We start from the raw sequence: 45,338 nt of genomic DNA on the forward strand, positions 1-45,338 counted from the left end.
GGGAACCCTACGGTTGCTTTACCCGCAGCCTCGACCCGTATGACCGTGGCAGCATACCCGGCATACATATATTCATTGGCATTGTCTTCGCAGCCGGGTATCATCTGGCTGCGCAGATCAATATTGGTTGTCCAGGATACCGGAACAACCCGATTCATTGCCTCCACCTTGACCGGATATACCGTTCCCTCGGTGAGCGGCAAAATATCCCGTGGCTTCAGGTTCTCCCATGGTTCTATCCCGGCCTTCCCAATAACAGACGCATACGGCCATTCCGAATCCGCATAATCGGACCGGAGCCATTCATCGTCCCAAGCCCCCGCATCGATCCGTTCTGTGAAGGCATGCTGGCAGGACATCCTGGAAGCTCTGCTGTCTTGCCCCAGGCAGCGCGCGGTCCTCCACGAGCCGTCGGATACAATGCGCTCGGAAGCTCCATCTCCGCTCGCGGATAGGTCCAATTGGACAAGCAAGCCTCCTCTTCCGCGGATATAGTAGAAGGTGGATACGCCAAAATGCTGTACCAGGACGGATAAGGTGTTAAGCTGATCCGGCTTCAGCAGGTGGGCGATGTCATAGGTATCGTATGACTGCTCGGAGGGCCAGCTTCGCATCGGCCCCCGGCCGACCTTCACGCCGTTCACATACAGCACATAACGGGAATCTGCCGTTATCGCCAAATTCCCTGAATCCCATGCATCCGGCGGGGTATAAAATGTTTTACGGAAACAGCGCCATTCATTGCGGGGACTGACTTCCGTTCCTCCCCAAATCCACTGGGCATCTCCTGCGAACCAATCATTCATGCAGCCTTCTCTCCTTTTCTTATGCTTCTCATCTACAGGCGGTCCCTGTACTCTTGGGGGGTGACAAGCATTTCTTTCTTGAACACTTTGGTGAAATAGTGAGCGGATTCAAATCCGACAAGCACCGCTACCTCATGTATTTTCATTCTCGGGTTGGCCAGAAGCTCCTTGGCCTTTGTCAGACGCATAGCCTTAAGGTAATCGGAAATGCGCACGCCTGTAATCTGCTTGTAAAGACGGGACAAATAGGTGGGATGCAGGTATACGTGAGAGGCCAGCGCTTCGAGCGACAGGTCCTCCGACAGATGATTTTCAATATATTGATTGACGGCCATTAACACCTTTTGGGTGCGGTTCTTCTGATCGTCCGTTCTTTGCTTGAACAAAATGTCGGACAATTCTTTGTAATAAGCGTCCGCTTCCTCCCAGGAACGGAAAGAGCCGCCCTGGAGCAGGAGCCTTATATCCATAGCTTCGGATACGGGACCAAGAAGGCCCCAATGGTTGATGTAAGCCAGATACATCGCAGCCAAGGCGTATTGGATTTCCACGACAAATGAATAATGAGCGGGTGATGTCTGCAGGATCCGGGCGGTTTCAGAAATATCCTTGTATACCTCTGTGAATTTATCCTTCTGGCCGCTGAGCAGCCCGGTTTCCAAATGTCTGATCGAGCTGAGCTTGAGCGCGATATCCTGCCTGGACATGCCTTGCAGCATGGCAGCGGAAGGCTCTTGCGGTTTCAGATCGGTCAGCAGCATCTCCTGGCCATGGCCTAATCCTTGCTGAAACAATCGTTCCAGCTTCAGATTCTGTGCCGCCGTCGCAGTCCAGGAGCAAAAATGGCTGCTGATTGCGAGCGACACGGGCAGCTGCAGATGAGTCCTGCAGGTCTCCTGAATATCGGACATCATCCCCTGAACGAAGGCCAGACATTTATCGCAGTCCTCTCTGCCCGGCTTCCGGCCGTCCGCGATTGGCTGTATCAGCAGGATCAGGTGGGAGGGCTTCATCGAGAACGAAATGGATGCGAGCGTGCTCAAATATTCACTGGCGACATTTTGAATGGCATACATGAACAAGGGCTGGTCCGATTGACTGATATGATCAGGCCAACGGTCCACTCTGCCAATAACCAGCAGGACGTCTTCCTCGGCGGCGAGTGGAATCTGCATGTCGTTGAAGCGGTCCTGACTGATTGACTTGGCGGACAGCTCGCCCTGCAGCAGACTGGTCAGATATTCTTTCTGGATTAATGAATTGGCAGCTTGCAGCTGCTGCCGGGCTCTGTCAAGAAGCTGCCCGGATACCAGTTCTTCCTGAAGGAGCTTAATCGCTTTGCTGACGGCCGCCAGGATAGGCTCATCGCCTTCAATCTTGAGAATATAATCCAATCCCCCATCCCGCATGGCAGACTGCACATATTCAAAATCACTGTATCCGGTCAGAAAAATAACGTGGCAGCGGGGCCACAGCTTGATGATCTCCTTCTGCATCTCAATGCCGCTCATCCCGGGCATATGAATATCGGTTACGACAATATCCATCTTGGTTGTGCCCAATATCCGCAATGCTTCCATTGAAGAGTACGCGCGGTAAACGCCAAGCTCCCCTTGCTTCCAATCCTGAAATTGCTCGTATAGCCCGTTAACGATTCTCGGTTCGTCGTCGACAACCAGCAGGTTGTACATGAGGTATGGACCATCTCCCTTCCATATGGGTTTATTATAAACGCTAACTTCCTCATGGAAATGGCTTTCCGGCAAGAAGTTGACCAATGACATACGATGTCAAAATATTACCGTAGTTGGTGAACCTCCCCGTTTACTATAATGTGAGTGGGAAGCAGCGGCCAACCGTTTTCAAATTTTATGAGGAGGAATACATGTGACACGGAAACAAATGACAGCGTCCTTATTGGTCCTGATGACAATCCTCACGGCTTGTTCGAGCAATTCCGGGACGACAGCGCAAACGGAACCAGGCAAGACCAATGAATCTTCGGGTGCAGTTCCAGGTATGTCTGCCAAATACGATCCCCCAGTTACAGTCACGACTGCACGGGCCCAAGCCGATATCACCGAATTTGCGGAAGGCGACTCGATGGACAGCAACATCTGGACCAAGTATCTGCTGGATACATACGGCTTCGAGCTCAAGAATACCTGGGTTACGGATTCCGCCGGTTACAAGGATAAATTGAACGTAACCATCGCTTCAGGCGATCTGCCGGATTTCTTCAAGGTTGACGCGACTCAATTCAAGCAGTTGGCCGATGCCGGATCTCTTGCGGATTTGACGGAGGTCTATGATCAATACGCCTCTGATCTGCTCAAGAGCCGCTTGAATGAAGATGGCGGGATTACGCTTAAAGCCGCTACCATCGACGGTAAACTAATGGCGCTTCCCTATGTAACGGCCACGATGGATGGAGCAGGCATGATCTGGATCCGCAAGGATTGGCTCGACAATGTGGGACTGCCCGCTCCAAAAACGATGGACGACGTACTGGCGATATCCCAAGCATTTACGAAAAACGACCCGGATAAGAACGGGAAGGACGACACCGTGGGTCTGGGCCTCACGAAAGACATTTTCACCGGATTCGGCGGTCTCAACTACTTCCTGAACAGCTTCCATTCCTACGGCAAAATGTGGATCGAAGACCCCAAGGACAAGAGCAAGCTGGTATACGGCGCTATTCAACCGGAAGCCAAGCAGGCGCTCGGCAAGCTGCAGGAAATGTATAAAGCCGGTGAAATCGACAAAGAGTTCTCCGTCAAGACGACGACGCAGCTGACTGACGATATCGTAGCGGGAAAAGTGGGAATGACTTACGGAATCATGGCAAATCCGATCAACTATTTGAGCAAATCGGTAGCCAAGGATCCGAATGCCAAGTGGGAAATGTATCAGCTGGCTTCCGTGGATGACCAGCCTGTCAAATCCCAGATCAGCTCGGGAATCGGAACTTTCTGGGTAGCCAGCAAGAAAAGCAAGTATCCGGATGCGCTGGTGAAGACGATGGATGCGTTCGTGCAGAAGCTGTTCAGCGATAAAGCCGAATTTAAATACATGTACGATGGTCCCAATCTGGAATTCCACACGTTCAAATATATGGATGTCCAGGCATGGGGCGCGAGAAAGAATCTGGATGCCTACCTGGCGGTCAACTCGGCCTTGCAGTCCAATGACACCAGCAAGCTGAATCCGGAGCAAAAAGGCTACTATGATCAAGTGAAAGCGTACCAGGGCGGCGATGCGTCGCAGTGGGGAACATATAAGGTGTTTGGACCTGAAGGGTCCCTCAGTCTCCTCGAAAAAATTGTGAAGGACGATCTGATGTATCCGGATCAATACTTCAGCACCCCTACCGATCTTATGGTTCAGCGTCAAAGCACGCTTTCGGACCTGCTTGACGAGACGTATATGGGAATTATATTAGGGGATCCCGTCGATGCATTCGATGCCATGATACCGAAGTGGAATCAGCTCGGCGGAGAAGAAATGACGAAGCAGGTCAATGACTGGAAAGCCACACAATAATTAAAGAACGTACAATCGTTTCGGAGGGGCGTCGGTTCCCCTCCGATGCTTATTTCAGAAGGATTGGCAAATTGGCAAGCGAGGAAGATGAACTATGAAAACAACAATCGCAAAGCCGGGAACCGGCTTGAATAAGGCCGCTTTGGGAAGGCGATCCCGTTACAGCCGCTGGCCCCTGCACATGATGATGATTCCCGGCATCATACTGGTGCTTATTTATCATTACGCGCCCATGTTCGGGCTGGTCATTGCGTTTCAGAACTTCAAGCCTGCATTCGGCATCTTCCGCTCGGAATGGGTCGGATGGGACAATTTTGAGTATATGCTGCAGCTGCCGAACATGGCCCAGGTGATCTGGAATACATTATATATCGCATCCATGAAAGTCATAACCGGCTTAACGGTCCCCATCGTTATCGCAATCCTGCTCAATGAAATCCGGATAGCCGCCATCAAGCGGAGTATCCAGACGCTGATCTATTTGCCGCATTTTCTTTCCTGGATTATTCTGGGCGGGATCCTGATTGATGTCCTTTCTCCCTCCAAGGGAATCGTCAATCAGCTGCTCCAATGGTTCGGGATCGAGCCCATCTTTTTTCTCGGGGATGCGAGGCATTTCCCATATGTACTCATAACAACGGATCTGTGGAAGGACTTCGGATTTTCGACCATTGTATATTTGGCAGCGCTAACAGGCATTAATCCAAGCCTGTATGAAGCTGCTGTTATAGACGGCGCAAGCCGCTTGAGACAAGCCTGGCATGTGTCTTTGCCCGGCATGACACCCATTATCGTACTGCTCGCCACGCTCAGTCTGGGACAAATCCTCAATGCGGGCTTTGACCAGGTCTTCAACCTGTACAGCCCGACCGTGTACGATACAGGCGATATTCTGGATACATTTGTTTATCGGCTGGGTTTGCAGCAAGCGCAGTACTCGCTGGCGACAGCGGTAGGATTATTCAAATCCGCGGTATCCTTTATATTGATTTCAGTTTCCTATTTTCTGGCTTACCGGATAGCCAATTATAGAATTTTCTAGATGTTTAAACGATTTCAGAGGGGAGAGCAAGAATTGGTACAAGACCGCTCGTGGTTTGGACGCTTCTTTGACATCATGAACCATACGTTTCTTATCGGACTATCTCTGCTGTGCGTTTTTCCGCTTCTGCATGTACTGGCTATTTCATTCAGCAGCAGCCTGTCAGTGGGGGAAGTTTTCCTATGGCCCGTTGACTTCACGACAGACGCTTATAAATATGTCCTGGATAAACCGGATTTTCTGAAATCTGTGCTTGTAACGATAAAACGGGTATTGCTGGGTGTCCCCTTCAATATGCTCATGGTGATTCTGCTCGCCTATCCGCTGTCCAAGGACAGCAGGGCTTTTCCTATGCGGACCTTGTATGCCTGGTTTCTGGTCTTTACGATTTTGTTCAATGGAGGGCTTATCCCGAATTATCTTGCCGTTCGATATACCGGCCTGCTCGATTCGGTCTGGGCATTGGTGCTGCCAAGCGCAGTACCTGTATTCAACGTCCTTCTGCTGCTCAACTTTTTCCGTAATTTGCCGAAGGAGCTGGAGGAGGCTGCCTTGATAGATGGAGCGGGACACTTTGCTACGCTCATCCGGGTTTATTTGCCCCTATCGCTGCCCGCGCTTGCCACAATAACGTTATTCAGCACGGTGAATCACTGGAACGCCTGGTTCGACGGAATGATTTATATGAACTCGCCTTTACACTTTCCGCTCCAGACCTACCTGCGTACCATCGTTATCGAGTTGGACTTTACATCGCTTGGCTCGGAAGATGTTCTGAACCTGATGAACAGCGTGTCGGAGCGCACGACAAGAGCTGCCCAAATATTCCTCGGCGCGCTCCCGATCCTGCTCGTATATCCGTTTCTGCAGCGCTTTTTCATCAAGGGCATTGTGCTGGGAAGCGTGAAGGAATAACAACGGCTGCTCCGATGCTTGCATTCTTTGAAATCGGAGCAGACCGCCAGGATGGCAAGCTCCGTCTCAAACGCATCATTAACCATTGGAGGTCTCGCATGTCCTGCTGTCCCTAGCAGGACATTTTTCCTGTTTTGTCGAAAAGGTCCTACTACACAAGGAGGTCGAGACTTAAAATGCGTTGGCGGGTCAAGCTTTCGAGTATTTATCCCAAGCTGCTGCTGTCTTTTCTTGTCGTGATAACACCGATTTATGTCTTGAGCCTGAAGATGAATGAGTATGGGGAGCGGAATGTCAGGCAGGAAATCGAAAATTCGATTCAATCGAGGGTCTCCTTCTACATTCATTTGCTGGACAGCGAATTCACCCGTATTATCAGCATGCAGGAGGAATATGTGAACGACAGGAATCTGCGGACGCTCAGCATCGCTGATCCGATTATTAGCGACAAGGAACGCCGCGAGGCCATTATATCCATCAACAATCAGCTTAACCGGATGATCAACACAAGCCCGTATATTCTGAACGCAGCCGCCTTTTTGCCAAATACACATAGATGGATCACGGATTCAACCCAATACAGCGATCTTCCGGAGGACGAATATACCGCGCTGAAATCGATTAACAACCGCTATGAGAATCCTTTTATCCATTGGCAGAACCGTCTATTCATCAGCTTCCCTTATTCGAATCTGGCGCTGATCAACGGGCAGGAGCCCCAATTTCTGATCGGGGTTGAAATCAATCAGGAGCGGTTGAAGGAGGTACTCAACCGTTTCGAAATAGGCGGCAAAGGAGGGTCCATGCTTATCGATCCCGGGGGAGAGTGGGCCGTAACCAGCGACAATGCGCCCATTCCATGGTTCGATATCAAGCCGATTATGGCCGGCTTTCCGAAGGATAGCCCCTCTTATGTGAAAGAGACCACCATCGGCGGGGAAAAGTACTGGTTCATCGTGGAACGCTCCGCATCCCACGGAGTTACGCTGCTGTCCTATATGCCCGAGTCTGCCATATTGGGCTCGCTCAGCGAGTATCGCAACTGGTATTGGGCGCTATCGGCCATTTCCATCATCGTAATCGTATTATTCGCTTATTGGATTTTCCGGCAAATTCATCAACCCATGAGGCGATTATTGCGGGCATTTCAACGGGTGGAGAACGGGAATTGGGGGACGATACTGACACATCGCAGATCAGACGAATTTGGCTATCTGTACAGTCAATTCAACTCCATGGTGGCCAATATGACGGAAATGATTCAAGAGGTGTACGAGCAAAAGTATCGGGCCAACCTGTCCGAGCTGAGGCAGCTTCAGTCCCAAATCAATCCGCATTTTCTCTATAACTGCTTCTTCAACCTCTACAGGATGGCCAAGAATGAGGAGAACGAGAATATCGCCTTGTTTTCTCATCATTTGGGTCATTATTTTCACTACATAACAAGGACGCAGCAGGATGATGTGCCGCTGGAGGAAGAGATTAAGTTTGCCCAAAACTATATCGCCATTCAGACTTTCCGCTTTGAGGATCGCATTGCTGTGCATCTGGAGGCCGTTCCGGATTCGTACCGCGCATTTCGGGTTCCCAAGCTCATTATCCAGCCCTTGCTGGAAAATGCTTATCAATACGGATTTCGCAATACGATCGCAGATGGAAGATTAGAGGTTTGCTTCAAATATGAGAAGGGATATTTGATCATTCTTGTAGATAACAATGGGGAGCATATACCTGAGCCTCAATTCCAGGAGCTGCTGCTGAAGCTGAAGACGAACAGCCTGAATGTAGAAACCACCGGCCTCGTCAATGTACACCGCAGGCTGAAATTGAAGTATGGCCCTGACAGCGGGCTGCAAATCGTGAATAAACCAGGGCGGTTTCAAGTCCGATTGTCGATTCCGGTGGAAGAAGTGAACAATATCAGCAACCAGGGACATAACCTGGAATCTATTTAACCGTAATAAAATGAGAAGGAGAGGGCGGCCTTATGCTCCAATATGCCATGACCGCGCCTCTAGGCATTTGTTCTTTGCTTGGTATCCTCGAAGCAGCAGGCATAATACGCGGTTAATCCTCCCTTGTTTCTCTAACAATGGTTTCCGCAGCTTTTTCCCAGTGCAGCCGCATAATCTCTCTCATATAGAGATCCTCCAGCTTCTCCTGGTGGAAGCTGATCGTTGTCTTCTGCACAGACGGGGATAACCAATAAATCTGCAGCGACGAGGGCTTGTCCCAATCCTTTCGCTGCCAGCTCATCCGCAGCTTCTCATACGGTTTGACCACGCCAAGCCTGCCGGAGGTTCCGTCCCGGGACTCGAATACGCTTCCGGCCTCCAGCGTCAGGGAGGGGATTTCACCGATCCACAGCTTCAGACCCTCAGGGGAGAGCATATAGGACCAGACCCGTTCTCGGGGAGCCGCAACGGTTTTTCGGACGCCGATATTGAATCCCACTGCGGCCGTCTGCCCGACAGGCTTGCGTCCAAGGCTCTGACCATACATAGCAGCGATGATAGGCGCCCATTTGGCGCTGACCTTGCGTACTTCCTGTAAATAGGCAATCAGCTGATCATAGGAATAAGCCGCGCCGCAATCCTCCTGGAGAAGCTGCGTCCACTTTTCCCAGCTTATGCCGGTTTCGGTTATAATATCTTGCCTGAAAATGCTGCCTGCCATAAAGGTAACCTCCCGTTTTAATAAACTGCTGTGTAGTCATTATATAACACAAAGGCTGACAGCCATGGTCAGCCTTTAATTTTTGATGGAAAAAAATCAGGTTAGGGTTTGTTTAAGGGGAAGGAGAGCGGTAAACATCATATAAAGCAAAGGCTATCTCGGCCAAGCATTCCCGCAGCTCAGGCGGCTCCTGGACCTGTATCCGGCCTCCGTATGACAGCAGCAGGTAAGGCGCTTGCGTATATAAAGTCCATTCATCCAGCTCAAAATCAACATGATGGGCGGATCGTTCGATCAGAGTGTGCGAGACCAGCCAATGCCTGCTCAAATCGTCCAGGGCTTCGGCATTCCCGGTAACATGCACCGATACCCGGTTCGATTCAAGTCCTGAATCCGGAAGCAGGCTTCGGAGCAGAAAATCACGGGCAGAGAACCCTTCCGGACGTTGAAAGATAAAGTCCGTACCGGATACGGCTTTTATACGGTCAACGCGGAAGCTGCGGATTTCTTCGCGAAGATGGCAGAAGCCGATCAAATACCATTTGCTTTTCCAGTGCACGAGACCGTAAGGATCGATCCGGCGTCCTTGCGGTAAGCCTTCAAGGCCGGTCTGGTACGTAATGGATACGGAATGACGGGCGTCCAGGGAGGACTCCAGCTGCTGCAGCATGCGCGACTCACCATCCGGAACAGGCGGTTCAATGATTTCGACATCCGCTTCATGCCGTTCCAGACGCTCTAACTGCTGCGGATTGGTGTACCGCTTTATTTTGCCGACAGCGCGCTCCAGTACATCACCTTGGGGGTAGCCCGCTTCCTGGGCGAACAGAGCGGCATGAACGAGGGCTTTCTGCTCCTGTTCATCGAAGAACAGCGGCGCATCTGTAAAATGGTCCGGGATGTAGTAGCCGCCGGCCCGGCCCTTGTCGGAAAGAATGGGAACGCCGCTGGCGCATAATGCGTCGATATACCGGTAAACGCTGCGGACATGGATTTCCAGCTCATCGGCGAGCGCGAAGGCGCTCATTTTCCTGCGGGTCTTCAGCAGCCATAGAATAGACAGCATATGATCAGCTTTGGACATATGGGGGCACATCCTTTACGGATTAGAATAGGAAGGGGTGTAAATCCTATCCTTTATGGTACCTGTATTTATGTTCAGCAGCAATAAATGCTCCAAGGACCACGAATTCCCGCACAATACAAAGAAAATGCCGTCCGAATTTGTTCGGCGGCACTCTCTTTTAGGAGTCACTTAATTTCTTTCCGTTGGGAAATAAACTTATGTCTCTTCAGCTTCATCCGGCTGCTGTGGTGGCAGCGGCCGTTTCAGACGCCCCGCCCTGCGCAGGGCATCGCGCAGCAGAAACTCGATATGCGCGTTCACGCTGCGGAACTCGTCTGCAGCCCATTTCTCCAGCGCCTGGTGCAGCTCGACGTCGAGACGAAGCGGGAACGCCTTGCGTTCTTTGGCCATGTGGATGATTCAGCCTTCAGGTGTAAAGTGTGCCCGTATTGATGACCGGGGTCGTTCCCCGTTCGGAAACGATGGACACCATCAGATTGTTGATCATTGCCGCACGGCGTTCGTCATCGAGTACGATGCCGCGTTGCTCCAGCTGCTGCAGGGCTGAATCGACCATACCGACGGCGCCGTCAACGATCATTTGCCTGGCCGATACGATAGCTGCCGCCTGCTGGCGCTGCAGCATCGCATTGGCAATCTCGGGAGCATAGGCCAGATGGGAGAGCCGGGTCTCCATAACCTGAACGCCGGCAACCATAAGACGGCTCTGGAGCTCCGCCATCAACCGGGAGGAAACCTCATCCGCATTGCCGCGCAGGGAGAAGGTTCCATCCTCGTCATAAGAGTCGTAAGGATACTGTGCGGCGATATGCCGCACTGCCGTTTCGCTCTGGATTTCGACGAATTTCTCGTAATTGTCGACATCGAACGAAGCCTTCGCCGTATCGGTCACCTTGAAAACCACAACGGCCGCAATTTCTACCGGGTTCCCGGAGTGGTCATTGACCTTCAGCTTCTGGGAGTTGAAATTGCGGACTTTGAGGGACACCCGTGCCTTGTTGGTGAATGGAAATACAAGCCATAATCCGCTGTCTGTGACCGTTCCCTTGTATTTGCCGAAGAAAGTGATGACCTTGGCCTGATTGGGCTGGACGACGCTGAGCGACGTCATGAGCACAAAACCAAGCAGCAGCATCACCACTCCAAGAATGATCAGTCCTAAACCCGGCTCATCCTGCGTTCCGACTGCGATGAACAGAATCACTGCGCCAACGACCAGAACGAGCGATAACAGCAAGGCAAGAAAGCCATTCACGTGCCAAGCTTTGCGTTCCTGCATATTGAATCCTCCCTAATATCAATGTGATATTAATATGATATCACTTTTTTCAATAATTTCAATCTGCTTTAAGCTGCAAACGGGAAACTGCCGCGCATCTTTTTTTAACGGGATTTCCTTTTATTGAGGATTGTCCTTTCTGTGGGGTATAATACAAAGGATATCAGAACATTCAAACATTCAATTATTTATGCTGCCTATAAGAGAAATGGAGTGGATGCGAATGTCCGGATTAACCATCAACAGCAGCAAATCGCAGCCTCAACCCGAGCTGAAGCTGGTAACCAGACAGAAGGTCATCGACAACGGTTTGCAGGTCATGCAGGAAATCGGAACGAATCATATTTGCAAAGTATGTATCGATCACGGCGGTTCCTGCTGCAGCGGCTGCAGACATCTGTCCGACCGGGTGGGCTGCCAGCTTCGAAATACGAGCTGTACGGCCTGGTTGTGCGGATTCCTCAAATATATGCTGTTCAAAACAGATCTGCTGCAGACCTGGAATGATTACTGGGAACAAGTTCCCGGACAGGATTTTCGCGAGGATTTCACACCGGAGGTGTTCTTTATACAGCAGCAGCTGGCACTGCCGAATTTGCAGGAGCTGAGCGAAGCGCTGGCCGCTGATCTGAATGAGCTGGCGGAGCAGCAGGCATCTCCCGATTTCATTCTCACTCTCAGAGATAAACTGGACAAGAATGTGGATCAATTCCTTTATTACAAAAACGTATCCACGAAGAAGCACTTGAAAAGGAACATCGATGTGCTGTCCGGTTCCTTTTTCCGGTTCCATCAAGCGCTGGACAGCTATCTGATGGCAGCGGAAGGCGCAGATAACAGGCTATAACCTCTTGCTGTGCCGCCCAAGGATGGAGAAGGCCGTTTCTTCTTAATGGCCGCTTCAATAGGTATGGTCAAACCGGAAGGCAGACACTTTGAAGAAAAGTGCCTGCCTTCTTTTTTTGGCAAATGCAAGCATTGTCAAAGCCGGAAAAGCCCGGAGCGCAGCGCCAATGCCGCTGTGTGCACATCTGCAATAATTATCCCCCTCGCACTCCGATTTAATAAGCTTGTCAAACTAGTCCGCATAATTGTCCAAGTCCCCTCATAGACATGTACAAGTCAAGCGTAAACGGCCTTGTCCCGTACGAGCCAGTGTGAATCAGCGCTCGCTCTGGTCACGTACAGCTCCGGATACGTTTAAAAAAACTTGTGATGAGGGGTTGATCTCATGCGTCGTCGAATCAGTTTCATCGCAGCCATCTTGCTGTGCGCCACGGCGGTGCTCGCCGGCTGCGGGACTAAGGACGCGAATTCAGTTGTCAAGGATTTGGACCAGACGGTTAACAAAATGGAAAGCTATCACGGAACAGGCACGATGACTCTGCATACCGGACAGCAGCCTCTGGAGTACCAGGTTGACGTCTCTTACCAGAAGCCGCAGTATTACAGAATTGAACTGACCAATGCCAAGAAGGACATTACCCAAATTGTGCTCCGCAACGATGAAGGCGTGTTTGTCCTGACGCCCCGTCTGAACAAGGTGTTCCGGTTCCAGAGCGACTGGCCGGCCAATCAAGGTCAGGTCTACCTGTACCAGACGCTGGTATCCAGTATTTTGCTGGATAATTCCCGTCAATTTGCCGTCGATAAGGACAACTACGTCTTCGATGTCATGGCGAATTATCAGAACGGTTCACTGGCACGCCAGAAAATATGGCTCAATAAATCGGATTATGCGCCAAGCAAGGTGGAAGTGAGCGATACCAATGCCGCCGTCATGGTTGAGGTGGAATTCAACAAATTCGAGTTCGGCTCCAAGCTCGATAAGAGCGTCTTCGATACCCAGCGCAATATGGAGAGCAGCACGAGCAATCAACCGACGACAGCGCAGCCGGATAATGAATCAAATGCTTCGGCAAATGACGAGCCCGTACTCACACCTGAAGCAAACTCACCGCAAAATACGGGCGACAATCAGGCGGAAGAAGCGCCAACGACGGACGATAACGCCAATGCCAATCCGGATGACGCAGAAGACACCGCGACGAATGCAGACAATTCCGGCGTCAATAGTGAAACTTCAACACAGGATGAGAATGCGGATGACGCTCTGGCGCCGGCTGCGGAATCCGGCGGGACTGAAGGTCAAATCTTTACCGCGATGGAGCCTTCCTACCTGCCTGAAGGCGTATCGGAGAAGGATCAGCAGGAGATTGTGTTTGGCGGCAATCCGGGCTTTATGATCCGCTATACGGGCGATTACGACTATACGCTGATTGAAACCCAGCCTCATGACCAGGCTGTCTCCATGATGAAAGGGGATATGGTCGATCTGGGCTTCACACTCGGTCAAATGAGCGGCGACGAGCAGAAAACGCTGACCTGGACCTACAATGGAATCGAATACCGGATCACCAGCGCTACGCTGCCGGATTACGAGATGGTCAAGGTCGCGCAGTCGGTGCAGGGAGAAATCAGTAAATAAAGGAATGGTTCCCCGTTTCATTGACAGCCTCAAGGCTCAACGTATAACATAAGGTTATGGGTTATAAAAGCAAACGCCCGTGCGTAGGGGATACTCCCCATACGAACGGGCGTTTGAGCGTTTAGATGAGGAGAAGGTGGACGTAAGTTGAACGTGTATTACCGCCCCACCAGGGCTGAAATATCTTTGGACGCGCTTGCGCATAATCTGCAGTCCTTTCGCAGTGCGATACCGGAGGGCATGCGGCTGATGGCCTCGGTCAAAGCCAACGCATACGGACATGGCGCCGTAGAAATTGCCAGAGAAGCGGAAGCCTGCGGTGTCGATTATCTGGGCGTCGCTTTTCTGGATGAAGCGATAGAGCTTCGCCAGGCTGGAATTCAAATCCCTGTTCTCGTTCTCGGCTATGTACCGCCGGAAGGGCTTGCTGCGGCCAGGGACCTTAATATTGCCATCACGTTGTTCCGTGAAGATGTTCTGGATGCTGCAGCCGGCCTGCCCGATAACGGCAAACGGCTCACCGTTCATGTGAAAGTGGATACCGGCATGGGCCGTCTGGGCTTGCTTCCGGGAGCGGAGGGGCTGGCTTTCATAGCACGTGCGTTAGGGGAGCCGCGGCTGTTTGTGGAGGGCCTGTTCACCCATTATGCCCGGGCGGATGAAGCGGATAAGGCTTATACGCAGCTGCAGTTTGAACGGTTCGCCGCTTTTGTTCGGGATATGAAGCAGGCCGGACACGAGATACCCCTTATACATGCGGCCAACAGCGCCGCGGGGATGGATACGCCCGAGCTTGGCTGCGGAATGCTGAGACTTGGCATCGGCATGTATGGATTGTATCCCTCTGCTGAAGTGAACCGGAGCCGGATTGCTCTTAAGCCTGTATTATCGCTCAAGACGCAGGTCGTGATGGTAAAGGAAGTTCCGTCAGGCTGGGGAATCAGCTACGGTTCACGTTATGTAACAAGCGCGGAAGGCGAGCGGATCGGGACGCTCCCCATCGGTTATGCCGATGGCTACAGCAGGATGATGACCGGCAAGGCTGCGGCGCTTGTGCGCGGACGCCGTGTGCCGATTCTGGGTACAATCTGCATGGACCAATGCATGATTGCGCTGGAGGCGGCGGAAGCATCCGGCAGCGGCCCGGTAATGGCTGGCGAGGAGGTTGTTCTGATCGGCTCCCAGGGCGGTGAGACGATTACAGCCGACGAAGTGGCCGATATTCTCGGAACGATCAACTATGAAGTGACCTGCATGATCGCTTCGCGGGTGCCGCGTATTTATATGCGCGGGGGCAAGCCCGCGGCGGTAGAGAATCCGCTGCTCAAACCGGTTTAAAATATTTCCTTTCAAAAAAGGAGTAAGTTTAAGCAGGATATTGGCGATTTACCTCGAATAAGAGTAGGACGAGGGTAAATGGCATACTCCGCATCTGCTAATAGATGCAGCATACTTGATATATCACGCGCATAGATATGATGGTGTATAATACGATCACAACAATGAAATACTGATAGTGCGCTTTTGCTGGAAATGTTTTGGGGGTGCGAGTTTGGTGGCCAATTTGCAAAACACCAAGAGGATAATGATCAGTTTGCCCGATCATTTGTTAGAAGAAGTCGACGGGATCGTTGCCAAAGAAAACTCAAACCGCAGCGAATTTATTCGTCAGGCGATGAAGCTGTATTTAGTTGAACGTAAAAAGCGTCAGATCCGCGAGTCGATGCAGCGCGGTTATTTGGAAATGGCGAAAATCAACCTGGTTATGGCATCGGAAGCTTTTCAAGCGGAGGAAGATGCCGGCGATACGCTTGGCCGACTCGTAAGCGGGGTGTAGAGGTTGATTGTTAAACGCGGCGATGTGTTTTTTGCAGATTTGTCACCTGTAGTCGGATCGGAGCAGGGTGGAGTCCGTCCGGTTCTTGTCATTCAGAATGATATCGGCAACCGTTTCAGCCCAACGGTCATTGTGGCTGCCATTACGGCACAAATTCAAAAGGCGAAGCTGCCTACGCACGTTGAAATTGATGCGGCATCACATGGCTTTGACCGGGATTCGGTCATTTTGCTGGAACAGATCCGGACGATCGACAAGCAAAGATTGACGGATAAGATTACGCATCTGGACGATGAAACGATGCGTAAAGTCGATGAATCCTTGCAAATCAGCGTCGGCCTGATCGATTTTTAAGCTAGTATCGTCTTATATCGACAGGTTACGAAACAGGGCGACGGCGCCCTGTTTTTTAATTATATTGGAAATGGACAAACCTGAAGGAGGAATACTTAAGATGAAAATTATAAGAGTCAGCACACAGGAAGAACGGGATAAAGCCTATGAAGTCCGCAGAGCGGTTTTCGTGGAAGAGCAGGGCGTTCCGGTCGAGGTGGAAATCGATGAGTTCGAGGATGCGGCGGAGCATTTTGTCATTATCGACGGGGACCGGCCTGTCGGCGCAGCCAGGCTCAGACTGCTCGGCGATACAGCCAAGCTGGAGCGCATCTGCGTATTGATGTCCCACCGCAAATATGGACTGGGCAGAGACATGGTTATCGCAATGGAAGAGGTCTCGAAGGAGCTGGGAGCGGTTCGCGCCAAGCTGCACGGGCAGACGCATGCGGAGCCTTTTTATACGAAATTGGGCTATCAGCCGGCTTCCGAGGTTTTCATGGAAGAGGGAATTCCGCATCTGTTAATGGTCAAGACATACTAATCATTAGAATCATAAGGGAGTCGGCAGGCGGCTTGTCAGGGGAAGCAGAAACCCGGGCAAGCCGCCTGTCGGTCTGCAGACGGAGATGCTTTTCGGTCCTGCGACGCTTTGTGCCGGCTCTGGGGTCGGGTAAAATTAGAGCAGCAAAGAAGAAAGTTGCGGCTTCACAACGTAACAATGTTATGTTACGCTGTTGGAAGAGGTGAAGAAATGGAACGTGAATTGATTTCGAAGAAGGAGCTGCTTGAGCTTACAGGGATTTCTTACGGGCAGCTTTACAGATGGAAAAGAAAGCAGCTCATTCCGGAGGAATGGTTTATTCGCAAGGCCGTGTTTACGGGACAGGAAACCTTTTTCCCCCGAGATCTGATATTGCCGCGAATCGAGAAAATTCTCCATCTGAAGGATGATGTGTCATTGGATGAGCTGGTGGGGAAGCTTTCCCCGGAACTGAATGACATTCGTATCAGCAAAAGCGACTGCTGGAAACGAAACATTGTTTCGGAGTTGGTCATACGACGTTTTGCAGGGGAGTCTCCCGATAACACACTGCTTTCTTTTCAAAGCCTATTATTTCTGTTTATTGCCGACAAGCTGCTGCAGACCGGTGAAATGAGTCTGGAAGAAGGGGTACTGCTGATCCCAACGCTGGAAGAGCATTTTAAGACATTTGAGGACAAAGGCTGCGATGTGGTTTTCATCCGGAAGATGGGTGTTGCCATATTTTTACTGCTTGGGCGTTCCGAGAAAATCGGCTTTGACCGCGGGGTCAAGCAGGTGCTGCGGCTTTCGGTAACAGACTGTATTGAAGAGCTGAGAATGAAGCTTACTTAAGTTTAGGAGGGAACAGGGAATGGATGAGAGCAAGCGCAGAGATCTGAATCTTTCCGGTTTTGGCAGCGCGGCGGGAGGCGATTACCGTTCTGTAAAGATTGACGGTATAGGCAAAGTGGAAGGAGACCTCATCAGCGAAAGCTTTCAGCTTAACGGGGTCGCAACCATAAGAGGCGCTATCCGGTCCCGGCAGCTGAGTGTGAAAGGAAAAATGTCCGTGGAGGGTGACGTCTATTCGCCTGACATCCAGATGGAAGGGGATATAAAAATTCATGGGCGGATGGCCTGCGATGAGATTCAGCTGGAAGGGTTGCTGGAGCTTCATGGCGATTGCGAGGCAGAGCAGTTTGTCTCCCGCGGGGGATTCACTTTGGACGGCATGCTCAATGCCGAGAGGATTGACATACTGTTGTACGGGCGCTGTCAGGTGAAGGAGATAGGCGGAGAGAGCATTCTGGTCAAGAGGTCCGAGCGCAGCTTGTGGTCCAAACTGTTTCAATGGCTGATTCCCGTATTCGATCCGCGTTTGGCAACAGGGGTGATTGAAGGGGATAACATTCATCTGGAAGGAACAATAGCGCAGGTTGTCCGAGGCAATCGGATATCTATCGGTCCAGGCTGCATCATCGAGCGGGTGGAGTATCGCACTGAGCTTGCCGTTCATCCGGATGCGAAGGTCAATCAGCGCATTCAGGGATAAAGGGGGAAGCAGAATGAATCAGGTTAGGCAGCGTAAATTAAAGATTACGGGCACAGGCTCTACATCGGGCGGTGTTTTCCAGAGTGTCCGGATTACCGGAGAAGCTGAAATACACGGGGATACAGAGAGCGATTCGCTGTCCTGTACCGGAAATTGCTCCGTCAGCGGCTCCGTTATATCCCGCACCGCACGAATCGTGGGGGAGTTTGAGATTGATGGCGATCTCAAGGCCGGCAAGCTGAGCGCGCTCGGACAATTGAAAATATCGGGCAGCGCCAAGGGCGGTGTTTTTAAAATCAAGGGCCAGCTGGATACAGGCGGTGAATGCGAAGCGGAACGTTTCGAGAATAATGGTGCCTTCCAAATACACGGGCTGCTCTCTGCCGACCGGGTGGATATCGGCATGTACGGCCCGTGCTATGCAAGGGAAATCGGAGGTGAAGCAATCCGGGTGAAGCGCGGCAGATGGCAGGGAATCAAGGAGCTTTTCACCCGGGCCGGAGCGGTGCAGCTGAAGGCTGAGACGATTGAAGGCGACAGCATTTATGTCGAGCACACCAATGCGGATGTGATCCGGGGCAATACCGTTATCATTGGCCCTGCGTGCGACATTGGGCTGGTGGAATACCGGAGCTCGCTGGAGCTTTACAAAGGCAGCGTCGTCCATGCTCAGAAACAGACCATGTAACAAAGACGCGATATAAGGAGATGAAAGAAAGATGACACAGCAGCAAAGCAGAATGGGCCTTGTTGTCGTCGGGCTGCTGCTCGGCATCCTTGTGGCGGCCATTGATAATACGATCGTCGCCACGGCGATGGGCACGATTGTCGCTGACCTTGGGGGCGTCGACAAATTCGTCTGGGTGACCTCCGCCTATTTGGTCACGGAAATGGCCGCCATGCCGATTTTCGGCAAGCTTTCGGATATGTATGGGCGCAAACGTTTTTTTGTGCTGGGCATTTTCCTGTTTTTATTGGGCTCGGTTCTGTGCGGGACGGCCCACAACATTGTAGAGCTGAGCATCTACCGCGCCATTCAGGGGATTGGCGGCGGCGCCCTGGTGCCGATTGCTTTCACTATTATGTTCGATATTTTTCCTGCCGAAAAAAGAGGCAGCATGGGTGGACTTTTTGGAGCCGTATTCGGCACTTCCAGTCTGTTTGGCCCGCTGCTCGGGGCTTATATTACCGACCATATTAATTGGCGCTGGATATTCTACATTAACCTGCCGGTGGGGATTGTTGCACTTGCGTTAATCCTGTTATTCTACCGGGAGTCTATGGAGCATTCCAGGCAGCGGATTGACTGGTGGGGCGCTGCAACGCTGGTGGGCTCGATCGTTGCCTTGATGTTTGCGCTTGAGCTGGGCGGTCAGGAATTCGCCTGGGACTCCCCGACGATCCTTGCTTTGTTCGGAGCAGCCGCCGCTTTGCTTGCCGTATTTCTGTTCGTCGAAACCAAAGCGGCTGAGCCGATTATTTCCTACTCCATGTTCCGCAAGCGGCTGTTTGCAGCCAGCACCTTGACCAGTTTATTTTACGGGGCAGTATTTATCACCTTTGCCATGTATATTCCAATTTATGTGCAGGGAGTAACGGGAGGCACGGCAACGAATTCAGGATTAATTCTGCTTCCGATGACGCTCGGATCCGTTGTGTCTGCCCAGATAGGGGGCTTCGGAGCAAGCAAGACCACCTACCGCAATATCATGATTTTCTCCGCTGTCTTGTTCGTCCTCGGCACATTTCTGATGAGCACCATTACGCCGGAAACGTCCAAATTCCTGCTATCGGTGTATATGGTTGTGGCCGGCTTGGGCGTAGGCTTCTCCTTCTCGGTTCTGGGTATGGCCGGCATTCATGACTTTGACATGCGCCAAAGGGGCTCTGCCAATTCGACGCTTGCTTTCATACGTTCACTCGGCATGACGGTAGGCTTGACCGTTTTCGGTATTCTCCAGCGCAATCTGCTGACAGGCGACATGAAGAATGCCTTTGCCGGCACGCAAGGAAGCACGGAATCCCTCGGCAATATCCGCGAGCTGCTGTCACCGGAGAAGCGGGCTGCGATTCCTCAGGATATTATGGATAAAATCGTCGATTCGCTGTCAAGCTCCATCTCCAGGATGTTCATGTGGGGGCTTATTCCGGCAGGATTGGCCCTGATGACGGTCTTGTTTATGGGCAGCTCGCGACTGGTGATCCCAAACCAGGGCAAAGGCAGGGATAAGGAACGCAAGCCGATGGAATTTGGTGGTCACTGAGTCCGTGCGAGAATGTGTAAAATCGACAAAAGTGGGCAATTACCGACAATTTTCCAATTTTGTATAGACAGCTTTAAGCTTGTTTGCTATTATGATGTCATCATATAACAGCAGATCAATAGCAACGACTATGCGAAGAACGCATGCTTGGGCATTATGCCCTTGCTGCGTTCTTTTTTATTTTCGCTGTCAGGCTGCGGGAAGGAAAAGGCGATGAACAGAAGACGGAATGTGATCATTAGTATTGCTGCGGCTGTGTTATCCGGGTTGCTTGTGTATGGCGTGTATTTGCTGCAGCTGCGGCAGGTGGAGTTTCAGGAGACGATGAGTGTCGTGGTCCCGAACAGATTCGTACCGGCGGGGGAGCGGATCACTCCGGATATGCTTGAACTGAAGCAGGTTGCCAAAGCTTCTTACATCTCCGAAATGGTGCTCGATGCGGAATCGGTGGCGGGTATGGAGGCTGTTGTCCCTCTTGGATTGGGTGAACCGCTGCTCAACTGGAAGGTGGACAAGTTCAGGCTTTTGCCCAGCCGCACCCAATCGACTTTTCAAATCCCGCGCGATTATGTGCTATCGGTCTCCAATGGAATTCGGGCGGGCGACAAAGTCATCTTGTATGTGACAGGCGAGGAAGTCGCCTCCGGGCGGCTGTTCGACCAGCCGGTGACTGTCGCATCGGTCAAAACCTCGGCCAATATCGAAATTGACGACACGGACAACCCTAATCTATTGTCGCTGGCAAGCGGAGATAAAGAGAAAATGTATGCCTCCAGACGGGATGCCAACGGCATGATCGATTATATAAACCTGAATCTCCGGGAGGAGCAGTGGCTTGAGCTCGATACGCTGTGCAAGTCCGGAAAAGCCCGGATTGTCATCGCCTATTCCTCTCAATCGCTTGATATTGTGGATGCGGCAGCTGTACAAACGGAGGCGGGATCGTGAGAATGCCATCACCGCTTATCACCTTTGTGGGAACAACCCCCAACATCGGAACGTCGATAGCGGCGCTAGCAGCCGCCTGCCGGATAGCCGAGGATACTATGACCTCAGTAGGCTTCTTGTGTCTGAATCTGAAAAGCGCCAAGTCCCATCGCTACCTGGGTGTGGACAATCCGGTAGAAACCCTGGATTCTCTGAGGCCGGAGCTTAGGTCTTCATCCCTTCTTCCGGAGAAGCTCCTGCTAGCAACGCATCCTGTCATGGAGGGGCTGCACGTCCTGTTCGGCAATGTTCTTCGGGATCAGGCCGAGTTCTTCACCTCGGAGGAAGTGGATCATTTGCTCGATGTGGCTCAGCAAACCTTCGATATCGTCATCGCAGATGTGGGGGCTTACTGGGATAATGCGGCCACCTTGTGCGCACTGCGCCGTGCCAATACGAGGCTTGTGGCAACAACCGGGGCACTTTCCCATTTTCAGGAGGACGGACATCGATGGCTGAAGCAGCTTTCCCCGCTTTTTGGTATTTCAGCTGATCAATATGAAGCGGTCATCATTCATGCACCAGGAAGAATCGGAGGGTTTCACGTGAAGGAGATTTGTAATGAGCTTGGTGTGCCTTTATTCGGCGAGTTGAAATTGTCTGGACCTATGCTCTCACAGCTCGATAGCGGAACGCTTGATCAGTGGTTAATCTCGGATGAGCAGGGCAAGCAGGCGATGGCGCAGCCGGCGAAGCATATTATCCAGCGTTACGGGCTCACCCGGCGGCCGGGACTGAATTCACAGCCATGGTACAGGAAGCTCCTGACCCATCGGGACGGGGTGAGCACGTGATGAGTGAAGGGCGCTTCTCTCCGGCAGCTTTTTCTTCTCAAATAAGAGCGCTTGAACAGGATCAATCCGGCGTGAACGAGGAGAAGCAGAGCGGTGAGCAGGATTTTGTCCGGCTCGCCGAGGATATCCGCAGCTACCTGGCCATGCCGCGCGGCGTTACGGAGGATGAGCGCCGGCAGTACAATGAAAAACTGAACCGGGCTGTCATTGGCTACACGGAAGAGCGTGAGCAGATATTGGCGGTCATCGCCGAACGTCTGCTGCGCCAGCGCATTCATGAGCTGCCGGGGTATCAACATCCATACTCTTCGCTTGCCGAGGCTTTATTCGCGGAGGTCATCGGGCTTAGCGTTCTCGAGCTTGTCCTGCTCAATCGTGAAGGACTCGAAGAAATCCAGGTCGTCGGTACCCGGATATTCGAGGTCAGGGATGGCAGCAGCCGTCCATCGGCCTATGCCTTCGAGTCGGAACGGGAGGTAGAGCGGATCCAGCAGAATCTTGTGCTCTATAACAATGACCGCTTCAGTCCGCGCAAACGATGGGCGGAGGTTATGCTCCGGGACGGCACCCGCGTCACGATGACCGGTTACGGTTATACCTCGCAGCCCACATTAACCTTGCGGTTCTACACCGTGCAGAAATTTCATTTGGATGCTTTATGCGAGCCGCAGTATGGAACGATGAGCCGCGAGATCCGCGATATGGTGCTTGCTGTACTGAAGGCGAGATTCAATGTGGTGGTAATCGGACCGACCAACTCCGGCAAAACCCATTTCATCAAGGCCATGATCGGGGAACTGCCGGATGAGGAACGGATTATCACGATTGAAGGCCGTCATGAAATGATGCTCAGACGTGATTTTCCAAGCAAAAATACGGTGGAATACGAGGCTGACGAAGAGGATCACCTGCACCTTGCAACACAGGCCTTCAAGCTGGCCCTCCGGCAATCCCCTCAGCGGATTATCCATGCGGAGATCCGTGATGAGGATGCAAATATCTATGTAAGAGCCTGCACCCGCGGTCATTCCGGGAGTATGACGACCGTGCATGCCAACGCACTGGAGGATGTGCCTGAAGCGATCGCGGATATGTGCATGCTGGATGGGCGGGGAATGAATCCCGAGCGTCTCACCAAACGGATTGCCGAATATGTCACGCAAATCGGGATCGAGATGCGCTTTGTTGCGGGCAAGCGCCGGGTAGTCCGGCTTGCTGAGCTTGGCTGGACAGATGGCGAGGTACATGTGCGGGAATGGGCAATCTTCAATGAGACTGCGGGTGTTTGGGAATATCCGCATAGTCCTTCTCCCAAGGCTGCTGTAAGGATAGCCGCTGCCGAAGGCGCTTTGAGAGCAGGGTATGGGGAGTTCCCTAAGGATGGTGCTGCTGCGCCATGATGAAGATTGCTTTAATTGCTTTTGTGATCACTTTGTTTGTTATGATGTTTATTTGCTTCAGACAGCTGCTGCAGCTGTGGTTTGTCCGTCATCAGCAGCAAAGCCGGCTGCAATACCGCCAGCAGCAGCAATTCAGACAGCGGTTGGCCCGTTTTCTCGCCCGTTATGAACGGTTGTACCGGCATATGTGCGAGCTGCTGGAATCGCTTCGGCTGCGTGTCGATCCCGGAACCATCTTTATCCTGACGCTGCTCCTGCTGCTTGGGGGTTCAACTGCCGGTATTATGCTCTTTCAGAGTATTAAAGGTACGATTCTGCTGGGAACTGTGATGGGGGCCCTGCCATACACACTGCTGCGGATGCTGCTTGTTCATCAACAGATGAAGACGCGCATTGATTTCCTTCCGGCTGTGGAGCTCTTCTATCAATGCTGCCTGATCAGCGGCGGCAAGCAAATCCGCACCGCGCTGCAGCGAACGGTAGATGAGAAACGGCTTCTTGGCCCTATGCAGGCGGTCTTTGAGCAGCTGTACCGGAATGTTTCGGTACGCGGTGACGATGAGGCCAGCCTGCGGATTTTCGCAGCCTCGCTGGGGCATGTGTGGGCTGATTATTTCGTTAATATTGTACGTGCCGGTCTGGCCGAAGGCCATCCGATTGCCGATAATCTGAAGGATTTAATAACGGATATGCGCAAAGCGCGCAGAGCCAATCAACAGGAACGGAACAAGCTGCTGGAGATTCGGTTGGCGAACTTTTCCCCGGTGCTGTTTTTGGCCTTGTTTCTGGGCATCAATTTTCATTATACGCCTGAAACCGCTTATCTCTATTATATTGTCGACCCGAAAGGGCGGGATTTGCTGCTGAACGCCATCGTTCTCATCTTTATTTCCTTTGTAATGGGATTATGGCTTTCCCGCAAAAAGATGTAAGGGAGCCCGGGGGTTGCCTAACGTAAAACACTAAAATAAACGCCTCTGAATCTGCTTTTTCTTATGCAGTGCCATTAATGAATGATTGCCAAGCTGCGTTTGCTCAAGCAGAGCGCTAAAGTGAAAGCTTACGAAACTATGATTTCTCTAGGCATAACCAAAGACTGGTGTTACGGAGCCGCATTTCAGCTTAAGCCAAAATGTGTTTTTAGGAGATGAAAAAATGGATCGCTTGGTTATTTGGGGAGCACTAACCGGGCAGTATGTGCTGGGATTTATTTTCGTATACACGCTGTTCAGAGCACTGCTTGCACGAAGACCGAGGTTCGCCTACATCGCAGCTTTTCGGTGGCAGCACAAACGGGTTTCCGAGCGGTGGCTGGAGGCCGTCCGCCTTAGCCGCACATCACCATCCTTCAAGGAACGGGAGCGTGTACTTGCGGGATGCGGCTATACAGGTGATCCTGCTCTGTACATGCTGGCAAGACGGATCTTTCTGATTGCGCTGCCGGTATGGGCTGCTGCCGCTTACGGGATTTCCTGCTTGCCCCTGGAGGTTTTACCGCGTTATTTGGCTCCGCTGATGCTGTTTGCAGCTGTGATTCTTGTGCTTTGGGATCTGCCCTGGCTGGAGGCTTTTCGTAAAGCGCGTTCGGAGCGGATGACCGGAGAAATCTATGTCATCAGCAATCAGCTGCTGTATTTGGCGGGATCCTCGCTGCATATTCATACCAAGCTGATGCGCTGCCTGCCGTTTACCCGGACTATGCGCTCTGACCTTCAGGTGATGCTGGGCGAGTGGTATCACGATGCCGAAGGTGCGCTCAGGCGGTTCAAGCTGCGGCTTGGCACGGAGGAGGGGCTAAGCTTTGTCGAAACGATCGACTCTCTTCGGCTGCATGAGAGTGAGCATTATTACGACCTGCTCCGGGACCGGATCAACGATTACAAGGAGAAGCTGGAGCTTGCCAAGGAAAGCCGCAAGGAATCGACCTCTTATTTTCTGTTTGTGCTCGCAGGTATTCCGATTCTGTATACGTTTCAAATCTTCATTTATCCCTGGGTCAGAGAGGGGCAGAACCTCTTCAGTACGTTAAACCAATGACAATAATACCGGCCGATTATTTGGAGGAGGTGAGAGGATGCGTAATATTCTAATGACGGTTATGATGCTGGTTGTCGTTATTCTGCTGTTCAATGCCATCATCGCAAAAGACACGACAGGAACCCAGGCTCAAATCAATACGCAAGGCAATGCCGCAAATGTGAAAATCGGAGCTATCAATCCTCAATAAATTTGCTGCTATAAGCGGTCAGTTCGCTCTTCATGCTGTTATGTTAAGGAGGTGGCTGGCATACGGGCAATATTGATGTCAGTGCTGCTGATTATCGTGGTCGTTGTTTTATATACAAGCATTACGGGAGGCGAGCAGGGAACCAATGCTCAGCTTGACCGGACAGGCCGTCATATGAGCGATTCGATCCGGAGGCTGAGTCCGTGAAAAGCTTGCTTGTATTTATTTTGTTTGCCGTCATGCTCTGCTGGTTCATGTTCTCGCCGATTTATAAACATGTTCTGATTGTCCGTCAGGCCGTTCTGCAGCAGGAGGTTGATTATATGCTCGAGGTCGCGGCCAATGGCGACCATGGCTATATTGACAGCACGATGATGCAGCAATCACGCCTGCGTCTGGCAAGCTATGGCTTGCAGTCCTCGGAAATTGCCTTTGAAGTAAGCTCAACAAACGGTTACGACGCCACCAATGCGGGAAACCCTTTGCCTCGAGGGGTTGGATTGTCGCTGGCAATCAGCTATCCGGTGGAAGGGCTGTTCGAGATTGATCGCCTTATCGGAATTGCTCCACCTTCAGCATCGACGAGGCTAAGAGCTGTCGGAATGAAAATGAGTGAATACGTGCCTTAACGAAGCAGGTTCTTTGCCGCTTCATTCGTATACCCGTGAAGGAGCGGTGAAGCTTACGTGTACAAAATGGTGCTGATTATGCTTATGATGACGGTGTGGATCGTCATGCAGGCCTTGCAGACGGATGAGGAAGTAGCGATGGCCGCCTTGTTTCAAGGGAAGCACGCGGTCAACCGGGCAGCCCATGCTGCCGCGCAGCAGGTGGACCGCGCAGCTCTGGCCGATGGCAGGCTGCATATCGATGAAACGGCAGCTTACAGGAATGCCGGTCTTTATTTGCAGACCAATCTTCAATTGAATGCAAATGGAGAGCCGCTGCCGGAGAGCTTTCTGCGGGATCGGGTTGAAGTGCTCATTTTCGAGATTATTAATGATGATCATTCGTTTCCGTACACATACCGCAATGCGCTCTACAATTATGAGGTAACCTTGAAGCGTCCGGGCGTTGTTATCATTGCCAAAATGGAATACCCCAGCATATTCAACATTATTGAACCGATTGAATGGACCATTAAAGGAACGGCAGAACTCGTTGCGCGCTGATGGGCAGGGCGTTCCTCTTTTAATCCGGCTTTGCCGCAAAAGGATAGCCTGAGCCCATTCTCCTTGTTTGCAAACCATGCTTTTCATATTTAGTTATCCGTGTTGCCGGGTTCTTCTTTGCAGCATAGCGTTTGCCTGCGTTTCTTCTTATAATAAAGGGAGAATTACTAATAGCAGGGAGAGATAGGAATGACGGCGGAAGCACTTCTAGGACCGGAAGAATTCCATGAACGGATAACACGGCTGCAGCAGCGTATGCAGGCACAGGACATTTCAGGCTTTCTTGTGACGCAGCATGTGGATTTATATTACTTGACCGGTTCCATGCAGGCCGGCATGGCCTTTATTCCAGCAGACGGCCCGGCAACCTTCTATGTCAGACGGAGTATCGCACGGGCACAATTGGAATCAGTTGTTCAAGTGGAGCCAATGCCTTCTATGCGTGTATTCGGGGCAGCCTTGAAGCAGCGGTATCCTTCGGTATTCGATGCAGCTGATTCCCGGAGGATCGCCACAGAAATGGATGTTCTTCCCGCACAGGCCTATGTCCGGCTTGCAGCACAGCTGGAAGCTGAAGGTAACCATATGTCACTGATTGATGGCTCATCGCTCATCCGTCAGGTCCGGATGATCAAATCGGCATGGGAGGTCGGCCGGATTGAAGCCGCTGCGCAAGCGGTCGCAGAAGCGCTCCATAGCGCTGTAGGCGACCTGAATGAAGGGATGAGCGAGCTTGAACTGATGGCCCGGATCGAATATCAAATCCGTCTCCGCGGACATATGGGCATGATGCGTACGCGCAGCTACAATATGGAAATTATGACAGGGATGCTTGGCTCCGGAGAAGCGGCGGCTGACCCCAGCGCCTTCGACGGGCCTGCCGGCGGACGGGGACTCGGCCCAGCCGCTCCGCAGAGTGTCAGCCTAAGGGCTATCAGACGCAATGAGCCGATTCTGATAGATGTCGGCTGCTGCATCGATGGTTACATTATCGACCAGACACGAACAGCGGTGATCGGTTCGCTGCCGGATGATATGGCTGCTGCATATAACCATTCGGAATCCATTATCCGGGAAACGGAACGTCTGATGGTACCCGGTACGATTTGTGAAGCCCTCTATATCAGGGCGTTGGAACAAGCGGACGAATGCGGTTTATCCGCTCATTTTATGGGCTACGGTTCTGATCAAGTGAAATTTCTGGGGCATGGGATCGGGCTGGAGGTCGATGAGTGGCCGGTGTTGGCCCGCGGTTTTACCGATCCATTGAAAGCAGGAATGGTCTTGGCGGTCGAACCGAAATTCACCTTCCCAGGACGTGGAGTCGTTGGAATAGAGAATAGCTACGTCATTACAGAGAACGGTCCGCGGGCACTCACCAAGTCTCCTGAAGGGCTGATTATACTATGATGGAGCAGGGAGAGAATTAATTAATTCTGAAGGAGTCTTGAAGGTTCTGACCTTTAAGGCTCTTTTGTTACTTATAGGATCTATAAATTTCGCTGTTATCTATTGTTTTGCCGTCAGCGGACAGCGAAGCCGTTATCTGCTTGTCTCATCTAAAGCTGCCGCAGTATTCTTGTTAACTGAGATATCTGACTTCACTTGATCATTTGACTGTAGTTAATGTAGTTGACATTAGAACGTTCGTGCCGCTCTCCATGTGCTACAATGGGTTCTGAATTTGAATGTTTCAAAGGGTTGAAAACCTTTACTTTTTCAAGAGAGCAAGTGCAGCACACTATTTTAAAGTCATGCAATTCAGCTGCCTGCCGGACGGAAACATGCATGAGAGGGTGGTCAAGTACCGATCTGCCTGTTTATCAAGTATCAAAGTCAAAAACCACAGTCAACAGGGATCCCGAAAGTGGAGGATGAGTGCATGTGATCAAACTTTCCGTGTTTACAGTTGCAACTCCGGATGTTACCCCTGAGGAGCTATGCAGGGAAGCGGCGGCGGCGGGCATCGAAGGAATAGAGTGGCGCTGCAAGGAAACTTCAGCTGAAACAGCTTTGGAGGAGCCCTCCTTTTGGGGCAATAACCGATCAACCCTTTCGCCTGCCGCATCGGAGGCAGAGATAAGCCGCTTCAACGATGCAGTGAAAAATCACGGACGCACAACGCTTGCTCTTGCCCCCTATATCAGCTGCGGCGATCTGGCAGGCACGGAGCAGGTATTCAGGCTGGCCAAGCAGCTGGATGCATCGATGGTGCGCGTGGGAGTTCCCTCTTTTAACCGCACGCTCAGCTATAACGAGCTGTTTACTCAAGCGTCCGCTTATTTGCAGGAGGTTGAGGTGCTAGCAAGGGAGCATAACATCAAAGCTTTGGTGGAAACCCACCATCATACGATCGTACCCAGCGCATCGCTCACACACCGGCTTGTCAGCGGCTTCAATCCGGATCAAATCGGAGTAATCTACGATCCGGGGAATATGGTTTACGAAGGCTATGAGAACTATCGGCTCGGGCTTGAGCTGCTTGGCCCTTATCTTGCGCATGTCCATGTCAAGAATGCAGGCTGGCTTCCGACCGGCGGGAATCATCCCAATTCTGCGGCTGCGGCCGGGACGAATGAAGCCGAGGGGGACCCGCTGCGTCCCATCGACTGGTCTTGCAGCTGGAGACCGATCGCAAGCGGCGTTGTTCCCTGGAAGCAGGTGCTCGCCGACCTGCGGTTTGTGGGGTATGACGGGTGGTTTGGCCTTGAGGATTTTAGCGGTACTTACGATACCAGAACTATGCTTGGCAAATACGCACTGCAAATGAATCAATGGATGGAGGAAATCAGATGAGCAAGCTTCGTTATGGAATTATCGGGATCGGGAACATGGGGTCGGGGCACGCCAATTTGCTGCAGGCCGGTAAAATTAAAGACGCCGTACTGACGGCTGTTTGCGACGGATTCGAGTCCAAACGCGACTGGGCCAGAGAGCATTTGCAAGGTGTGAGCGTTTTTGAAGATTCAACGGCAATGATCGATTCCGGTCTTGTGGATGCGGTTATCGTGGCCACTCCGCATTACGATCATCCTTCGGAAGCGATCAAGGCTTTTGGCAAAGGCATGCATGTTCTGATCGAAAAGCCTGCAGGCGTCTATGTCAAGCAGGTGCGCGAAATGAATGAAACTGCCGCGAAGAGCGGCAAAAAATTCGGTATCGTCTACAACCAGCGGATGAATCCGCTCTATCAGAAGCTCCGCGAATTGATCTCCTCCGGAGAGCTTGGGGAAATCCGCCGGACCAACTGGATCATTACGAACTGGTACCGCTCGCAGGCTTATTACGATTCCGGAACCTGGCGTGCGACCTGGGGCGGCGAGGGCGGCGGCGTTCTGATCAATCAATGCCCGCATCAGCTTGATCTGTGGCAGTGGACTATCGGCATGATGCCGACGCGGATTCGCGCATTCTGTCAGATGGGCAAGCACCGCGACATCGAGGTGGAGAATGATGTGACCGCCTACGCGGAATATGAGAACGGCGCTACAGGCGTCTTTATTACGGCAACGTCGGAGGCTCCGGGCACCAACCGGCTGGAGGTATCGGGCGACCGCGGTAAAATCGTCATCGAAAACGGAAAAATGACCTTCTGGCGGCTTCGTGAATCGGAGACCGAATTCAATAAACGCAATACCAGCTCCTTCGGTTCGCCGGAGGTCTGGAAGTTCGAAATCCCCGCTCAAGGTCCGAGCCCGGAGCATGCCGGCATCCTCCAGAATTTCACGGATGCGGTACTGCATGGAGCGCAGCTGGTTGCCCCCGGCGAGGAAGGAATTGACGGGCTGACGATTTCCAATGCCATGCATCTGTCCACCTGGCTGGACGGCTGGGTCGATCTTCCATTTGACGAGAATCTGCATGAAGCCGAGCTGAATAAGCGTATCGCGGAGTCCAGCTTCCAGAAGCAGGCCAGTGCGGAGACAGCCAAGCCCGCCGATCTCAGCGGAACATTTTAATCCATCTATCGTAATGCGCCGTATGTAATCTCGCTTTACGTTCCATCCCATTGGACAAATTCAAGCTGAGGAGTGTTTGCCATTATGAAAAAAAGCCAAATAGCCGCTCAATTATATACACTGCGTGATTTTGCAAAAACCGCCGAGGATCTGGATGCATCGCTCAAAAAGGTCAAGGAGATCGGGTATCAGGCCGTGCAGGTATCCGGTATTGGCCCCATTGATCCGGAAGCTGTCCGGGAAATGTGCCAGCGTTATGGTTTGACGATTTGTGCGACTCATGTTTCCTATGATCGTCTGCTCAATGATATCGACGCCGTTATTAAAGAGCATCAGGCCTGGAACTGCCGTTATGTCGGACTTGGATCAATGCCTTCCGAGTTCAGAACCGGCCTGGCAGGCTATCAGGATATGGCCCGCACTCTGTCCGGTATCGGCGCGAAGCTGTCCGAGGCGGGTCTTGAGCTGATTTATCATAATCATAAATTTGAGTTTGAGAAATTTGAGGGCAAGCCCGGTCTTGGCTGGCTGCTGGATTCAACAGACGCTGCGCATGTCGGCTTTGAACTGGACACGTACTGGGTTCAAGCAGGAGGCGCCGACCCGGTGAAATGGGTCCGCAAGGTTGAGGGACGGATGAAGGTCGTTCATTTGAAGGATATGGCGATCGTGAATGACAAGCAGGTGTTTGCTGAGATTGGTGAGGGCAATATGGATTGGCCGGCTGTTATTGAGGCTTGCAGAGAGACCGGCGTAGAGTGGTATGTGGTGGAACAGGATACATGTCCGGGGGATCCTTTTGAAAGCCTGGCGATCAGTTATCGAGCCCTCAGCAATTGGGCCAACTAAGAAGGGGAGTGAGCAGCCATGTCTTCCGCTAATCGCCAAGACGGAATGAATTATGCCCCGGTATCGGCTGTGAAGCCGAAGCCGGTTTGCCAGGCGGGGGAGTTTGTGTTTGCCGCCATGGCACTGGATCACGGACATATCTACGGTCAAACGAACGGTCTGCTCGAAGCCGGCGGGACACTGAAATGGGTCTATGATGCCGATCCTGCCAAGGTGGAGCAGTTTATCAAAACCTACCCGCAGGCACAGGCCGCTTCTTCTCCGGAGGTTATTTTGGAAGATCCGGAAGTAAGACTTGTCGCAGCTGCTGCAATCCCGTCTGAGCGCGCTGCGCTCGGCATGAGGGTGATGGATCACGGCAAGGACTATTTTACGGACAAGACACCTTTCACCAGCCTGGAGCAAATTGCTGCAGCAAGGGATAAGGTGGCCTCAACGGGCCGCAAATATATGGTTTATTACAGTGAACGGCTGCATGTCGAAAGTGCAGTCTATGCAGGCAAGCTGATTCAGGAAGGGGCTATCGGCCGCGTGCTGCAGGTAATTGGAACCGGACCGCATAGGCTGAACAAGGCGTCCCGGCCGGACTGGTTTTTCCGCAAGCAGCAGTATGGCGGCATTCTGTGCGATATCGGAAGCCATCAGATCGAGCAGTTTTTGTTTTTTGCCGGCTGCAAGGATGCCAAGGTGGTCCACAGCAAGGTAGCCAACTATAATAATCCGGATGTTCCGGAGCTTGAGGATTTTGGCGATGCCACATTGATTGGCGATAACGGGGCAACCAATTATTTTCGTGTAGACTGGTTCACGCCGGATGGTCTTGGGACATGGGGAGATGGAAGAACGATTATCCTCGGTACAAACGGCTTTATCGAGCTTCGCAAATATATCGATATCGCACGTGACAAGCAGGGGGATCATGTTTATCTGGTCAATGGAGAAGGGGAACGCCATTATGCGGTTTCGGGACAGGTTGGTTTTCCATTCTTCGGCGAGCTTATTCTTGACTGCCTGAACCGGACAGAGAATGCCATGACGCAGGAGCATGCGTTCAAGGCTGCCGAGCTTTGCGTTGCTGCTCAAAATATGGCTGTGCGCATAGAGTAGCGGTTCGTGATACACTCTTCATATAAGATGCTGCAACAGGTCTTATATGAAGGGGGTTTTTTTGTGTTGGCACTCTCATCAACGCCTTGGCTGCTGCCGATTGATTTTGGCTATCGGGTGGATAACCCTATACCGGATGTGCAGTTTCATTCTCATAGTTATTTTGAAATTTACTATTTTCTGGAGGGGGATTGCAATTACCTGATCGGTGATAAAATCATGAGGCTGCAGCCTGGTGATCTTATTCTGCTGCATGGGATGACGCTGCATCGCCCTAACCCTGCTCCCGATAAGCCTTATATCCGTACCATTATCCATTTTGATCCCGCTTACGTGCATAAATTGCTGCAGCCTGAGCTTGCGTCCCTGCTGCTGAAGCCCTTTGAAGAGCTGGGGAATATTCGAATTTCACTCTCAGCGCAGGAACAGAAGGAGATGGAGCGCTTGTATGCGGATATGTATGCCTTGTATGAAATCAAGGGCCATCAACGATCCATTACAGCGTATGACCGGTTTGTCATGCGGTTCCTGGAGCTGCTGCATATGATTCGCGGCTGGTGCAGTCAGCCGGTGAAGGATTATGAGCATCGGTCATACAAGGAGCATCACGTTCAGGGCGTTATCTCCTATTTGGAGAGCTGCTACATGAATGTTGATTTGACACTTGACGATATTGCCGGCGCCCTGCATTTAACCAAGCCCTACCTGTCCAACTTGTTCAAGGAAGTCACAGGGACAACCGTGTTTAAATACTTATATAACAGGCGGATTAATCAGGCTAAAATTCTCTTCCGGCTGGAGCCCGGGCATTCGGTATCCGAGGTATGCCATTCGGTCGGGTTTACTCATTTGGCGCATTTCAGCCGGTTATTCAAGGCCGCTGTCGGCAGCAGCCCGGAGTCATACCGCAAAGAAATCGCCATGAGCGTGCGGGCTTGAAGGCTTTTTTGAAAGTTCAATAAAGTTTAAAACCTGGCCCATCCTTTTTATGAATATCCTTAATGTTCCCATGGGTGCAGTCTCTATTGGACTTCTCTTCTTTTTTTTAGTAGGATAGATATTAAATTGAAGGTTACTAGAGACTGAGGTGGAGCAGATGCATAAGCTTGGGATTAGAATTGTAATCGTATCGGACTCATTTGAACAGAGCCTCCCAGTCGGGGAGTATGGATATATAATTGCCTATGACCGGAATGCGGATAATGCGTTTGACTATATTATTCGTGTGCCCAAGGCCAATCGTAACTTTTTTGTTCCTGCTGCCGACATCGAGCTGGAAGAAGTGCTTTACCAGCAGGAGGCTGAGCGTGTCGAACGCGAGGCGCTGATTGATTTCGCACTGGCAACCCATAACGAAAGCCTGTTCCGGCGGTTGATGAATGGCGAAGAGGCCGAAGCAGAGGAAGAGACCACTGCAAATGAAGTGCAAAGCCGTGATGATTTTATCCGCCAGGTTAATTTGAAAGCTTGGATATAAGCACGAAGAGAGCCTCCGGCTGAAGGAGGCTCTTTTTGCTGTTTTTCGGGGGTTTTTTGAACAAAAGCAAACACTGCATGTCTGAACCAATTCAATTCATCTTAACCGGCTGCTGCACTGTCTGTTGCGGTCTCGCTTGTTTTGGCGTTATCGTGTTTAGCCTTTTCGGTTTTGGCCTTGTCGGATCCATGACCATCCGGCCGCGGGCCTTTGTCGCCTCTGCCAAAGCCTTTGCCGTTTACAATATCTTCGGCTCTTGCCGCTGCGTTCGCAATCATTTTATCGGCCTGCTCCTGGGTGATTTTGCCGTCTGTCAGCTCTTTGTTGATTTTCTCAACGAACGCGGCTTTTTGCGCATCGATCAAGGTCTGCACATCCACGCTTTTTTCTGCCGCCAGATCAGTGATCGATTTTCCCCCTTTTAGCGAGGTCATCAGCTCGTCATTGGTCAGGCCCAGCGCTGTCGCGATAGGGCTAAGATCCCGCTCTTGGCCGAACTTGCTTCCAGGATGGACTCCGCTTCCGGGTTGGTCCTTCAGTTTGCCGTCAATGACCTTGTCCAGGTTTTCAGTGAACTTCTGCTTTTGTTCTTCCTGCTTCTTCGTAAAAGCGTCCGTGAGCGCTGCTTTTAGCGCGTCCCGCGTTACACCTTGCTCCTCGGCAATCTCATTAAGCGTTTTGCCTTCCTTAATTTTCGTTTGCAGCGCCGTTTTATCGAGCTTCAGCAGATCAAGCACGGATTGGTCAAGCATTCCGCCCATCCCGCCTTTGAATTCCGGCCTTGGACCTTTCCCGAAATCACCGTCGGCCGGTCTTGTTTGTGCTGCAGTATCTGTGCCTGTTGATGAGGCTCCTGTGTTAGTTGTGGCAGCATAAGCGCTGAGCGGTATCATAACCGCCAGGGCAGCCGTAATTCCGACTGCTTTCATGACTTTCTTCATTTTGCTTCCTCCTTACAGTTTTTGGTTTATGCCCAGCCAAGTCAGTAATCGGCTGCAGACTTCATTATGTACATCTAACCTTAATTGGAAATGAAATCAATGTAAAAACAACCTTAACGCAATATGAAGCTTTCTTCATATTGGGTATCCTGGCAAGGCAATTGCGGCGAAGGTGTCAAGCATCAGCGAATCCATTGAGTTTGGGCTGTGTCATACGCTATAATAGAAAGAATGTGAGCAATAGGACCATAAAAGGAGGGGCGCGCCCCATGAGCATTACGCTGAAAGACGTTGAGCATGTCGCCAATTTGGCCAGGCTGGAGCTGTCTGCGCAGGAGAAGGAGCAGTTCACCGGACAAATGAACGCGATTTTGAAATACGCGGAAAAGCTGAATGAGCTCAATACCGACCATGTTGAACCGACCAGCCATGTGCTTCCTGTCATTAATGTAATGAGGGAAGATGTAGTGAAGCCATCCGTTAGCGTAGAGACCGCATTGAAAAACGCGCCGGACGATGAAGATGGACAATTTAAAGTGCCGGCGGTACTCGAATAAAATGACCAGGGCGCCGCATGTGCGTACGGCAAGAAAATGCGGCCAATGATGAGGGGAGGAACGACTGTTGGCACTTTTTGATCAACGCCTACAGGAAATACATAATCAACTAACCGGAAAAGAGCTGTCTGTCCGCGAGCTGGTGGATGCGTCCTACCAGAGGATCGCACAGACGGATGCTTCCATACAGGCATTCCTGACCCTTAATGAGGAAGAAGCGCGCAGGTCTGCTGATGAGCTGGACAAGCAGCTGCAGGACGGCGGAGAACGCGGACTCCTGTTCGGGCTGCCGGCAGGAATTAAAGATAATATCGTAACCGAAGGATTGCTCACGACGTGCGCCAGTCAGTTTCTGAGCAATTATGATCCCATTTACGATGCGACGGCTGTGAAGAAGCTTAAAGCTGCGCAAACCGTTACGATCGGCAAGCTGAATATGGATGAATTCGCCATGGGAGGCTCGAATGAAAATTCCAGCTTCTATCCGACGAGAAATCCATGGAATACGGACCATGTTCCCGGAGGATCCAGCGGCGGCTCTGCAGCTTCGGTTGCCTCGGGACAGGTATACTTCTCGCTGGGCTCCGATACAGGCGGATCAATCCGTCAGCCAGCTGCCTATTGCGGGATTGTCGGTCTTAAGCCGACTTATGGACTGGTTTCGCGTTTCGGGCTTGTTGCCTTTGCTTCGTCATTGGATCAAATCGGTCCGCTGACGAAGAACGTCGAGGATTCGGCGTATGTCCTGCAGGCTATCGCAGGCTACGATCCGTCTGACTCCACCTCGGCCAAAGTGGACATACCGGATTACATAGGACAGTTGAGCGGAGACGTAAAGGGGCTGCGCATCGGTGTTCCCAAGGAATATTTGGGAGCAGGCATTGATCCGAAGGTGAAGGAAGCCGTTCTGGCGGCCCTCAAGCAGTTCGAAAGCCTTGGCGCAACGTGGGAGGAAGTTTCCCTTCCGCATACGGAATATGCCGTGGCAACCTACTATCTGCTGGCTTCATCGGAGGCTTCATCCAACCTGGCACGCTTTGACGGGGTTCGCTATGGGGTGCGGACCGATAATCCGGACAATCTGGTGGATTTGTACCGCAAGTCGCGCAGCCAAGGCTTCGGGCCTGAAGTAAAGCGCCGCATTATGCTTGGAACCTATGCGCTCAGCTCCGGCTATTATGACGCCTATTATTTGAAGGCGCAGAAGGTGCGCACGCTGATCAAGCAGGATTTTGACAAGGTGTTTGAGAGCTATGATCTCATTATCGGACCTACAGCTCCTACGCCTGCATTCCGCATCGGCGAGCAGGTTGGCGATCCGCTAACGATGTATTTGAACGATATATGTACGATACCGGTCAGCTTGGCCGGCATTCCGGCTATCAGCGTGCCTTGCGGCTTCGCAGACGGGCTGCCGATCGGGCTGCAAATCATAGGCAAAGCGTTCGATGAGAGCACGGTGCTCCGCGCCGCGCATGCCTACGAGCAGCATACGGATCATCACAAACAGCGTCCGCCGCTATAAAGCAGCGTAGTATAGGAAGCAGGAGGGGCTTAGGAATGTACGAACCAAACAAATATGAAACAGTAGTTGGGCTGGAGGTGCACGTCGAGCTGCACACGAAGACGAAAATCTTCTGCGGCTGCTCCACATCATTCGGCGCCCCGCCGAATACCCATACCTGTCCGGTCTGTCTCGGACATCCCGGTGTGCTGCCGGTGCTCAACCGCCAGGCACTGGAATATGCGATGAAAGCAGCGATGGCGCTCAACTGCCGGATTGCCGACATAAGCAAATTCGACCGCAAGAACTATTTCTACCCGGATTCGCCAAAAGCATATCAAATCTCCCAGTTTGACCAGCCGGTCGGCGAACATGGATGGATTGATATTGAAGTGAATGGCAAGACCAAGCGCATCGGCATTACCCGTCTTCATTTGGAAGAGGATGCCGGCAAGCTGACTCACGTCGATGGCGGCTTTGCCTCTTTGGTAGACTTCAACCGCGTCGGTACGCCGCTTGTAGAGATCGTGTCCGAGCCGGATATCCGCACGCCTGAGGAAGCGAAAGCTTATTTGGAGAAGCTGAAGGCCATTATGCTCTACTGCGATGTATCCGACGTGAAGATGGAGGAAGGCTCGCTGCGCTGCGATGCCAACATCAGCATCCGTCCTTACGACCAGAAGGAATTCGGCACGAGGGCGGAGCTGAAGAACATGAACTCGTTCCGCGGCGTTCAGCGCGGGCTGGAATATGAACAGATGCGCCAGGCCGATGTGCTGGACAGCGGCGGCAAAGTCGTCCAGGAGACACGGCGCTGGGACGAAGCCCAGGGGAAAACCTTCACCATGCGGAGCAAAGAAGAAGCGCATGATTACCGGTATTTCCCGGATCCTGACCTGGTCCAAATGCACATCGATGAAGAGTGGAAAGAGCGCGTCCGCGCTTCGATTCCGGAGCTTCCGGATGCCCGCAAGGCACGGTACACAGCGGAGTACGGACTGCCGTCCTACGATGCCGAGGTGATTACCTCCTCCAAGAAGGTTGCCGATTTCTTTGAGGAAAGCCTGGTTTATACCAAGGATGCCAAAGCGGTCGCAAACTGGATTATGGGGGATCTGCTTGGGTACCTGAATGCCAATGGGCTGGAGCTGGATGGGGTGAAAATCACAGGCCAGGGGCTTGGCGAGATGATCGGGCTAATGGAAAAGGGTACGATCAGCAGCAAAATCGCCAAAACCGTCTTCAAAGCGATGCTGGAGAGCGGGAAACGCCCGCAGCAGATCGTTGAGGAGCAGGGACTCGTCCAAATCAGCGACGAAGGCGCGATTGCCGAAGTGGTTAACCGGATCGTTGAAGCGAATCCGCAATCTGTCGAGGATTTCAAGGCAGGCAAGGATAAAGCAATCGGCTTCCTTGTTGGTCAAGTCATGAAAGAAACCAAAGGTAAAGCGAACCCGGCGCTTGTCAACAAGCTGCTGCAGGAGCGGTTAAATCAATAGAATGTTAAGGCAGGGCCGAACGGGGTCCTGCTTTTTTATTTAAGATTTTGAAATAAATGCGCTGCGATAGCCCTCTGTTTGAATTCAAATTGCCGGGAGGGATGGCAGTTGTTGCTTCGTGACTGGGCAATTGTTTCAAATCTCACCAAATAGAATATGTTACAATATAGGTTATTATAAGAAAAGCAGGAAAGTATGAGCGGCTCTAAAGGAAAGCCATGAGCCAAGGACGGGAGGCGGTGCCAAGATGCTGCAAACAGATAATAAAAACCCTTATCGAAAACTGGCGCCGTTGTTCGCGTTTCTCATCCCGGGAGCGGGACATTTGGCACTTGGCCTGCATCTGAGAGGGTTGCTGCTGCTGACAGGCACGTTGACAGACATTGTAGCCATGATTCGATTCGCGGATGACAGTGGAGGCAAATTTGCGCTGCTGCTTGTGTATCTGGGCATGGCGCTTCCTTTATTTTGGTTTTTCAGCGTATTTGACACCCTTCAGCAATCGGTCAAGCTGCGTAACGCGGTTGAGGGGCAGCTTCAGGAGCCGCAGAGTTCAGGGGCTTTAGCCTGGTTTCAGGGCGTTGCGATCATTGCAGTGGGCATGCTTTTGCTGGGGCTGGTACGTGCTCCTTCGATGCTGATTCCATGGGTTGATGCGGTTGGGACCTTTGCGCCGGGTATTGGTCTTATTGTGCTTGCGGCCGTGCTGGCGCTCAGGAAACGGCAAGAGATGTTTAAAATGGGCCGGATTACCGCAGCGATTGTTATTATTGTCGTAGGCGGCATGCTCTTATCCGATCAATTCCGCGGAAGAAACAATATTGAGCTGCTTGGACAATGGTGGCCGGCCGTTTTTATTTTATTGGGGATCGAAGTCGTGATTTTCAGCCTGGTTCCCCGGACAGGTGGCAGGCGTCTGTCCTTTGACATTGGCGGTACCTTTCTGGCCTTGATCATTGCGGTCACAGCCTATGGCATCACGCATTATTCCGCCATGCCGTTCAGCTGGCTGGATAATTTCAAGGTCAATATATCAGGGATGAACGGTTACGGCGAAGAAAAAGGCTTCAAGTATGAGAAGGAAATACTTGCCGTTCCCATAACCGAGGAAACCTCGTCCATCTCCATTAATAATCACAACGGGAAGGTTTTGCTTAAAAAAGGAAAGGTTAGTGAATTAACCATTGAGACTGTGGTTTGGGTTGATATGGAGGATAAGCAGCAAGCCGATCAAGTGGCGGAGAATTCCAATGTGGAGATAAGCGGTGACACCAAGCTGAAAATTGACGCAAAAGGTCAGGCATTCGGAGATAATGGAGCACTTGCGCCAAGAATGAATCTTACCATAACGATTCCGGAGGATTCTCATATTGGTCAACTGCCGATACAAACCGTAGAACCGCCTTCTGACGAAAATTCTGAAACTTCAGCGCTTGATGACTCGTCTATAATAGAGAGCAATGAGCAGCAATCATTGACTAACATTATAGGAGATATCCCTCCTTTTTCTGAAATGGACGGCACCCAGAGTAATGCAACACTCCTGCCGGAAAGTTCGATATTGGAAAATCAGAAATCTGCTGATCCGCCGAATGATGAGCAGAACGATAACGGAGCAGATTCTGACACCAAGGCGGTTCAAACCGAGACCAGCATTCAAGTCGATAATGGTTCGGTTGATGTTACCGGGCTGGTTCTTCCGGGCGGACTGGTCGTCAAGCTGACGATTGGTGAAATCGTGATTTCAGATGTAACGGGTCCAATCAATGCCGAGACGAGGAATGGCGGCATAAATGTAACGGACAGCTATGGGCTCCTTCAGCTCCAAACCTACAATGGCGCTGTCAAAGCAGAGCGGATTCATGGAGATGTGCAGAGCTCCACCCTCAGCGGCAATATCGATCTTGATCATATTACAGGCTATATCGATGCCGGAACCAAAAATGGAGGAATCACCATTAATGAAGCCGAAGCCGCGGTCAAAGCCGATACGCTTAATGGCGATATCCTGATCCACAGTTCGACCGTTGGTGGAAACTGGAATATTGACAGTTCCATTGGCATTATTAATATTTTTATCCCGGCTGATGGCGATTATTCGGTGAACGGCTCGGTCACCTTCGGGAATGTTTCCACAGATCTGCCGCTGGATGCCAAGGAAAAAACAATAACCGGCGACATCGGCGATGCGACCTATCGGATTAATATTGATGCAAACAGCAGCATAGAAATAAACCACTATGCCCCTTAATTTGATCCCCTGTTCATTGACAAAATGAAAAGCAAGCACGTACAATGGTTCTAACGAAGCAGAAAGGACGTGAAGGGCATGGGCACGACCGTTGAGCAAGCACTGGAACAGCTGAAAAGTACCGGCGTACGTATGACCCCCCAGCGTCATGCGATCTTGAGTTTTCTAATGGCTTCCATTACACATCCGACAGCTGATGAGATTTACAAATCACTCTCACCCGCTTATCCGAGTATGAGCGTAGCGACGATATACAACAATTTGCGTTTGTTTGTTGATGCCGGGCTCGTGCGGGAGCTGACCTACGGCGACGACTCAAGTCGGTTTGACGCTGATTTATCCGAACATTATCATGCCATTTGCCGCTCCTGCGGAAAAATTGTTGATTTTGATTACCCGCCATTGACCGAAGTAGAGGAAGCAGCCTCCAGGGAAACGGGTTTTCGGGTTGAGGGGCATCGTATGGAAATTTACGGACAATGCGCCGATTGCTGCAAGCCTGCGAATTAGCGCATTTTATTTGGAAATAAAGTCTTCATCATAACATGCGGCTTTTCAGCCGATTATTTATTGTGTCATAACGTGCAGGGGTAGAGACAACTCGCCTTACTGCACGTTTTTATTTGATTTTTATAAATACCGGCAGGAGGGAATCATAGACGTGGAAACCGTTAGGATCCGCACTCGAAGGCGGCGTGAAGGCGGCTCGCTGAGATGGCTTGTACTCATTAGCGGAATATTGGCAGCAGGGATTGGCATGTGGTTCGGATGGCAGCGTTTTGTGCCGAACAGCGAGGAAATCAAGTCGGATTACGGTTCACCTAATCCGATTATATATAAGGGGCAGGTCATGGGGGCAGGTGCTGTTGTCGATGGAGATGCCGTCAAATTGCCATTGCCCTTCATTCAAGAGAATCTGGCGCTCAAGGAAGCTGTATATTACGAAGAGAAAACCGGTTCCATTGTGCTTACCAATACGGATAAGGTATTGCGCCTCAAGACAAATGTGTTGACGGCAACCATCAACAGCAAGCCTTACGATTTAAGAGTAGCAGCGGAACTGAAAGATAAGCTGGTTTATATTCCAATAACTCCATTAGAAGAGCTTTACGGCATTAAAGTGGAATATAACAAAGATACCGGTGTCGTCACTGTTTTGCGTGCCGGTGATGCCGTTCAACGGGCAGTCGCCGAAAAGGGTACGGAGATTCGTAATGAGCGCACGATTCGCGCTCCCATAGTGCAGCATCTTCCGGTACAAGGTGATGTCCGCTTGTGGGATGAGGAGAAGGGCTGGTACCGGGCTCAAAGCGAAAATGGAATTGTCGGATACGTAGCCAAGAAGGATGTTTCGCTCACAGAAGTGGAGAAAACAGAACAGGTAAAAGCCGAGGAGCCCTTTGTTGCGTGGAAGGTCGTCGGCAGTAAAGTTAATCTGACCTGGGAAGCGGTCTATCAGAAAACGCCCAATCCTGCCAATATTCCGGACATGCCTGGCGTTAATGTCGTCAGCCCATCGTGGTTTGAATTATTGAATGGAGATGGGCAAATTCAAAGCAAGGCTGATCCCGTATATGTGGACTGGGCCCATAAGAAAGGGATGCAGGTATGGGCCTTATTCAGCAACGGATTTGAAGCGGAGCGGACAACCAAAGCGCTTTCGAGCGCGGATACTCGCTTCAAAATGATTCAGCAGCTGCTCGCCTACGTCCAAATGTACAAGCTGCAGGGCATCAATCTGGACTTCGAGAGTGTGGCGACAGTCGATAAAGCCAATCTCGTTCAATTTGTCCGGGAACTGACCCCCTTGCTTCACGAGGAGGGAGTTGTGGTTTCGATCGATGTGACGCCTAAATCCAATAGTGAGCTGTGGTCGCTATTTCTCGATCGTGCTGCTCTGGGCAAAGTCGTTGACTATATGATGGTTATGGCTTATGACGAACATTGGGCTTCAAGTCCAACATCGGGATCAGTCGCTTCCCTTCCTTGGGTGGAGCAATCGCTTACCCGTATTCTGGAAGAGGATAAGGTTCCGCCAGGCAAGATCGTTCTGGGAATGCCGCTCTACGCGCGTGTCTGGTCAGAAACCAAAGACAAGAGCGGAGCTGTCAAAGTAAGCTCCAAGGCGCTTGGAATGGAAGCTGTACAAAAAATCATTGCCGAGCGCAAGCTGAAGCCAGTGCTGGATGGCAAGGCGGGACAGCATTATGTGGAATATACGGAAGATGGCGCATTGAAGCGGATCTGGATCGAAGATGCGTTATCGGTACAGGCCCGTGTCGCACTGGCGAAGAAATATAATCTGGCTGGTGTAGCGACTTGGCAAAGAGCCTTTCAGTCAGATGATATATGGCAAGTGATTCATCAATCCTTAACAAAACTGCCTTAATTCCTTAATAAAATACCATGCATCTAATAAAAACACGCCCCGATCACGGCTGCTGCCGTGATCGGGGCGTGTTTTTGCGAGTTAAGGTTGAGGCTGCTCAGGAGCTTCTTCAAATTCGCTTGGCATATGCGTGGCTTTATCCGGATCAAGAGTAATCATCGTTTTGCAAAACATGCAGCGATCGGTTTTACCGAGCATCTTGGTCTGTCTTCCGCATTCCGGGCAAGTCAGAATGACAGCGCTTGTCGACAGCATGCCGGCCCAGAAGTAAATGCCGACGCTGACGAGCATCGCGATCATGCCGATAACCATAAAAACCCCTGCAAATATTTTGCCGGCTTGTCCCCAAAATACAATACCGGCCGTCCCCAGAATCATAAGACCCATCCCGATTAAGGTTAGTAATAGTCCCCAAAGCCTAAACTCATTAATTTTACTGGATTTTGCAAACATATTTCAGATCCTTTCTCGCACTTTTAGCACGATTTCTCACGAACAGGCAGGAAACCGGACAGGTATTGTCGAACATAATTAAACGTGCGAAATCATTATAGCTCAAATAGAGGTTTGAAGCTATACGGGGGATAGACGTGGAGCGTATAAAAGAACATTTCAAAACCTGGTTCGAGCAGGATAAGCGCTTACTCAGCTTGCTTGCCATCGACAATCCGTTTCCGTATAACCCGCTTATTGACGGCCTTGATCTGCTGCTGCTTGCCGTCCTGACAGAGACATCGCCATCCGGGGAAACGTCTCATGTCAGCTATGAAGGGGAACGTGTACAAATTCGCGCAGTCAGCCCTGCTGTTCTGGAGCAATGGCTCTCAGGCGGAGAGAACCGCAGTATCATACAATGGCTCGTTCGGGGGGATATCCTGTTGGATCGAGACAACTATTTGCTGCAAATCAGGGAAACCATATTGGATTTTCCAGCTTCGCTGCGGGAGAGGAAGCAGCTGGTCGAATTTTCTGGCTTCATTCGCACCTATCTTCAGGCAAAGCAGGATCTGAAAGACAATAATATGCTTGACGCATACGGTCATATCTTATCAGCGCTTTACCATTGGGCACATATTGCACTAATAGAAGCGGGGATTCATCCCGAGCTTACCGTATGGAGGCAGATGCGTCGGTTTAACCCCGGAATTTATAAGCTTTATGAAGAATTGACCATCAGTCCGGAGACATTGGAGCAGCGTGTGAAGCTGGTTCTGCTGGCTTGCGAATTCTCTGTTATGAACAAAATGAAATCATGCTGTGAGCTGTTGTTCACCATTCTGATGAGCCGTGAGGAACCATGGAGTGTCATGGATCTTCAGCTTCATCCACTGCTCACTGATTTGCATATCGATTTATCGCTGCTGCTTCAAAAGCTGGTCAAACGCGGATATATCCGCGAAGTCGCAGTTTTACCGCCGTCCGGCGATATTGATGCATTGGAGCTACGCTACCGTTGCGAAGCGGCCAAGTAGAAGTTCCCCATCAACACTAAATGAATGAAGAACGCCCATTATGAGAGGACGTTCTTTTTTATTCTGTCATTCGCGTGGAACGGCACTTCAAAGTGGCCTTATCAAGGAGAATAGTTGCCATGAGAAATCTATTGACTTGTTAAAGCCATCTATGATAGATTATTTATTACCGCCTCCGGAACAACCTTTTTGGTTGGATGGAGCAATAAAAATTAAAATAAAAAAAGCACTTGCAATGAGCTAGGCAGATGTGATATATTAATCAAGTCGCCGCTGAAGCGAACGACGAGAGAACGACGAGAGCTTACGAAGCAGGAAAGCCTTGCGGCGCCTGCAAGAAGAAGCATTTGTTCTTTGAAAACTGAACAATGAGCGACCTGTCAAACAGGTTTTAAAGAATGA

General features: G+C 51.3%; 45 protein-coding genes (1 of these 45 only partly in view). 37 read left to right on the forward strand and 8 right to left on the reverse strand.

Going from position 1 to position 45,338, the window contains the following annotated elements; all coding sequences use genetic code 11:
* Positions 1-806: the start of a family 78 glycoside hydrolase catalytic domain gene (locus AC0YOB_RS35320; RefSeq protein WP_475796767.1), read on the reverse strand. 2,266 nt of this gene lie to the left of the window's left edge; only the first 806 of its 3,072 coding nucleotides appear in the window; its start codon is at positions 804-806; the stop codon falls past the left edge of the window.
* 32 nt (positions 807-838) lie between these two features.
* Complete coding sequence (locus AC0YOB_RS35325) at positions 839-2,497, reverse strand: response regulator (RefSeq protein WP_475796768.1); 1,659 nt, start codon at positions 2,495-2,497, stop codon at positions 839-841.
* A 196-nt stretch (positions 2,498-2,693) separates the two neighbouring features.
* On the opposite strand from AC0YOB_RS35325, the gene AC0YOB_RS35330 reads away from it, so the two are divergent.
* The 4 genes from AC0YOB_RS35330 (at position 2,694) to AC0YOB_RS35345 (ending at position 8,264) form a co-directional block, all read left to right on the forward strand.
* The gene (locus AC0YOB_RS35330) at positions 2,694-4,352 is read left to right on the forward strand and encodes a type 2 periplasmic-binding domain-containing protein (protein WP_475796769.1); all 1,659 of its coding nucleotides are present in this window, start codon (positions 2,694-2,696) and stop codon (positions 4,350-4,352) included.
* Positions 4,353-4,446: 94 nt separating this feature from the next.
* Positions 4,447-5,394 (forward strand): ABC transporter permease, encoded by a 948-nt coding sequence (locus tag AC0YOB_RS35335; RefSeq protein ID WP_475796770.1) that lies wholly within the window; start codon positions 4,447-4,449, stop codon positions 5,392-5,394.
* A gap of 33 nt (positions 5,395-5,427) precedes the next feature.
* Positions 5,428-6,309 carry a carbohydrate ABC transporter permease gene (locus tag AC0YOB_RS35340; RefSeq protein ID WP_475796771.1) on the forward strand — a complete coding sequence of 294 codons (882 nt, stop codon included), beginning with the start codon at positions 5,428-5,430 and terminating at the stop codon, positions 6,307-6,309.
* A 176-nt stretch (positions 6,310-6,485) separates the two neighbouring features.
* Positions 6,486-8,264 carry a sensor histidine kinase gene (locus AC0YOB_RS35345; protein WP_475796772.1) on the forward strand — a complete coding sequence of 593 codons (1,779 nt, stop codon included), beginning with the start codon at positions 6,486-6,488 and terminating at the stop codon, positions 8,262-8,264.
* 112 nt (positions 8,265-8,376) lie between these two features.
* Here AC0YOB_RS35345 and AC0YOB_RS35350 read toward each other — a convergent pair whose 3' ends face one another.
* The 4 genes from AC0YOB_RS35350 to AC0YOB_RS35365 form a co-directional block, all read right to left on the reverse strand.
* Positions 8,377-8,985, reverse strand: coding sequence for an SRPBCC family protein (locus AC0YOB_RS35350; RefSeq protein WP_475796773.1), 609 nt, complete (start codon positions 8,983-8,985; stop codon positions 8,377-8,379).
* A 112-nt stretch (positions 8,986-9,097) separates the two neighbouring features.
* A complete protein-coding gene (locus tag AC0YOB_RS35355) occupies positions 9,098-10,069 on the reverse strand; it encodes a helix-turn-helix transcriptional regulator (protein ID WP_475796774.1) in 972 nt (323 codons plus the stop codon).
* Between the two features lie 198 nt (positions 10,070-10,267).
* Positions 10,268-10,462, reverse strand: a complete 195-nt coding sequence (locus tag AC0YOB_RS35360; RefSeq protein ID WP_475790531.1) for a type II toxin-antitoxin system antitoxin — start codon at positions 10,460-10,462, stop codon at positions 10,268-10,270.
* 16 nt (positions 10,463-10,478) lie between these two features.
* Complete coding sequence (locus AC0YOB_RS35365; protein WP_475796775.1) at positions 10,479-11,351, reverse strand: SPFH domain-containing protein; 873 nt, start codon at positions 11,349-11,351, stop codon at positions 10,479-10,481.
* A 223-nt stretch (positions 11,352-11,574) separates the two neighbouring features.
* Here AC0YOB_RS35365 and AC0YOB_RS35370 point away from each other — a divergent pair, with 223 nt between their 5' ends.
* From AC0YOB_RS35370 to AC0YOB_RS35495, 26 genes are all read left to right on the forward strand, one after another.
* Positions 11,575-12,198 carry a hypothetical protein gene (locus tag AC0YOB_RS35370; RefSeq protein WP_475796776.1) on the forward strand — a complete coding sequence of 208 codons (624 nt, stop codon included), beginning with the start codon at positions 11,575-11,577 and terminating at the stop codon, positions 12,196-12,198.
* Positions 12,199-12,582: 384 nt separating this feature from the next.
* Positions 12,583-13,839, forward strand: a complete 1,257-nt coding sequence (locus AC0YOB_RS35375) for a DUF4367 domain-containing protein (protein ID WP_475796777.1) — start codon at positions 12,583-12,585, stop codon at positions 13,837-13,839.
* A 147-nt stretch (positions 13,840-13,986) separates the two neighbouring features.
* The gene (gene alr, locus AC0YOB_RS35380) at positions 13,987-15,177 is read left to right on the forward strand and encodes an alanine racemase (protein WP_475796778.1); all 1,191 of its coding nucleotides are present in this window, start codon (positions 13,987-13,989) and stop codon (positions 15,175-15,177) included.
* 217 nt (positions 15,178-15,394) lie between these two features.
* Complete coding sequence (locus AC0YOB_RS35385) at positions 15,395-15,676, forward strand: CopG family ribbon-helix-helix protein (RefSeq protein WP_189000792.1); 282 nt, start codon at positions 15,395-15,397, stop codon at positions 15,674-15,676.
* Positions 15,677-15,679: 3 nt separating this feature from the next.
* Positions 15,680-16,030, forward strand: coding sequence for a type II toxin-antitoxin system PemK/MazF family toxin (locus AC0YOB_RS35390; RefSeq protein ID WP_189000789.1), 351 nt, complete (start codon positions 15,680-15,682; stop codon positions 16,028-16,030).
* Between the two features lie 100 nt (positions 16,031-16,130).
* Positions 16,131-16,553 carry a GNAT family N-acetyltransferase gene (locus AC0YOB_RS35395; RefSeq protein ID WP_475796779.1) on the forward strand — a complete coding sequence of 141 codons (423 nt, stop codon included), beginning with the start codon at positions 16,131-16,133 and terminating at the stop codon, positions 16,551-16,553.
* Between the two features lie 210 nt (positions 16,554-16,763).
* Positions 16,764-17,387, forward strand: coding sequence for a YhbD family protein (locus AC0YOB_RS35400; protein WP_475796780.1), 624 nt, complete (start codon positions 16,764-16,766; stop codon positions 17,385-17,387).
* A 19-nt stretch (positions 17,388-17,406) separates the two neighbouring features.
* Positions 17,407-18,087 (forward strand): polymer-forming cytoskeletal protein, encoded by a 681-nt coding sequence (locus AC0YOB_RS35405; protein WP_475796781.1) that lies wholly within the window; start codon positions 17,407-17,409, stop codon positions 18,085-18,087.
* Between the two features lie 13 nt (positions 18,088-18,100).
* Positions 18,101-18,775 (forward strand): hypothetical protein, encoded by a 675-nt coding sequence (locus tag AC0YOB_RS35410; protein ID WP_475796782.1) that lies wholly within the window; start codon positions 18,101-18,103, stop codon positions 18,773-18,775.
* Positions 18,776-18,806: 31 nt separating this feature from the next.
* Positions 18,807-20,351 carry an MDR family MFS transporter gene (locus AC0YOB_RS35415; RefSeq protein ID WP_475796783.1) on the forward strand — a complete coding sequence of 515 codons (1,545 nt, stop codon included), beginning with the start codon at positions 18,807-18,809 and terminating at the stop codon, positions 20,349-20,351.
* A 213-nt stretch (positions 20,352-20,564) separates the two neighbouring features.
* A complete protein-coding gene (locus AC0YOB_RS35420) occupies positions 20,565-21,299 on the forward strand; it encodes an SAF domain-containing protein (RefSeq protein WP_475796784.1) in 735 nt (244 codons plus the stop codon).
* Positions 21,300-21,301: 2 nt separating this feature from the next.
* Positions 21,302-22,132 (forward strand): CpaE/TadZ family protein, encoded by an 831-nt coding sequence (locus AC0YOB_RS35425; RefSeq protein ID WP_475796802.1) that lies wholly within the window; start codon positions 21,302-21,304, stop codon positions 22,130-22,132.
* Positions 22,132-23,532, forward strand: a complete 1,401-nt coding sequence (locus tag AC0YOB_RS35430) for an ATPase, T2SS/T4P/T4SS family (RefSeq protein WP_475796785.1) — start codon at positions 22,132-22,134, stop codon at positions 23,530-23,532. Before AC0YOB_RS35425 ends, AC0YOB_RS35430 begins: the two co-directional genes overlap by 1 nt.
* Positions 23,529-24,464 (forward strand): hypothetical protein, encoded by a 936-nt coding sequence (locus AC0YOB_RS35435; protein WP_475796786.1) that lies wholly within the window; start codon positions 23,529-23,531, stop codon positions 24,462-24,464. The genes AC0YOB_RS35430 and AC0YOB_RS35435 overlap by 4 nt, the downstream gene beginning before the upstream one ends.
* A 223-nt stretch (positions 24,465-24,687) precedes the next feature.
* Positions 24,688-25,569 (forward strand): hypothetical protein, encoded by an 882-nt coding sequence (locus tag AC0YOB_RS35440; RefSeq protein ID WP_475796787.1) that lies wholly within the window; start codon positions 24,688-24,690, stop codon positions 25,567-25,569.
* Between the two features lie 37 nt (positions 25,570-25,606).
* Positions 25,607-25,759 carry a hypothetical protein gene (locus AC0YOB_RS35445; protein WP_210046116.1) on the forward strand — a complete coding sequence of 51 codons (153 nt, stop codon included), beginning with the start codon at positions 25,607-25,609 and terminating at the stop codon, positions 25,757-25,759.
* A gap of 75 nt (positions 25,760-25,834) precedes the next feature.
* Entirely contained in the window at positions 25,835-25,966 is a 132-nt protein-coding gene (locus AC0YOB_RS35450; protein ID WP_379114270.1) for a hypothetical protein, read from the forward strand.
* Positions 25,963-26,388, forward strand: a complete 426-nt coding sequence (locus AC0YOB_RS35455) for a hypothetical protein (protein ID WP_475796788.1) — start codon at positions 25,963-25,965, stop codon at positions 26,386-26,388. The genes AC0YOB_RS35450 and AC0YOB_RS35455 overlap by 4 nt, the downstream gene beginning before the upstream one ends.
* 66 nt (positions 26,389-26,454) lie before the next feature.
* On the forward strand, positions 26,455-26,931 hold the full coding sequence (locus tag AC0YOB_RS35460) for a hypothetical protein (RefSeq protein WP_475796803.1): 477 nt from the start codon (positions 26,455-26,457) through the stop codon (positions 26,929-26,931).
* A gap of 189 nt (positions 26,932-27,120) precedes the next feature.
* The gene (locus AC0YOB_RS35465) at positions 27,121-28,341 is read left to right on the forward strand and encodes a M24 family metallopeptidase (protein ID WP_475796789.1); all 1,221 of its coding nucleotides are present in this window, start codon (positions 27,121-27,123) and stop codon (positions 28,339-28,341) included.
* A 477-nt stretch (positions 28,342-28,818) separates the two neighbouring features.
* Complete coding sequence (locus tag AC0YOB_RS35470; RefSeq protein ID WP_475796804.1) at positions 28,819-29,727, forward strand: sugar phosphate isomerase/epimerase family protein; 909 nt, start codon at positions 28,819-28,821, stop codon at positions 29,725-29,727.
* Complete coding sequence (locus AC0YOB_RS35475; protein ID WP_475796790.1) at positions 29,724-30,890, forward strand: Gfo/Idh/MocA family protein; 1,167 nt, start codon at positions 29,724-29,726, stop codon at positions 30,888-30,890. The genes AC0YOB_RS35470 and AC0YOB_RS35475 overlap by 4 nt, the downstream gene beginning before the upstream one ends.
* A gap of 84 nt (positions 30,891-30,974) precedes the next feature.
* On the forward strand, positions 30,975-31,739 hold the full coding sequence (locus AC0YOB_RS35480; RefSeq protein WP_475790514.1) for a sugar phosphate isomerase/epimerase family protein: 765 nt from the start codon (positions 30,975-30,977) through the stop codon (positions 31,737-31,739).
* Between the two features lie 18 nt (positions 31,740-31,757).
* The gene (locus AC0YOB_RS35485) at positions 31,758-32,846 is read left to right on the forward strand and encodes a Gfo/Idh/MocA family protein (protein ID WP_475796791.1); all 1,089 of its coding nucleotides are present in this window, start codon (positions 31,758-31,760) and stop codon (positions 32,844-32,846) included.
* Between the two features lie 66 nt (positions 32,847-32,912).
* A complete protein-coding gene (locus AC0YOB_RS35490; RefSeq protein WP_475796792.1) occupies positions 32,913-33,785 on the forward strand; it encodes an AraC family transcriptional regulator in 873 nt (290 codons plus the stop codon).
* 157 nt (positions 33,786-33,942) lie between these two features.
* Entirely contained in the window at positions 33,943-34,323 is a 381-nt protein-coding gene (locus tag AC0YOB_RS35495; RefSeq protein ID WP_210046123.1) for an ATPase, read from the forward strand.
* A 101-nt stretch (positions 34,324-34,424) separates the two neighbouring features.
* Here AC0YOB_RS35495 and AC0YOB_RS35500 read toward each other — a convergent pair whose 3' ends face one another.
* Positions 34,425-35,264 carry a hypothetical protein gene (locus AC0YOB_RS35500; RefSeq protein WP_475796793.1) on the reverse strand — a complete coding sequence of 280 codons (840 nt, stop codon included), beginning with the start codon at positions 35,262-35,264 and terminating at the stop codon, positions 34,425-34,427.
* 269 nt (positions 35,265-35,533) lie between these two features.
* Here AC0YOB_RS35500 and gatC point away from each other — a divergent pair, with 269 nt between their 5' ends.
* From gatC to AC0YOB_RS35530, 6 genes are all read left to right on the forward strand, one after another.
* Positions 35,534-35,821 (forward strand): Asp-tRNA(Asn)/Glu-tRNA(Gln) amidotransferase subunit GatC, encoded by a 288-nt coding sequence (gene gatC / locus AC0YOB_RS35505; RefSeq protein WP_475796794.1) that lies wholly within the window; start codon positions 35,534-35,536, stop codon positions 35,819-35,821.
* A gap of 67 nt (positions 35,822-35,888) precedes the next feature.
* Positions 35,889-37,346, forward strand: a complete 1,458-nt coding sequence (gene gatA, locus AC0YOB_RS35510) for an Asp-tRNA(Asn)/Glu-tRNA(Gln) amidotransferase subunit GatA (RefSeq protein ID WP_475796795.1) — start codon at positions 35,889-35,891, stop codon at positions 37,344-37,346.
* 35 nt (positions 37,347-37,381) lie between these two features.
* Positions 37,382-38,824, forward strand: a complete 1,443-nt coding sequence (gene gatB, locus AC0YOB_RS35515; protein ID WP_475796796.1) for an Asp-tRNA(Asn)/Glu-tRNA(Gln) amidotransferase subunit GatB — start codon at positions 37,382-37,384, stop codon at positions 38,822-38,824.
* A gap of 247 nt (positions 38,825-39,071) precedes the next feature.
* Positions 39,072-41,075, forward strand: coding sequence for a DUF4097 family beta strand repeat-containing protein (locus AC0YOB_RS35520; protein ID WP_475796797.1), 2,004 nt, complete (start codon positions 39,072-39,074; stop codon positions 41,073-41,075).
* A 78-nt stretch (positions 41,076-41,153) separates the two neighbouring features.
* Positions 41,154-41,585 carry a Fur family transcriptional regulator gene (locus AC0YOB_RS35525; protein WP_210046129.1) on the forward strand — a complete coding sequence of 144 codons (432 nt, stop codon included), beginning with the start codon at positions 41,154-41,156 and terminating at the stop codon, positions 41,583-41,585.
* A gap of 151 nt (positions 41,586-41,736) precedes the next feature.
* Positions 41,737-43,464, forward strand: coding sequence for a glycosyl hydrolase family 18 protein (locus tag AC0YOB_RS35530; protein ID WP_475796798.1), 1,728 nt, complete (start codon positions 41,737-41,739; stop codon positions 43,462-43,464).
* An 81-nt stretch (positions 43,465-43,545) separates the two neighbouring features.
* Here AC0YOB_RS35530 and AC0YOB_RS35535 read toward each other — a convergent pair whose 3' ends face one another.
* On the reverse strand, positions 43,546-43,917 hold the full coding sequence (locus AC0YOB_RS35535) for a YgzB family protein (protein WP_475771093.1): 372 nt from the start codon (positions 43,915-43,917) through the stop codon (positions 43,546-43,548).
* 137 nt (positions 43,918-44,054) lie between these two features.
* Between AC0YOB_RS35535 and AC0YOB_RS35540 the strand changes: the two genes are divergently transcribed.
* Positions 44,055-44,936 (forward strand): nucleotidyltransferase-like protein, encoded by an 882-nt coding sequence (locus AC0YOB_RS35540; RefSeq protein ID WP_475796799.1) that lies wholly within the window; start codon positions 44,055-44,057, stop codon positions 44,934-44,936.
* Positions 44,937-45,338: the final 402 nt, after the last annotated feature.

The sequence above is a fragment of the Paenibacillus sp. JT31N17 genome, from assembly GCF_056269255.1.

Coding starts and splice junctions, on each gene's coding strand:
- AC0YOB_RS35325 (WP_475796768.1), bottom strand. CDS start 2,497: ATGTACAACCTGCTGGTTGTCGACGACGAACCGAGAATCGTTAACGGG.
- AC0YOB_RS35335 (WP_475796770.1), top strand. CDS start 4,447: ATGAAAACAACAATCGCAAAGCCGGGAACCGGCTTGAATAAGGCCGCT.
- AC0YOB_RS35345 (WP_475796772.1), top strand. CDS start 6,486: ATGCGTTGGCGGGTCAAGCTTTCGAGTATTTATCCCAAGCTGCTGCTG.
- AC0YOB_RS35350 (WP_475796773.1), bottom strand. CDS start 8,985: ATGGCAGGCAGCATTTTCAGGCAAGATATTATAACCGAAACCGGCATA.
- AC0YOB_RS35355 (WP_475796774.1), bottom strand. CDS start 10,069: ATGTCCAAAGCTGATCATATGCTGTCTATTCTATGGCTGCTGAAGACC.
- AC0YOB_RS35360 (WP_475790531.1), bottom strand. CDS start 10,462: ATGGCCAAAGAACGCAAGGCGTTCCCGCTTCGTCTCGACGTCGAGCTG.
- AC0YOB_RS35365 (WP_475796775.1), bottom strand. CDS start 11,351: ATGCAGGAACGCAAAGCTTGGCACGTGAATGGCTTTCTTGCCTTGCTG.
- AC0YOB_RS35370 (WP_475796776.1), top strand. CDS start 11,575: ATGTCCGGATTAACCATCAACAGCAGCAAATCGCAGCCTCAACCCGAG.
- AC0YOB_RS35375 (WP_475796777.1), top strand. CDS start 12,583: ATGCGTCGTCGAATCAGTTTCATCGCAGCCATCTTGCTGTGCGCCACG.
- AC0YOB_RS35395 (WP_475796779.1), top strand. CDS start 16,131: ATGAAAATTATAAGAGTCAGCACACAGGAAGAACGGGATAAAGCCTAT.
- AC0YOB_RS35400 (WP_475796780.1), top strand. CDS start 16,764: ATGGAACGTGAATTGATTTCGAAGAAGGAGCTGCTTGAGCTTACAGGG.
- AC0YOB_RS35405 (WP_475796781.1), top strand. CDS start 17,407: ATGGATGAGAGCAAGCGCAGAGATCTGAATCTTTCCGGTTTTGGCAGC.
- AC0YOB_RS35410 (WP_475796782.1), top strand. CDS start 18,101: ATGAATCAGGTTAGGCAGCGTAAATTAAAGATTACGGGCACAGGCTCT.
- AC0YOB_RS35415 (WP_475796783.1), top strand. CDS start 18,807: ATGACACAGCAGCAAAGCAGAATGGGCCTTGTTGTCGTCGGGCTGCTG.
- AC0YOB_RS35420 (WP_475796784.1), top strand. CDS start 20,565: ATGAACAGAAGACGGAATGTGATCATTAGTATTGCTGCGGCTGTGTTA.
- AC0YOB_RS35425 (WP_475796802.1), top strand. CDS start 21,302: ATGCCATCACCGCTTATCACCTTTGTGGGAACAACCCCCAACATCGGA.
- AC0YOB_RS35430 (WP_475796785.1), top strand. CDS start 22,132: ATGAGTGAAGGGCGCTTCTCTCCGGCAGCTTTTTCTTCTCAAATAAGA.
- AC0YOB_RS35435 (WP_475796786.1), top strand. CDS start 23,529: ATGATGAAGATTGCTTTAATTGCTTTTGTGATCACTTTGTTTGTTATG.
- AC0YOB_RS35440 (WP_475796787.1), top strand. CDS start 24,688: ATGGATCGCTTGGTTATTTGGGGAGCACTAACCGGGCAGTATGTGCTG.
- AC0YOB_RS35445 (WP_210046116.1), top strand. CDS start 25,607: ATGCGTAATATTCTAATGACGGTTATGATGCTGGTTGTCGTTATTCTG.
- AC0YOB_RS35450 (WP_379114270.1), top strand. CDS start 25,835: ATGTCAGTGCTGCTGATTATCGTGGTCGTTGTTTTATATACAAGCATT.
- AC0YOB_RS35460 (WP_475796803.1), top strand. CDS start 26,455: ATGGTGCTGATTATGCTTATGATGACGGTGTGGATCGTCATGCAGGCC.
- AC0YOB_RS35465 (WP_475796789.1), top strand. CDS start 27,121: ATGACGGCGGAAGCACTTCTAGGACCGGAAGAATTCCATGAACGGATA.
- AC0YOB_RS35475 (WP_475796790.1), top strand. CDS start 29,724: ATGAGCAAGCTTCGTTATGGAATTATCGGGATCGGGAACATGGGGTCG.
- AC0YOB_RS35480 (WP_475790514.1), top strand. CDS start 30,975: ATGAAAAAAAGCCAAATAGCCGCTCAATTATATACACTGCGTGATTTT.
- AC0YOB_RS35485 (WP_475796791.1), top strand. CDS start 31,758: ATGTCTTCCGCTAATCGCCAAGACGGAATGAATTATGCCCCGGTATCG.
- AC0YOB_RS35495 (WP_210046123.1), top strand. CDS start 33,943: ATGCATAAGCTTGGGATTAGAATTGTAATCGTATCGGACTCATTTGAA.
- AC0YOB_RS35500 (WP_475796793.1), bottom strand. CDS start 35,264: ATGAAGAAAGTCATGAAAGCAGTCGGAATTACGGCTGCCCTGGCGGTT.
- gatC (WP_475796794.1), top strand. CDS start 35,534: ATGAGCATTACGCTGAAAGACGTTGAGCATGTCGCCAATTTGGCCAGG.
- gatB (WP_475796796.1), top strand. CDS start 37,382: ATGTACGAACCAAACAAATATGAAACAGTAGTTGGGCTGGAGGTGCAC.
- AC0YOB_RS35520 (WP_475796797.1), top strand. CDS start 39,072: ATGCTGCAAACAGATAATAAAAACCCTTATCGAAAACTGGCGCCGTTG.
- AC0YOB_RS35525 (WP_210046129.1), top strand. CDS start 41,154: ATGGGCACGACCGTTGAGCAAGCACTGGAACAGCTGAAAAGTACCGGC.
- AC0YOB_RS35535 (WP_475771093.1), bottom strand. CDS start 43,917: ATGTTTGCAAAATCCAGTAAAATTAATGAGTTTAGGCTTTGGGGACTA.